The organism is Tahibacter sp., assembly GCF_032229445.1.
Taxonomy (GTDB): domain Bacteria; phylum Pseudomonadota; class Gammaproteobacteria; order Xanthomonadales; family Rhodanobacteraceae; genus Tahibacter.
Map to the genome: position 1 here is coordinate 115343 of NZ_JAVTWC010000109.1, position 57671 is coordinate 173013.

Annotated in this window: 46 protein-coding genes (1 of these 46 cut by a window edge); 23 read left to right on the plus strand and 23 right to left on the minus strand. The window is 65.3% G+C overall.

The genetic code is table 11. From position 1 onward, the window contains the following. Nucleotides 1–70 precede the first annotated feature (70 nt). Nucleotides 71–1120 carry an SPFH domain-containing protein gene (locus RUU78_RS20015; RefSeq protein WP_313919442.1) on the plus strand — a complete coding sequence of 350 codons (1050 nt, stop codon included), beginning with the start codon at nt 71–73 and terminating at the stop codon, nt 1118–1120. Nucleotides 1121–1273: 153 nt separating this feature from the next. Next, nucleotides 1274–2389, plus strand: coding sequence for a hypothetical protein (locus RUU78_RS20020; protein WP_313919444.1), 1116 nt, complete (start codon nt 1274–1276; stop codon nt 2387–2389). Here the strand turns inward: RUU78_RS20020 and RUU78_RS20025 are convergent. Further along, entirely contained in the window at nt 2368–4431 is a 2064-nt protein-coding gene (locus RUU78_RS20025) for a hypothetical protein (RefSeq protein ID WP_313919446.1), read from the minus strand. The genes RUU78_RS20020 and RUU78_RS20025 overlap by 22 nt on opposite strands. Before the next feature lie 296 nt (nt 4432–4727). On the opposite strand from RUU78_RS20025, the gene RUU78_RS20030 reads away from it, so the two are divergent. Then, nucleotides 4728–5468, plus strand: coding sequence for a 2OG-Fe(II) oxygenase (locus tag RUU78_RS20030; protein WP_313919448.1), 741 nt, complete (start codon nt 4728–4730; stop codon nt 5466–5468). Nucleotides 5469–5582: 114 nt separating this feature from the next. Here the strand turns inward: RUU78_RS20030 and RUU78_RS20035 are convergent, their stop codons facing one another. Both RUU78_RS20035 and RUU78_RS20040 read right to left on the minus strand, forming a co-directional pair. After that, the gene (locus RUU78_RS20035; RefSeq protein WP_313919449.1) at nt 5583–6683 is read right to left on the minus strand and encodes a PA0069 family radical SAM protein; all 1101 of its coding nucleotides are present in this window, start codon (nt 6681–6683) and stop codon (nt 5583–5585) included. Between the two features lie 52 nt (nt 6684–6735). Continuing rightward, nucleotides 6736–7341, minus strand: coding sequence for a DUF4126 domain-containing protein (locus RUU78_RS20040; protein WP_313919451.1), 606 nt, complete (start codon nt 7339–7341; stop codon nt 6736–6738). A gap of 404 nt (nt 7342–7745) precedes the next feature. On the opposite strand from RUU78_RS20040, the gene RUU78_RS20045 reads away from it, so the two are divergent. Further along, on the plus strand, nt 7746–8036 hold the full coding sequence (locus RUU78_RS20045) for a hypothetical protein (RefSeq protein ID WP_313919452.1): 291 nt from the start codon (nt 7746–7748) through the stop codon (nt 8034–8036). A gap of 229 nt (nt 8037–8265) precedes the next feature. Here RUU78_RS20045 and RUU78_RS20050 read toward each other — a convergent pair whose 3' ends face one another. Next, nucleotides 8266–10182: a S9 family peptidase gene (locus RUU78_RS20050; protein ID WP_313919493.1), complete on the minus strand. Its 1917-nt coding sequence runs from the start codon at nt 10180–10182 to the stop codon at nt 8266–8268. Nucleotides 10183–10565: 383 nt separating this feature from the next. Here RUU78_RS20050 and aroE point away from each other — a divergent pair, with 383 nt between their 5' ends. Together aroE and RUU78_RS20060 are read left to right on the plus strand one after the other, a co-directional pair. Beyond that, nucleotides 10566–11408 carry a shikimate dehydrogenase gene (gene aroE, locus RUU78_RS20055; protein WP_313919454.1) on the plus strand — a complete coding sequence of 281 codons (843 nt, stop codon included), beginning with the start codon at nt 10566–10568 and terminating at the stop codon, nt 11406–11408. Then, nucleotides 11405–11707 carry a YkgJ family cysteine cluster protein gene (locus RUU78_RS20060; RefSeq protein ID WP_313919456.1) on the plus strand — a complete coding sequence of 101 codons (303 nt, stop codon included), beginning with the start codon at nt 11405–11407 and terminating at the stop codon, nt 11705–11707. The genes aroE and RUU78_RS20060 overlap by 4 nt, the downstream gene beginning before the upstream one ends. A gap of 665 nt (nt 11708–12372) precedes the next feature. Here RUU78_RS20060 and RUU78_RS20065 read toward each other — a convergent pair. Beyond that, on the minus strand, nt 12373–12897 hold the full coding sequence (locus tag RUU78_RS20065; protein ID WP_313919457.1) for a gamma carbonic anhydrase family protein: 525 nt from the start codon (nt 12895–12897) through the stop codon (nt 12373–12375). A 119-nt stretch (nt 12898–13016) separates the two neighbouring features. On the opposite strand from RUU78_RS20065, the gene RUU78_RS20070 reads away from it, so the two are divergent. Together RUU78_RS20070 and RUU78_RS20075 are read left to right on the plus strand one after the other, a co-directional pair. Then, nucleotides 13017–14429, plus strand: coding sequence for a coniferyl aldehyde dehydrogenase (locus RUU78_RS20070; protein WP_313919458.1), 1413 nt, complete (start codon nt 13017–13019; stop codon nt 14427–14429). Nucleotides 14430–14463: 34 nt separating this feature from the next. Beyond that, entirely contained in the window at nt 14464–16071 is a 1608-nt protein-coding gene (locus tag RUU78_RS20075) for a winged helix-turn-helix domain-containing protein (RefSeq protein WP_313919459.1), read from the plus strand. 99 nt (nt 16072–16170) lie between these two features. Here the strand turns inward: RUU78_RS20075 and RUU78_RS20080 are convergent, their stop codons facing one another. Both RUU78_RS20080 and RUU78_RS20085 read right to left on the minus strand, forming a co-directional pair. Then, complete coding sequence (locus RUU78_RS20080; protein ID WP_313919460.1) at nt 16171–17289, minus strand: serine hydrolase; 1119 nt, start codon at nt 17287–17289, stop codon at nt 16171–16173. 280 nt (nt 17290–17569) lie between these two features. Further along, nucleotides 17570–19345 carry a patatin-like phospholipase family protein gene (locus RUU78_RS20085; RefSeq protein ID WP_313919461.1) on the minus strand — a complete coding sequence of 592 codons (1776 nt, stop codon included), beginning with the start codon at nt 19343–19345 and terminating at the stop codon, nt 17570–17572. Between the two features lie 112 nt (nt 19346–19457). On the opposite strand from RUU78_RS20085, the gene RUU78_RS20090 reads away from it, so the two are divergent. From RUU78_RS20090 to RUU78_RS20105, 4 genes are all read left to right on the plus strand, one after another. Continuing rightward, nucleotides 19458–21512 (plus strand): M3 family metallopeptidase, encoded by a 2055-nt coding sequence (locus tag RUU78_RS20090; RefSeq protein ID WP_313919462.1) that lies wholly within the window; start codon nt 19458–19460, stop codon nt 21510–21512. Nucleotides 21513–21613: 101 nt separating this feature from the next. Next, complete coding sequence (gene xth / locus RUU78_RS20095) at nt 21614–22384, plus strand: exodeoxyribonuclease III (RefSeq protein WP_313919463.1); 771 nt, start codon at nt 21614–21616, stop codon at nt 22382–22384. Continuing rightward, nucleotides 22381–23052, plus strand: coding sequence for a YecA family protein (locus tag RUU78_RS20100; RefSeq protein ID WP_313919464.1), 672 nt, complete (start codon nt 22381–22383; stop codon nt 23050–23052). Before xth ends, RUU78_RS20100 begins: the two co-directional genes overlap by 4 nt. A 176-nt stretch (nt 23053–23228) precedes the next feature. After that, the gene (locus tag RUU78_RS20105; RefSeq protein ID WP_313919465.1) at nt 23229–24089 is read left to right on the plus strand and encodes a pirin family protein; all 861 of its coding nucleotides are present in this window, start codon (nt 23229–23231) and stop codon (nt 24087–24089) included. 72 nt (nt 24090–24161) lie between these two features. Here the strand turns inward: RUU78_RS20105 and RUU78_RS20110 are convergent, their stop codons facing one another. Both RUU78_RS20110 and RUU78_RS20115 read right to left on the minus strand, forming a co-directional pair. Beyond that, nucleotides 24162–24716, minus strand: coding sequence for a hypothetical protein (locus RUU78_RS20110; RefSeq protein ID WP_313919466.1), 555 nt, complete (start codon nt 24714–24716; stop codon nt 24162–24164). 90 nt (nt 24717–24806) lie between these two features. Beyond that, nucleotides 24807–27050 (minus strand): S9 family peptidase, encoded by a 2244-nt coding sequence (locus RUU78_RS20115; RefSeq protein WP_313919467.1) that lies wholly within the window; start codon nt 27048–27050, stop codon nt 24807–24809. A gap of 149 nt (nt 27051–27199) precedes the next feature. Here RUU78_RS20115 and RUU78_RS20120 point away from each other — a divergent pair, with 149 nt between their 5' ends. Continuing rightward, the gene (locus RUU78_RS20120; RefSeq protein ID WP_313919468.1) at nt 27200–28228 is read left to right on the plus strand and encodes a phospholipase A; all 1029 of its coding nucleotides are present in this window, start codon (nt 27200–27202) and stop codon (nt 28226–28228) included. Between the two features lie 753 nt (nt 28229–28981). Here the strand turns inward: RUU78_RS20120 and RUU78_RS20125 are convergent. The 6 genes from RUU78_RS20125 to rpmH all read right to left on the minus strand — a co-directional run bounded on the left by RUU78_RS20125 (nt 28982) and on the right by rpmH (nt 35121). Beyond that, on the minus strand, nt 28982–29695 hold the full coding sequence (locus RUU78_RS20125) for a hypothetical protein (RefSeq protein ID WP_313919469.1): 714 nt from the start codon (nt 29693–29695) through the stop codon (nt 28982–28984). Further along, nucleotides 29695–30621, minus strand: coding sequence for a hypothetical protein (locus RUU78_RS20130; protein WP_313919470.1), 927 nt, complete (start codon nt 30619–30621; stop codon nt 29695–29697). The genes RUU78_RS20125 and RUU78_RS20130 overlap by 1 nt, the downstream gene beginning before the upstream one ends. A 673-nt stretch (nt 30622–31294) precedes the next feature. Next, the gene (gene mnmE / locus RUU78_RS20135; RefSeq protein ID WP_313919471.1) at nt 31295–32650 is read right to left on the minus strand and encodes a tRNA uridine-5-carboxymethylaminomethyl(34) synthesis GTPase MnmE; all 1356 of its coding nucleotides are present in this window, start codon (nt 32648–32650) and stop codon (nt 31295–31297) included. A gap of 115 nt (nt 32651–32765) precedes the next feature. Next, nucleotides 32766–34487: a membrane protein insertase YidC gene (gene yidC / locus RUU78_RS20140; RefSeq protein ID WP_313919472.1), complete on the minus strand. Its 1722-nt coding sequence runs from the start codon at nt 34485–34487 to the stop codon at nt 32766–32768. A gap of 126 nt (nt 34488–34613) precedes the next feature. Then, the gene (rnpA, locus tag RUU78_RS20145; RefSeq protein ID WP_313919473.1) at nt 34614–34967 is read right to left on the minus strand and encodes a ribonuclease P protein component; all 354 of its coding nucleotides are present in this window, start codon (nt 34965–34967) and stop codon (nt 34614–34616) included. Between the two features lie 19 nt (nt 34968–34986). Further along, entirely contained in the window at nt 34987–35121 is a 135-nt protein-coding gene (gene rpmH / locus RUU78_RS20150) for a 50S ribosomal protein L34 (protein ID WP_133817237.1), read from the minus strand. A 155-nt stretch (nt 35122–35276) separates the two neighbouring features. Between rpmH and dnaA the strand changes: the two genes are divergently transcribed. The 9 genes from dnaA (at nt 35277) to RUU78_RS20195 (ending at nt 46154) form a co-directional block, all read left to right on the plus strand. After that, complete coding sequence (gene dnaA, locus RUU78_RS20155) at nt 35277–36620, plus strand: chromosomal replication initiator protein DnaA (protein ID WP_313919474.1); 1344 nt, start codon at nt 35277–35279, stop codon at nt 36618–36620. A 216-nt stretch (nt 36621–36836) separates the two neighbouring features. Next, nucleotides 36837–37937: a DNA polymerase III subunit beta gene (gene dnaN, locus RUU78_RS20160; RefSeq protein WP_313919475.1), complete on the plus strand. Its 1101-nt coding sequence runs from the start codon at nt 36837–36839 to the stop codon at nt 37935–37937. A gap of 85 nt (nt 37938–38022) precedes the next feature. After that, nucleotides 38023–39102, plus strand: a complete 1080-nt coding sequence (gene recF / locus RUU78_RS20165; protein ID WP_313919476.1) for a DNA replication/repair protein RecF — start codon at nt 38023–38025, stop codon at nt 39100–39102. 64 nt (nt 39103–39166) lie between these two features. Next, on the plus strand, nt 39167–41578 hold the full coding sequence (gene gyrB, locus RUU78_RS20170; protein ID WP_313919477.1) for a DNA topoisomerase (ATP-hydrolyzing) subunit B: 2412 nt from the start codon (nt 39167–39169) through the stop codon (nt 41576–41578). Between the two features lie 434 nt (nt 41579–42012). After that, nucleotides 42013–43365: a tetratricopeptide repeat protein gene (locus RUU78_RS20175; protein WP_343232320.1), complete on the plus strand. Its 1353-nt coding sequence runs from the start codon at nt 42013–42015 to the stop codon at nt 43363–43365. A gap of 148 nt (nt 43366–43513) precedes the next feature. Then, nucleotides 43514–44221, plus strand: coding sequence for a TonB family protein (locus RUU78_RS20180; protein WP_313919479.1), 708 nt, complete (start codon nt 43514–43516; stop codon nt 44219–44221). A 145-nt stretch (nt 44222–44366) separates the two neighbouring features. Beyond that, on the plus strand, nt 44367–45119 hold the full coding sequence (locus RUU78_RS20185) for a MotA/TolQ/ExbB proton channel family protein (RefSeq protein WP_313919494.1): 753 nt from the start codon (nt 44367–44369) through the stop codon (nt 45117–45119). A gap of 3 nt (nt 45120–45122) precedes the next feature. Further along, nucleotides 45123–45554: a biopolymer transporter ExbD gene (locus tag RUU78_RS20190; RefSeq protein ID WP_313919480.1), complete on the plus strand. Its 432-nt coding sequence runs from the start codon at nt 45123–45125 to the stop codon at nt 45552–45554. A gap of 201 nt (nt 45555–45755) precedes the next feature. Continuing rightward, on the plus strand, nt 45756–46154 hold the full coding sequence (locus RUU78_RS20195; RefSeq protein WP_313919481.1) for a biopolymer transporter ExbD: 399 nt from the start codon (nt 45756–45758) through the stop codon (nt 46152–46154). Between the two features lie 99 nt (nt 46155–46253). On the opposite strand, the gene RUU78_RS20200 is transcribed toward RUU78_RS20195, so the two are convergent. From RUU78_RS20200 to RUU78_RS20230, 7 genes are all read right to left on the minus strand, one after another. After that, nucleotides 46254–47012, minus strand: coding sequence for a pyridoxine 5'-phosphate synthase (locus tag RUU78_RS20200; protein WP_313919482.1), 759 nt, complete (start codon nt 47010–47012; stop codon nt 46254–46256). Next, complete coding sequence (locus tag RUU78_RS20205) at nt 46999–49053, minus strand: serine hydrolase domain-containing protein (RefSeq protein ID WP_313919483.1); 2055 nt, start codon at nt 49051–49053, stop codon at nt 46999–47001. Before RUU78_RS20205 ends, RUU78_RS20200 begins: the two co-directional genes overlap by 14 nt. Before the next feature lie 190 nt (nt 49054–49243). Beyond that, on the minus strand, nt 49244–50200 hold the full coding sequence (locus RUU78_RS20210; RefSeq protein ID WP_313919484.1) for a PDZ domain-containing protein: 957 nt from the start codon (nt 50198–50200) through the stop codon (nt 49244–49246). 13 nt (nt 50201–50213) lie between these two features. Further along, complete coding sequence (locus RUU78_RS20215; RefSeq protein WP_313919485.1) at nt 50214–50666, minus strand: hypothetical protein; 453 nt, start codon at nt 50664–50666, stop codon at nt 50214–50216. Continuing rightward, a complete protein-coding gene (locus RUU78_RS20220) occupies nt 50648–51244 on the minus strand; it encodes a sigma-70 family RNA polymerase sigma factor (protein WP_313919486.1) in 597 nt (198 codons plus the stop codon). Before RUU78_RS20220 ends, RUU78_RS20215 begins: the two co-directional genes overlap by 19 nt. A gap of 68 nt (nt 51245–51312) precedes the next feature. Next, on the minus strand, nt 51313–52992 hold the full coding sequence (locus RUU78_RS20225; protein WP_313919487.1) for a hypothetical protein: 1680 nt from the start codon (nt 52990–52992) through the stop codon (nt 51313–51315). An 89-nt stretch (nt 52993–53081) separates the two neighbouring features. After that, nucleotides 53082–53753, minus strand: a complete 672-nt coding sequence (locus RUU78_RS20230; RefSeq protein ID WP_313919488.1) for a 4'-phosphopantetheinyl transferase superfamily protein — start codon at nt 53751–53753, stop codon at nt 53082–53084. A 117-nt stretch (nt 53754–53870) separates the two neighbouring features. Here RUU78_RS20230 and RUU78_RS20235 point away from each other — a divergent pair, with 117 nt between their 5' ends. Further along, entirely contained in the window at nt 53871–57374 is a 3504-nt protein-coding gene (locus RUU78_RS20235) for a PAS domain-containing hybrid sensor histidine kinase/response regulator (RefSeq protein ID WP_313919489.1), read from the plus strand. Between the two features lie 73 nt (nt 57375–57447). Here the strand turns inward: RUU78_RS20235 and RUU78_RS20240 are convergent, their stop codons facing one another. After that, nucleotides 57448–57671 carry the end of a response regulator transcription factor gene (locus tag RUU78_RS20240; RefSeq protein ID WP_313919490.1) on the minus strand. 451 nt of this gene lie beyond the right edge of the window, so 224 of the gene's 675 nt are visible here — the last part of the coding sequence; its start codon lies beyond the right edge, outside the window — the gene reads right to left on this strand; its stop codon occupies nt 57448–57450.

The following is a 57671-nucleotide window of genomic DNA, read 5'->3' on the forward strand; positions in this document are numbered from 1 at the left end:
TCGGCGCAATGCTCCAACAACGTGCGCAGAACTTCCTTATGATCGGCGCTCCAGGAAACAGGAGCGGGCCATGAGCATTCTCGATTTCATCAAGAGTGAATTGCTGGAGATCATCGAGTGGACCGATGACTCGCGCGATACGTTGTCGTACCGGTATCCCGACGACGACAAGGAAATCAAGAACGGTGCGCAGCTCATCGTGCGCGAATCGCAGATGGTGCAGTTCGTGGCCGCCGGCAAGTACGCCGACACGTTCGGTCCCGGCAAGCACACGCTGACCACCGAGAACATTCCGGTCCTGTCCACCATCCTGGGCTGGAAGTACGGTTTCAACTCGCCGTTCAAGTGCGACGTGTACTACGTCAACACGCGTCTGTTTACCGGCAACAAGTGGGGCACATCCAACCCGGTGATGATGCGCGACAAGGATTTCGGCGTCGTGCGGCTGCGCGCGTTCGGCACCTTCGATTTCCGCGTCGTCGACGTACCGAAGTTCCTGCGCGAAGTCGCCGGCACCGACCAGAATTTCCGCCTCGACGAATTTGCCGACACCATGCGCTCGCGCATCGTCAGCGTGTTCACCGAAGCCCTCGCCACGGCCCAGGTGCCCGCGCTCGACGTGGCCACGCGCTATTCGGAAATGGGCGAGGCGCTGCTGCCGATCATCAACCCCGCCATGGGCGCCAAGTACGGCCTGGAGATCACGAGTTTCGTGCTCGAGAACGTATCGGTCCCGCCGGAAGTGGAACAGGCGATCGACAAGCGTTCCAGCATGAGCGTGATCGGCAATCTCAACGACTACGTGAAATACCAGATGGGCGTCGGCATGGGCCAGGGCGGCGAAGGCGCCGCCGCTGCCGCCGCACCGGCGCAGATGGCCATCGGCTTCGGCATGGCGCAGGAACTCATGAAGGGCATGCAGGGCCAGCCCGCGGCGGCGGCGGCGGCCACCGCCGGCGGCGGTATGGACGTGCTGACGCCGGAACAGGCCGCGCAGGCGCTCGGCGTCTCGGTCGAGGACGTCATGGCCTCGATCACCGCGGGCGAACTCAAGGCGCGCAAGATCGGCAGCGCCTACCGCATCGCACGCGCGGCACTGGAAGAGTTCCTGCGCGGCTGAGCGCTGTACCGTAGCGCGGCCGGCTGCACTGCGGCGGTCACGATCCGCGTCGATCGCAGATCGTGACCGCCATCGATCGACGCGCCCCATGGACGGACCGGCCACCATCCGTCCGCGTATCCTGATTCGCCCCGCCAGCTTCGGATCCATCGCATGAGCAATGCCACCGTCGGCAAACATCCCTGTCCGGAATGCGGCGGCGACCTGCAATGGAATGCGGCCAAGCAATCGCTGGTCTGCCCGTACTGCGGTACGGTCGTGCCGTGGACGCCGGCGCAGGCGGCCGATCCCGGCACAGCGGTGGTCGAGCACGACCTCGAGACCGCGCTGCGCAACCCCGAGGTCAATCGCGACTGGGGCGAGCAACGCCGCGAGGTGCAGTGCCAGAGCTGCCATGCGATCTCGGTCTTCGTCGACGGCAAGGTCGCCCAGCGCTGCGATTTCTGCGGCTCGCCGTCCATCATCGCGCACGAGTCGCAGAAGGACGCGATCACGCCGCAAAGCCTGCTGCCGTTCAAGATCAGCGATGGCCAGGTGCGCGACCTCATACGCGCCTGGTATGGCTCGCGCTGGTTCGCGCCGGACAAGCTCAAGCGCGCCGCGCTGACCGACACCCTGCACGGCATCTACCTGCCGTACTGGACCTTCGACGCCCATGTCGAAGCGAGCTGGACCGCCGACGCCGGCCACTACTACTACGAAACCGAAAGCTATCGCGACCAGCAGGGCAACATGCGCACACGCCAGGTGCAGCGCGTGCGCTGGGTGCCCGCCGCAGGCCAGCTCGCGCATTTCTTCGACGACCGACTCGTGGCCGGCACGGCCGGAGTCGCTCCCGGCCTGCTCGCGGCCGTGGAACCGTTCCCGACCACGACCGACCTCAAGCCCTATTCTCCGGAATTCGTGCGCGGCTGGACGGTGGAGCGCTACCAGGTCGATCTGCGCAGGGCCTCGGAAATCAACCGCGCCGACCTGGACAACCGGGTGCGCGCGCTGTGCAGCAACGAAGTGCCCGGCGACACCCAGCGCAACCTGCAGGTGGACGCGCGCTACCACGGCCGCACCTTCAAGCACGTGCTGATGCCGGTCTGGCTGGTCAGCTATACCTACGGCTCGCGCCGTTTCCAGATCATCGCCAACGGCTATACCGGCAAGATCGCCGGCAAGCATCCGTACAGTTGGGTAAAAATCTTCTTTGCAGTTCTCGCCGCAATGATCGCCACGGCCATCATCGTGGGCGTGATCTATTACTTCTCCGAATCGCAGTAGCCCGGCGTGCTCACAGCGTGGCGCCGGCGCGTGCATGAACTGGCCGGCCTGTCGTTCTCCATGATCAGTCTGATGTTGTCGGCGCGCTGCAACGGCGGTTGAATGATGCCCGGAGCGATTGCCGAAACCAGTCCTGCCGGCACCGCAGTGGCCACGCCGCGGGGCAGGTCCAGCGGCGAGAAACCGATCGTGATGCCCGGTGCAAACAGCGATTGTTGCCAGTCGACCGCGGCTTTGACCCGCACGCGCCTGACAGCCAGCTCCAAGCCGTAGTACCAGCGCAGGTAGTCCTCATCCTCGAGCAGCAGCGGCGACAGCAGGAAACCGCTGCGTGCAACCGGCCGCACGAGACGGAACGCGCGCACCTGCCTGTCGGCGGTTTGGACCTCCAGTGACAGGCTAGGCTCGCGCAGGAACAGTGCATGCAGACGGCCGCTCAGGCTCAGGCCGTAGTCGAGATGAATACGCATCGCCGCGTGGCCGGCGGGCACATCGATCCACTGGCCCGGTTCGACCGGCATAGCAGCGGCGGATGCGGGCAGCGGCGCGATCGGAACGACATCGGCCCGTTGCATCAGCACGAAACGCTTCTCGGCCGCGACAGGACGGTAGTGGCGAAGCAAGGCGAGCAAGGCAAGCGCGTCCTCGCTGGCGGGGTAGTGCTGGTCGATCGGACACAAGCCCAGCATGACGAAGCGCGGCGCGTTGGCGCCCAGATAGAACGCCTCGTTGGTCTGCTGCAACCGCGCCGTATAGGCCGCATAGCTCTGGAAAACCGGCCGCGGCGCGTAGTTGAAATCATTCAGCAGCAGCACCGCCTGGTTGCAGCCGAACAGGTCGACGCGTTCGCTGCCGACGAGGCGGCGAAACGCCGGCAAGTCGTATTGACGGCGCAGCGCCTCGCGCTGCTGCGCGCGCTGCTCGCCCAGTTCCCCGCGAAGTACCGTGCCGACGTGCTGGCGCAGCGCGCGGCCCGCGGCGGCGTAGTCGGCTGCCTTCATCTGCGGCAAGGCCATGCTCAGCACGCCGGCGATGCACAGCAGCGCGACGGCACCCAGCGCCTGCCGCCAGCGCGGCGCGAGTCGCCCACCGGCCAGCGCCAGCAGCGCGAACACAACGAAGCTCGCAAGCGGAAAGAAGAACCGCACATGCCAGATATCCGCGCGCGTGAACGCATTGCGCCACGCCAGGACCAGGCAGAACGCGAGATAGCCGAACAGCAACAACGCGCGCAGGTCGCGCGGCGACCCGCGCCTGAGCCAATACAGCAGCGTGGCCGCGGTCGCGACCAGCGCAAACAGGCCGAGCGCGAGCAAGCCCGGCGTCGTTTCCACACCCATGCCGGCGCCATAGCCGGCCACGATCCGCAGCGCGCCGCGCAGGAACGCGCCGAGATCGCCGAGCTGCTGGCCATGGCCCAGCCACAGCACGAGGAGACTTGCCAGCCAGCCCGCCAGCCAGGCCGCCGCGGCGCGTGGCCGCCGATCCCGCAGGAACAGCAGCGCGCCGATACCAGCGAGCAGCAAGGTCAGCGGGAACAGCGTGAATTTCATCAGGCCCAGCGCATTCATCTGCAGCGCAATGACGGCAAGTCCGGCCCAGGCCCAGCGATCGTCGCGCGAGCGGCGGACGAAACGATCCAGTGCGACCAGCGCGAAGATGCCCGTACCGACCAGCAGCACGTCGTTCTGCAAGCGGCACGGCAGCAGCACGACCAGCGCGAACAGGACGCTCTCCAGGCCGGCAAGTCTGCGGAACGTCATCGCATAGATGAACGTATAGCCCAGCGTCAGCAGCACCTGACCGAACAGGTAGGTCTCGAACAGCCGCGGGTTGTACGGCCCGCTGGGATGCAGATAGCCCAGCGGACCGTAGCTGAAGACCAACTCCACGCCGAAACGCGCGCCGTGCAGATGCGCCCAGCCGAGCACCGCCGCCCAGGATTGATCGGCATCGATGCCGGCCGGCGTGCCGTAACGGAAGACGCACAGGGAAAACACGACCGCGAACGCGACCGTCCAATACCAGGGCGCATCACGCATCACGCATTGCACGTTGGTCCGGTCCTGCAGGCATGTAGACCCTCGCCGTCGCGAGTGCGACCGGTGTCTCCCGTGTCGCGCTGACGGTCAACGCGGCGAGCACGATCGGCCCTGGCCACGCCGGTTTCCCAGCGGCGTCCCCCCGCCGTCATGCGCGCCGAAGCATAGGCGTTTTGAGGCGCCACCGACAGCCGCAACCCGTGGTTTCCCCGCCTGCTCAGGCACCACAGGTCCGCTCTTGCGCACCAGCGTGGCGGCGCCGATCATCGACCGTCTGCCCACGCCGCGAAGCCGCCATGCATCCCGATTTCATCGAGGTCTACGACGAAGCACTCGATGCCGCGACCTGCGCCGCGCTGATCCGCCGCTTCGAGGCGAGCAACAAAGCCGTACGCGGCCAGACCGGCAGCGGCGTCAACACCTCGCTCAAGGACAGCTGGGATATCTGCATCACCGACCACGCCGAATGGAACGACGTGGTCGTGCGCTTCAACCAGGCCATCATGGGTGGCCTCAAACTCTACCTGCGCCGGTACGCCCATGCCGCGCTCGCGCCGCTGCAGCTCCAGATTCCCGACCCCGAGACCGGCCAGCACAAAGTGCTCGACGCCCGAGGCCTGGCCGATCTCGACGACCCGATGCTGACCGCGATCATCATGAAGGTCTTCCGCCCCGGCACCATCAATATCCAGAAATACATCGCCGACCAGGGCGGCTATCCGTACTGGCACTGCGAGCTGTATCCCAAGGCCGACAACGGCGAAACCCTGCACCGCGTCGTGCTCTGGACCATTTACCTCAACGACGATTTCGCCGAAGGCGAGACCGAGTTCTTCTACCAGCACCGCAAGATCAAGCCGCGCACCGGCTCCCTGCTGATCGCCCCGACCGCGTTCACCCACACCCATCGCGGCAACATGCCCAAAGGTGGCAATAAGTACATTGCTACTAGCTGGATTTTGTTCAATCGCGCAGAAGTGCTGTTTGGGCAGCCTGCAGCGCCGCCGCCGCCGGGCAAGCCGGCGAAGAGGAAGTAGCTACGATTCACGTACCGTGCGACCTTTGCGTGGCCAGACCATGCATCGCCACGGCGTGTCCATCGCCCGGCACACGAGACGGATGCGAAGCTTCACTGGCCCGCTGCTATTGCGTCACCCAAACAAATCCGCCTGCGGCGATTCAGCCCGCGGGGCTTTGAAATGACTCGTATCCAGTTCCAGATTCGCCCTTCGCCGAATCCCATACTTTTTGCACGCCAACGCAATCCGATTCCGGATCAGATCCGCAAATGGCCCTTCGCCACGCATGCGGAATCCAAATCGCGGCTCGTTGAGTTCACCGCCGCGAATATTCCGCAGCACGCTGAGCACATGCTGCTTGCGTTCCGGGTAGTGCGTTTCGAGCCAGTCTTCCCAGAGTTGCTTGAGTTCCCACGGCAGGCGCACGACGGTGTAGCCCGCGCTGATCGCACCCGCTGCGGCGGCCTGTTCGATGATGGCTTCGATCCAGATGTCGGTCAGCGCGGGGATGATGGGGGCTACGTTGACGCTCGTCGGGATGCCGGCGGCCGTTAACGTGGCCATCGTCTGGATTCGGCGGTGCGGTGCGGTCGCGCGGGGTTCGAGGCGGCTGCTGAGTTGGTTGTCGAGCGAGGTGACGGAGATGAAGACGTGGACGAGTTTGCGTGCGGCCATGTCCTGAAGGATGTCGATGTCGCGCTCGATCAGTGCGTTCTTCGTGATGATGGTGCAGGGGTGGTTGCAGGCGTTGAGGACTTCGAGCACCTGGCGCGTGATGCGGTAGCGCTTTTCGATCGGCTGGTAGACGTCGGTGTTGGCGCCGAGGTTGATGGCGCTGCACGCGTAGCCGCGCTTGCTCAGGTCCTTGCGCAGGATTTCGGCGGCGTTGGTCTTTGCGAACAGCTTGGTTTCGAAGTCGAGGCCCGGCGAGAGATTGAGGTACGCATGCGACGGCCGCGCATAACAGTAGGCGCAGCCGTGCTCGCAGCCTCGATAGGTGTTGATCGACGTGTCGAACGGCACGTCGGGTGAGACGTTGCTGGAGATGATGTGCCGCGCGCGTTCTTCGCTGACCTGGGTGCGCGGCGGCGCGGCGGGTTCGCCGTCCTGGTACCAGCCGTCGTCGACGGCTTCGTGCGTGGTGACTTCGAAGCGGCCGGCCGGATTGTCGCGGCTGCCGCGGCCTTTGATGCGGGCCGGCCTGTCGAGGGAACGTTTGTCGAGGTCGGACATGGTGCGGGAATCTGCGGCGGCGCCGTCGCAATCCCTGCGATCGGCGTCGGCGCTACGTGGCGACCACACCGCGGGGCTGGTCACGCAAGCGACGCCAGACACGGCGCAGCGCGCGCCACAACTTCGGCAGCAACCAGACGACCAGCAGCAGGAACAGCGCCAGCAGCGCGAGGAAAACCCACGGGTAATTCCAGATCAGGTACAGGCCGCCGAGCAGGGTGAGGTCTTCACCGACGCTCGCACCCCAGTTGGTGAACGGTTCGGGCGACGTGTTGATGATCGCGCGCGTGCCAGCCTTGGTCAGGTGCGTGCCGGACGTGATCACGCCGCCGAGCAGCCCGGCGGCAAGCTGCACGCCCGGCGTGGCGTCGTGGAACACGCCCCAGGCCAGCAGCGCGCCGGCCGGTATGCGTACGAAGGTATGCAGCGCGTCCCAGACCGAATCGAACGCCGGGATCTTGTCGGCGAGGAACTCGCCGACTGCGAGCACGCCGCTGACCCAAAGCACCCAGTCGTCCTGCAGCAGCGCCAGCCCGCTGGGCAGCGTGATGACTTCGTAGCGGCCGAGCACGCCCAGCAGCAGCACGGCGGCGTAGAGACGGAAGCCGCTGGCCCAGGCCAGGCCGGTCGCTAACGCGGTGGATTGAAGCAGGTCCATGGCACGCACTCGCCGATCAGGCCGGAATGCTGTCCATGCTCGCCGCGATCAGCCAGCGCTTCAAGCACGCGCGGCGTTGCGATGGCTGCTGCATCGCATGGCGGCGGGGAACCTAGCCGGTTTTCTCACACCCGTTCGTAGCGCGGCCGTCGCGGCGCCGTCCTGATGCGCGCAACGGACAGAGCGACGGCAAAGGCGTAGCCAACACTGCGACGGGCCGGCACGAGGGAGCAGCACGCGCCAGGGCGAGCGCATCGGCGGCGGCAGCTGAAGAGTGTGAGAAATCACGGCTGGAGTCTTTCCCGGTCGACGGCCGTCGCATCGGCCGGAACAGGCGGTTCAATCGTCACAATTTCGTGCGCTATCATGCGGCCCGCACGCGATTGCCCATTTGGAGTTACGCCATGCGGTTTGTCTGGCTGCTGATGTTGTTTGGGGGAGTTGCCGTCGCGATCTTCACCAACAATCCGCTGCTGCTGGGATTGGGCCTGCTGGTCGCGCTGATCAGCGGTTTCTGCGCGGTGTTCGCGTTTGTCGCGGCGCGCATCGATTCCACGGCGCGGCCGGACTCGGCCTTGCTGACACCGGAAGTCCTGGCCGCCGTCCGGGCCCGCGCGGCGCAGCAACGCGGTCCGCAGCCGCCGGCGCAGACGGTTCGTCCGTCCCTGCCGCAGCGCAGCGATCAGCAGGGCTGAGCAGCGCACGTAGAGTGACAACCCATCGGTTTCCGAACATCCCGGCGACTTTCGCCGCGATACGTCGTTGCGACCGTTTGCACTGACGCGGTACGTCTCCTCATCGCGCCTGGTCTCGCGACGGTGTTCAACAGCGAAGCTGGTCGATCAATCCGGAATTTCCCGCTCGAAAACTGATGGGCCGGCACACTGGCCAGCGCCGCGAAGTCCGCGGCGCTGGCCAGTGCCTTTACTTCTTCACTTCCTGCGTGTGCGACTTCAGCGCCTCGGCCAGTCCGGGTACGCCGCCGGCGCCTTCGGGCACGCTGATGCTGGATCCCTTGAAGTCGTCGCCGATCGGCTGCGCACGGCCGCCGAGGCACTGCGACAGGAAGCCTTCCGCCACCGCGTTGAACGCCTTGCTGTTGGCCGGACGCGCGAAGCCGTGGCCTTCGTCGGGGAACAGGACGTAGGTGATCGGGATGTTCTTCGCCTTCATCGCCTTGACGATCTGGTCGCTCTCATCCTGCTTCACGCGCGGGTCGTTCGCGCCCTGGCCGATCAGCAGCGGCTTCTTGATCGCGCCGACGCGGCTCAGCGGCGAACGCTCGGCGAGGAGCTTCTTGCCGTCTTCGGTGCGCGGGTCGCCGACGCGCTTGGCGAACTGCTCGAAGAACGCGGCCCAGTACGGCGGAATCGTCGCGAGCAGGGTATTGAGGTTGGACGGACCGACGATGTCGACGCCGCACTTGAACGTGTCCGGCGTGAAGGTGAGTCCGACCAGCGTCGCATAGCCGCCGTAACTGCCGCCCATGATGGCGACATCTTCCTTGCGCGTGACGTTGTTCTTGACCGCCCAGTCGACGGCGTCGAGCAGGTCGTCGTGCATCGTCGTCGCCCACTGCTGGTCGGCGGCGCTGATGAACGACTTGCCGAAGCCGGTGGAACCGCGGTAGTTGACGCTGAGCACCGCATAGCCGCGATTGGACAGCCACTGGTGCGAGCCGTTGTAGCCATAGTTGTCGCGCGCCCACGGACCGCCGTGGACCAGCAGCACGAGCGGCACCGGCTTGTCGGCCTTGCCGTCCTTGTTCGCGTCGGCGCCGGCGGGCAGGCTCAGATAGCTGACCAGGGTCAGTCCATCGCGCGCCTTGATCAGCTGAGGCCACATCGGCACCAGCGGCTTGCCTTCGAGCGCCGGCCGCGCCGCGAACAGCTTGTCGAGCTGCCCGGCCTTGCCGGTCTCGCGCGTATAGCGGTAGTACACAGCTGGCTGCTCGGCCGCGGAATACGCGACGATCCAGTGCTTGTCGTCGAGGCTGCGCGAGTTGACGAAGAACGTACCCGGGCCAATGCCGCGCAGGGTTTCGAGATCCTTGGCGATGGCCGGATCCAGCGTCTTCCACTCGCTGCGCTCGTAGTCCACGGCAACGGCCTGGGCCACGCCGGTCTTGGGATCGGTGAGGAGGTTGTCGCCGATGTCGGCACGCTTGTCTTCCGCGACGACGGTCTTCTTGCCGCTGGCGACGTCGACGGCGAACAGCGCCGCCGTATCGCGGCCGCGCGAATCGGTCAGGTACTGGGTCTTGCCGTCGGTCGTATAGCCCATCGGCGAGGTCAGCAGGCTGTCTTCGAACGGCACGTCGCCGCTCTTCTTCCAGCCGCCCTTGCCGTCGGGTTCGAGCAGGTCCTGGCCGCCGTCGGCGCGGGACTTCTGCGCCATGCGCACTTTCAGGTCGGCGTCGGAGAAATAGTTTGCGATCTCCTGCTCGTTCTTCTGCACGAGCTCGCGCTTGCCGTCGGCGAGGTTGACCTTGTAGAGGTCGTGCCACTTGGGATCGCGGTCGTTCATCGCGACCAGCACGTGGTCCGGATGCAGGTGGCTGGCCTGGTTGAACATGGCGCGGGTCTTGGGGTATGCGGTCAGGTCGCGCTTGACGCCGCTGCCGACGTCGACCGAGAACAGATGGAAGTCTTCGTCGCCGCCGGTATCACGCAAATACAGCAGGGTCGCGCTGCGGTAGCTCCAGAAATAGTTGCGGATGCCGCGCGCCTTGTCGTCGGTGACCGCCTTGGCCTTGGCCAGGTCGTCGGCCGGCGCGACCCAGATATTCAGTACCCCGTCCAGCGGCGCGACCCAGCTCAGGTACTTGCCGTCGGGACTCATCTGTACGGCGAGCTTTTCTGGATTACCGAACAATGCATCACGGGAGATGAGTTCGACCTCGGCGGGCGCTTTTTCAGCCGCCGCCGGGCCGGCGCAGACCGCGGCAATCGCGGCCGCAAGGATCAATCGGGATACGCGCATGATCTGTCTCAAGGTTTCAGGGGGCTACAGAGTCCACTGAGCCGTGGCACAAGGCAACGGGCCGATGGTCATGCGCTTGCGGCGGCGCCGCTCCGGACACGTAGAATGGTTCGCGTCAGCGGCAGGGATCGTCGGAACTCCCGACAGCACGGAACCCATCCTTGCCTGTCTCTGTGGCGCGGTAGTGGGGATCTGGTCTGGCTCACGCTGCGAAACTCAACCAACCTGTTCAGGACGTCCCCATGAGCGAAGTTCCGCAGCGCCACGCCGTTTTCGGCCACCCGATCAGCCATTCGCTGTCGCCGGCGATTCACCACCGCTTCGGCCAGCAGACCGGCATCGCGCTGAGCTACGAGGCCATCGACGCACCGCCGGAGACCTTCGCCGCGCAACTGGACGACTTCCGCCACACCGGCGGCAGCGGCGCGAACGTGACCCTGCCGCTCAAGACGCTCGCGTTCGAACGCTGCGCCCAGGTTTCCGACTACGCCGCGCGCAGCGGCGTGGTCAATACGCTCGAACCGCTGCCCGGCAGCGGCTGGCGTGGACACAACACGGACGGCACCGGCCTGATCGTCGACCTGACCGAGCGCCATCAGCAGGATCTGCGCGAACGCGACCTGCTGCTGCTGGGCGCCGGCGGCGCCGCCCAGGGCGTGGCCTTCGCCCTGCTCGACGCCGGCGTACGTTCGCTGACCATCGCCAACCGCAACGCCGAGCGCGCCGACGCGCTGGCCGACCGCATCGGCCAGCCCGGCCGCGTCCATGTGCGCTACTGGAACGACCTGGCGACGCTCGGCAGCTGGGACTTCATCATCAACGCCACCTCGGCCGGCGTGCAGGGCACGGCCATCGACCTGCCGTTCGCCATCGTCGCGCCGCGCGCACTGTGCTACGACCTGTCCTACGGCCGCGCCGCGACCGCGTTCCTGGCCTGGGCGCGCACGGCCAAGGCCGCCCACGTGTTCGACGGCCTGGGCATGCTCGTGGAGCAGGCCGCCGAGGCATTCGCGATCTGGCACGGCGTGCGCCCGGACACCGAGGCCGTCCACGCCGAACTGCGCGAGCGCCTGGACGCCGCGTGAGCGCCCTGGTTTTCGACCCGGCCAGCGGCCGCCATGCCTGCCGCGCCGGCTGCGGCGCCTGCTGCATCGCGCTGTCGATCTCCTCGCCGATTCCCGGCATGCCGCAGGGCAAGCCGGCCGGCGTGCGCTGCATACATCTCGCCGACGACTACCGCTGCGGCATCTTCGGCCGTCCGGACCGTCCGGACGTGTGCGGACGATTGAGGCCCGAGCCGGCCATGTGCGGCGAAAGCAGAGAACATGCGTTGCAGTGGATAGGCACTCTCGAAGCGATGACGTCGCCCCGAAAGGTCGTCTGACGATGTGATGCCACCGCGGCCGATCGGTCCGTGACTCCTTCGTCCGATCTGTCGTCAGCAGGATGCGCACATTGGCGAACGTCAACGGTCTTTTTCGCGCCAGGGGTTGATACTCGAACGAAGCGACGGCTCACAGCGGTATAGGTAAATTCTGGGGCCGGAGCCGGATTTTTCCGCCCATTCAGTTCGGAAAATTCCGACGGCCTTGCGGGTGACCCTCTTGCTGTCACTGGCGAGCGCAAGCTGACAGTGACAGCCATGCCTGGCTAGTACTGGCGCGGTTAACGCTCGCTTTAATTGCGATCAGGGAAATGCAAGCGCAGTTGCACGGCTTGCCGGCCAGCGCTCCATTCCAGACGGCATTCGGCCACGGCTCTCAGCGCGGGATCGATAAATCTGTGCCAGGAACATCATTTCGAAGCGGCTGACAGGACCAGAAAACGATCTTGCTGCCGGTCAACCGCGGCCACGCCGGAGCGGATGGACATACTCCCCGCGCACCAGACCATGAGTTCACAGGCGCTGGGTTCCGAGGGGGTACGCGACGGACTGCGCGATATCCTGCTGGGCCCCGCGCAGTTGTACGAAGCGTTGCGCGCCGTGTCTGTACCCTCGGTAGCGCGTTCCGTTCCTGCCCGGCCTGGCCAGTTCCGTCGACCGATACGTCAGAGGTAATCGTTCTTCAGCTCGACGTATTTCTCGGCCGAGTAGTACAGGCGCTGGATTTCCTCGTCGCTGAGGCGGCGCACGAAGCGGGCGGGATTGCCGAGCCAGAGTTCACCTTCGCCGACTTCCTTGCCGGGCGCGAGGACCGCGCCGGCGCCGACGAAGCCGTGCTTGCGCACGCGGGCGCCGTCGAGCACGGTCGCGTGCATGCCGATCAGGCAGGCGTCCTCGATCGTGCAGGCGTGGATCACCGCTGCATGGCCGATCGTCACGTCGTCGCCGATCAGGGTTGGAAAGCCACCGGGCGAATACGGTCCGTCGTGGGTCACGTGCACGATGCAGCCGTCCTGCACGTTGGTGCGCGCGCCGATGCGGATGCGATGCACGTCGCCGCGGATGACGACGCAGGGCCAGATCGAGCTGTCGGCGCCAATGTGCACATCGCCGATGACGACGGCGGCCGGGTCGACGTAGGCCGAGGCGGCCACGACAGGATCGATACCGCGATACGGACGCAGAGCCATGGCCAGCCGGGAGCAGGGGAAAGGACCGCGAGGGTAGCGCGGGGGTCGCCGCCGGGCCAATGGCGACGAAGGTATCGAACGGCCGTTTACCGTGGGCAATTCCCGACTACCATTGCCGCATGGACACCGCCAGCCGCCCGCCGTCTCTGAACGCCACGCTCGCCGAACTGCGCGACGCCTGGAATGCGCAACGCCCGGACTATGCCCAGCGCATGGATGACCTGGCCCGCCTGAGGTCGGCGTTCAAGCGCCGCCTCGACGGCCTGGTCGATGCGATGAGCGCCGACTTCGGCCGGCGTTCGCGCCACGAGTCGCTGCTCACCGACGGCATGACCGTGCTGCACGAAATCGATCTCGTCCGCAGCCACCTGCGCCGCTGGATGCGGCCACGCTCGCGCAGCGTGGACTGGACCTTTCTGCCGGCCAGCGCCGAGATCCGCTATCAGGCGCTCGGCGTCATTGGCATCATCGCGCCATGGAACTACCCGGTTAACCTGGCGCTGATCCCGCTGGTCAGCGCGATCGGCGCCGGCAACCACGTCATGCTCAAGCCTTCGGAGTTCACGCCGCGCACGTCGCAGGCGCTGGCCGAGCTGCTGAGCGAGGTCTTTCCGGCCGATCGCGTCGCGACCGTGCTGGGCGATGCGGACGTCGCCGCCGAATTCGCCGGGCTGCCATTCGACCACCTGCTGTTCACCGGTTCCACGCCGGTCGGACGCAAGGTCATGGCCGCCGCCGCACCGAATCTGACGCCGGTCACGCTGGAGCTCGGCGGCAAGTCGCCGGCGATCGTCGCGCCGGGTTATCCGGTCGCCACCGCGGCCGCGCGCATCGCCGCCGGCAAGTTCCTCAATGCGGGACAGACCTGCATCGCGCCGGACTACGTGCTGCTGCAGCGCGAGGACCGCGAGCCCTTCGTCGCCGCACTGCGCGACTATGTGGAAAAGCACTACCCGAACCTGCGCGTGAACCCGGACTACACCAGCATCGTCAACGCGCGCCAGTACGCGCGCCTGCAAGGCCTCGCCGACGAGGCCGCCCTGCGCGGCGCGCAGGTGCTGACGATTCCCGGAGCCGAGGCCCACGACATCGACGCGCGCGTGTTCGCGCCGACCGTGATCCTGGACGCGCCGGAGGACTGCCGCGTCATGCGGGACGAGATCTTCGGGCCGATCCTGCCGATCGTCACGGTCGACTCGGTCGCCGCGGCGATCGACTACATCAACGAACGGCCGCGCCCGCTCGCGCTGTACCACTTCGACCACGACCGCGGCCGCACGCGCCAGGTGCTGGAGAACTGCGTGGCCGGCGGCGTCAGCGTGAATGATTGCATTTACCACAATGCGCAAAGCGAGCTGCCGTTCGGCGGCGTCGGCCCGTCGGGCATGGGGCACTACCACGGTCACCACGGTTTCCTGACCTTCTCCAAGCAGCTGCCGGTATTCCGCCAGGCGCGCTGGAGTTCGCTGTCGCTGCTGCGGCCGCCGTACCGCGGGCTGGCCGGTTTTGTCACGCGCTTCCTGACGCGCTGACCGGCACCGCCGGTTGCCGCATCCGTCACCGCGCATGTCTGCCGGCGCGTACCGCCTCGACGATCTCGAGATCGATATCGCCCGGCGCCGCGTGCGGCGCGGCGACGCGGCGCTCGATGTCGCCGGCCTGAGTTTCGATCTGCTTGCCTACCTGCTGGCACAGGGCGACCGCGTCGTCGGCTTCGACGAGCTGATCGCCTGCGTGTGGGCACCAGCCGTGGTCGGCGAGGAAACCGTGACCCAGCGCGTCCGGCTGCTGCGCCAGGCGCTCGGTGACGACGGGCGCAATCCGCGCTACCTGCGCTCGGTGCGCGGCAAGGGTTACCAGTTGTGTTCAGTGCCGCAGCCGGTCGCGGACGATGTACCGGCCGCGACAGCGGCGGCGTCAACGGCGACGTCCGCGCAAAAAACGTCGCGTGAGCTGCGCTGGGTGCTGTTGCTGATCGCGCTGCCGCTGGTCGCATTGGCAGTTCTGATGCTGGTGCGTCGTCCGCTGACGACCGCCGGGCCGGCGAGCGAGCGCGACGAAGTGTTGCAGCGAGCGCGCTACTACGCGGGCATCGGCCAGAAGGACGATATCGATCGCGCCGTGAACCTGTACGAGGAGCTGCTGCGCCGCGATGCGGGCGACCACGACGCGCAGCTCGGCCTGAGCTTTGCCTACAGCACGCGCGTGTGCCTTTACAACCAGGCACCGGAATGGGCCGGCCGCGCGCAGGTGCTGGCCGAAGCCGTGCTCGAGGCCGAACCGCGCAACAGTCTGGCCGAAGCCGCGCTGGGCTATGCGCACGACTGCCTCGGCGACATGGCCCACGCGATCGCGCACTACGAGCGCGCGGTCGCGCTCGATCCGCAGGCGCGCATCGACAGCGCCGCGTCGCTGGCCTATCTGTACATGGTCAAGGGACGTCTGGCCGACGCGCTCGCGCGCAATCTCGACGTGGAGCAGCGGGCGGGCCGCCGGCCGCGCTTTCTGGACATCCAGATCGCACGCAATCTCGAGCTGCTCGGCGAGACGGCCGCGGCGGAACACCGCTACGAACGCAGCTTTCGCCTGTATCCCGACAATGTGTATTCCAATGCCACCTGGCCGCGCTGCCTATTCCTGCAGGGCCGCCTGGCCGATGCGGAAACGGCCCTGGCCGAAGCGCAGCGGCGCAGCGAGCATCCGGAACTGTATCTGTTGCGCGGGCAACTGGACCTGCTGCGCGGCCGGCACGAAGCCGCCGCCGCGGCATTCGCTGCCGCGGCGCGGCTGCGTCCGCATGCCAGCCTGCCGGAGACGCTCGCGCGGCTGTACGCGCTACCGGCACCGGACCCGGCCTGGCTGGACCAGCGCACGGCCGAGATCGTCGCCGCCAGCGCGCAGCGCCGCAGCAGCTGGCCGGAGAACCAGCTCGAACTCGCCGTGCTGCAGCTCGCGCGCGGCGACAAGGCCGCCGCCATCGCCGCGCTGCGTGACGCGGTCGAGGATGGCTGGCGGGACCGTGCCTATCTGCAGACCTCGGCGCTGTTCGCGGATCTCGCGGCCGAGCCGGATTTCGCGGCCTTGCTGGAAGACATCGCTGGACGGGTCAAGCGCGAACGCGACGACGCGGCCGCGTCGATCGCGCAGGCCGCCGCTGCGCGCAAGGCGGAATGAACGCACGCGGCGCATTCCGCGAGGCGGCGCGAACACTGGCGCGTCGCACGCCGAAAGCCGCACCGCGCATCGCCGGATCGATGGCCAGCGCCAGCGCCCTCAGCGCGCAGCGTGCGGCAGCGCCTTGAGCACATAGTCGCGAAACAGCGCCTGCGAGCGCGGATGCGACTCGCGTTGGTTGTAGCCCGTGCTCGTGATGACCGCGACGAGATCGAACTGCGGCGCGACGAACACGTAGTTGCCGCCGTTGCCCGACATGGCCCAGACCCATTCGTCCTGGCCACGCACCGGAAAGCGGAAGCGCCAGAGCTGGTAGCCGTATTCGGTCGCATCGCGCGGGACCGCGCGGGGTGTCAGCATCGCGCGGATCCACGTGGCGGAGACTACGGTCTTGCCCTGCCAGCGTCCTTCGTCGCGCAACAAATCCCCGAACTTCGCGATATCGCGCGTGCGGTAGCGCGTCCCGCCGCCGCCCATGCCCACACCTTCCGACGACCGGTTCCACTGCACCTGCGCGATACCCAGCGGCTGCTCCAGCGCATCGTGTGCGAAGCGCGCCAGCGGCTGTCCGGTCGCACGCTCGACCACGGCGCCCAGCACGAACGACCCCACCGTGCAGTAGGAAAACGCGCGTCCGTAGGGACTGTCTTCCGGCCGCGGGTTCCACGGCGCGTAGCCGCGCACCGGCAGGTTCAACGCGAATGCGGTCCAGTTTTCGCTGACGTACATGCGCTCCTCGTTGCCGCTGGAGAAATTGTTTTCGTCATTGCATTCCCAGGCGCTGCTCATGGTCAGCAGGTCCTGCAGCGACATCGCGGCCTTGCGCGCGTCGAGACCACGCGCGCGGACGACATCGCGGAAATACGGATAGACCTTGGCCTCGTCGCCCGGGATCTTGCCGCGATCGATGGCCGCGCCGACGAGCAGCGCGGTCAGCGTCTTGGTCGCCGAACGCATGTCGTTGAGCTGGTCGCGGCTGCCGCCGTTGGCGTAGACCTCATGGACCAGCCGGCCCTGTTGAGCGACGAGCACGCTCGTGATGGCGGCGTGGTCCTTGTCCGCGAGCTTCGCGCCCAGCGCGTCGAGCGTCGCCACGTCCCAGCCGACGCTCGATGCATCGGCAACCGGCCAGCCGTCCGGTTGGCTCTCTGGCGGCTGGTAGGCGGCACCGGCCGCGGCATAGGCAAGCAGGGGAATCAGAATGATCGTTCGCAGCATGGCGTACTCCGTTGATGACGCCGGCAAGCCTGGCGGCACGACGAATGATTCGCCTGAAACGCGAATGAAGATTTCTGAAAGTGCGCCCAGAACCGCCAAAAAATGCCGCCATGCGCTTTTGATTCTGGAGCCCCTTCAGTAAAGGCGGTGAAGAGTGATCGCTCAGAACCACCGGTTCTGATCACTCTGAACGCCCAACGGGCCGGACGGCCAACGCACAGCGTTGGCCAGGGTTGTGGAGATCTGGGGTAGGGCACAAGAGCCGTACTGCTAAGGCTACCTAGAAGAGCGGGGTATCGTCCGCCAGCGCATCCTTCGGCCCGCCGATCTCGCGCAGCGCGTACTGGTAGCCGAGTTCGATCGCACGCTCGTAGGACATCCAGTCGAGCAGGCCCACGCCGGTGACCGGCGGTGCGATCAGCAGGCTGGCCTTGGCGCGGCGATCGGCGTTGGCCGCCTTGGAGTTCACCATGCCCGCGCGCAGCAGGATGCTGACGACGCCGGGCCGGTTGGGTGTGCCGAACTGGTCGAGCAGCAGGCGCCAGCCGTGCGGCGAGGCAAATTCCTGCACGCCGGCGTGCAGCACGTCGTCGGCGCCGATGTCCACCGCGATCACGTCGCCGACCGACTGCTCGCGCATCACGTCGGTCGGCAGGTTGTTGATCACGGCGCCGTCGACGAGCACCTGGCCGTCGTGAAACACCGGCGGCAGCACGCCGGGAATCGCCGAGCTCGCGCGCAGCCAGTACCACAGCGGACCGGCGCGGTGGGTCACCGCGTCGCCGCTGGTCAGGTTGGCCGAAACGGCGAAGAACGGCAGCTCCAGGTCCTCGATATGCCTTTCGCCGAAGGCTTGCTGCAGCAGGTCGGACACGCGTCGGCCCGTGGTCATGGCGACGAACGGGAAGGTGTAGTCCGACAGCGGCCGGCCGGCAACGAAGGCGCGGCGGTAGTTCTCGATCATCTCGTGGTCGCTCCAGCCCGCCGCGACACCGGCGGCGATGATCGCGCCGATACTGGTGCCGCCGACCGAGTCGATGCGGATGCCCGCTTCGCGCAGCGCGCGGATCACGCCGATGTGCGCGAAGCCGCGCGCGCCGCCGCCGGACAGCACGAGGCCGAGGCTGCGACCGGCGATCAGGCGCGCGATGCGCTCGATATCGTCGGGCCGGCACCAGTGATGCAGGCGAGCGCCGGGCGCGGCCGCCAGCCAGTCGGCACCACGGCCCCAGACGACGTGGCCGCGCGCATGCCACAGCACGAGATGCCGCGGACGATGCAACGCCTGCTGCGTGCCCTGGCAGGCACGCTCAGACCAGGGCGACGGCAACGTCCCCGCGTCGGCGAGCAGCACCAGCGCATCGGCCTGGCGCACGCACAGTTCGCGCCAGCCGTCGTGCGTCGCGCCGGCGAGGTAGATCACGAAGCGCGATGCGGTTTCCTGCGCCGCGAACCAGGCGCTGGTCTGATCGGCGGCCTGCGCCGCATCCAGCACGCGGCAGCTGCCGTAGCTTTCCAGCGACTGCTGCAACGCCAGCGCAAACTCGCGGGCGTCGATGCCCGCATCGTGCGGCAGCACGGCCAGGGTACGCGGCGAGGAAAGCAGATCTCCGGTGCGCCGCATCAGCAGGCGTTCGACGGCGACGCGCGCGGCCTCGAGCATGGCCGTCGGCTGGCGCCGCACCAGATCGTTGAACGCCGCGCGCGACAGGCGTAGCAATTCCGAGTCGCGCAACGCGCGTACCGTGGCCGAACGCGGCTGGTCGACGATGAGCCCCAGCTCGCCGACGCTTTCACCCGCCGCGATCAGGCCGATGCGCTCCTCGATCTCGCTGTCGTCGTGCCGGCGGAACGCGCCGAGACTGCCGGAACGCAGCAGATACAGCGCGTCGGAGGTATCGCCGAATTCGAACAGGGTCGCGCCGCCAGGCAGCACGAACCACTCCAGCAACTGTTCCAGCGCGGCGAGCTCGTCGTCGTGCAGATGCCGGAACAGGGACGACTGGCGCAGCAGTTCGCGCACCGGCAGGGTCAACGGAATATCGGCGGCGCTCATGCGCGCATGCTACGCCGAGCCCGGCCGTGACCGCACGGTAACCACCCGATGTGCTTGATTTTCGCCCGGCGGCGCTACACCTTGGCGCATTGCCTGATGCCGGACGACGACCATGGATGCGACGAATCCCCTGCTGCGCGACAGCGAACTGCCGGCCTTTTCCGAAATCCGGCCCGAACATGTCGTGCCCGCGGTGGAACGCCTCCTCGCCGACTACCAGGCCGCGATCGACCAGCTGACCGCGTCGACCGGGACGCGCGACTTCGCCAACACGCTGCTGCCGCAGGAGGACTGGGACGAGCGGCTGGGCCGCGCGTGGTCGCCCGTGTCGCACCTGCACTCGGTCAAGGATTCGGATGAATTGCGCAAGGCGTATTCGACCGCGCTCGAGGCTATCACCGAGCATTCGACCGAGCTGGGCCAGAATCGCGCGCTCTACGCCGCCGTCGATGCCGTCGCCCAGCGCAGCGATTTCGCCGCGCTGGCGCGTCCGGCGCGCACGCTGACCGAACATGCGCTGCGCGATTTCCGCCTGTCCGGTGTCGCCCTCGAGGAACCCGCGCGCTCGCGCTTCAAGGCCATCGCCAACGACCTGTCGCGCCTGGCGACCGAATTCGAGGAAGCCGTGCTCGACGCGACCGAAGCCTGGAGCGAGCACATCGCCGACGAGGCGGCGCTCGCCGGTATTCCGGAATCCGGCCGCGACGTGTTGGCGGCCTACGCCAAAGAAGACGAACGCGACGGCTGGCTGGTCACGCTCAAGCAGCCCAGCGTACAGGCCGTACTGACCTATGCCGACGACCGCGCGCTGCGCGAACGCGTCTATACGGCGTACTCGACGCGTGCATCCGACCAGGGCCCGAACGCGGGCGAATACGACAATACGGCGCGCATCGAACAGATTCTAGCGCTGCGCCATGAAGCCGCGCAGCTGCTGGGCTTCGCCGACGCGGCGGAAGAATCGCTCGCGACCAAGATGGCGACCTCGCCGCGCAAGGTGCTCGATTTCCTCGAAGATCTCGTGCGCCGCGCCAGGCCGGTCGCCGAACGCGAAATCGCCGAACTGCGCGCGTTCGCCGCGGCGGAGCTGGGACTGGCCGACCTGCAGCCCTGGGACATCGGCTACGCCTCCGAGAAGCTGCGCGAACGCCGCTTCAACCTCAACGAAGAAGAACTCAAGCCCTACTTCCCGCTGCCCGCGGTCATGGACGGGCTGTTCGCGATCTGCACGCGCGTGTTCGGCATCCGCCTCGAACGCCGCGACGGTGTGGACGTGTGGCACGACGACGTCGCCTACTACGACGTATTCGATGCGCAGGACCAGCGCATCGCGGGCACCTACGTCGATCTCTACGCGCGCAGCGGCAAGCGCGGCGGCGCGTGGATGGACGTATGCCGTTCGCGTTTCCGCGACGACAGCGGCCTGCACCGGCCGATCGCCTACCTGACCTGCAACTTCCCGCCGCCGACCGCGACGGCGCCGTCGCTGCTGACCCACGACGACGTGCTGACCTTGTTCCACGAATTCGGCCACGGCCTGCATCACCTGCTGACCGAGATCGACTATCCCGGCGTTTCGGGCATCAGCGGCGTCGAATGGGACGCGGTGGAACTACCGAGTCAGTTCCTCGAGAACTTCGGCTGGCAGCGCGAGACGCTGGATCTGTTTGCACGTCACCACGAGACCGGCGAAGCGCTGCCGCAGGAGCTGTTCGAGCGCATGCTCGCCGCGCGCCATTTCCAGGCCGGCATGTTCCTCGTACGACAGCTGGAATTCGGCCTGTTCGATTTCCGCCTGCACCTGCAGTTCGATCCGGCCCGCGGCGCGCGCACGAACGAGGTGCTGCAGCAGGTGCGCAGCGAGGTCGCCGTCATCCTGCCGCCGTCCTGGCAGCGCTTCGCGCACAGCTTCACCCACATCTTTTCCGGCGGCTACGGCGCGGGCTACTACAGCTACCTCTGGGCCGAGGTGCTGTCGGCCGACGCGTTCTCGCGCTTCGAGGCCGAAGGCGTGTTCAACCGCGACACGGGCGAGGCATTCCGGCGCGAAGTGCTCGCGGTCGGCGGTTCACGCCCGGCCCTGGAGAGCTTCGTCGCGTTCCGCGGTCGCGAGCCCGACGCGGCGGCGCTGCTGCACAGCTACGGACTGGACCAGGCCGCGGCGTGAGCTCGGGCCTGACGTCCGCCCGGCTTCGCCACAGCGTCGCCGGCCGCCCCAGTGTCCGTGCCGTTCCTGGCGGCACAGACGAGCACTGCTAGAATCCGCCCATGAAAATCGCGACCTGGAACGTCAATTCGCTCAACGTGCGCCTGCCGCATCTCAAGCAGTGGCTGGCCGCCGCCCAGCCCGACATCGTCGCGCTGCAGGAAACAAAACTGGAAGATGCTAAATTTCCAGATACGGACCTCGCCGGCCTTGGCTATCGGTGCGTGTTTTCCGGGCAGAAGACCTACAACGGCGTCGCTCTGCTCGCGCGCCATGCGATGCCGGAGGACATCGTCACCGATGTCGCCGGACTGGATGACCCGCAGCGCCGCATCCTGATCGCGAGCGTCGGCGACCTGCGCATCGCCAACCTCTACGTCGTCAACGGCCAGACCGTCGGCAGCGAGAAATACGCCTACAAGCTCGACTGGCTCGCCCGCGTGACCGACCATCTCGCCGAGGAGGCCGCGCGCCATCCCAACCTTATCGTGCTCGGCGACTTCAACATCGCGCCGGAAGACCGCGATGTGCACGACCCCATCGCCTGGAAGGACCAGATCCTATGCTCCGTGCCCGAACGCACTGCGCTGCAGCGGATGCTCGGCATCGGCCTGTCGGATACCTTCCGCGATTTCCACGCCAACGACGGCGCCTTCAGCTGGTGGGACTATCGCCAGGCGGCGTTCCGCCGCAACCTCGGCCTGCGCATCGACCTCGTGCTGGCCAGCCAGGCGCTGCGTCCTCGCTTCGCCGGCGCGAGCATCGATCTGGAGCCGCGCCGCTGGGAACGTCCGTCGGACCACGCGCCGGCCCTGCTGGAACTCAACGAATGACCGAACGCGAACTGGCAATTTCCCTCGAAGATCACGAACTGGACGAGCTCGACCAGTTCCTGCGCACGCATGCGCGCGAGAACGAAGCCGACCTGCTGCTCGACGGCGTGCATGGCCTGCTGACGATATTGGCGATAGGCCCGGATCCGGCGATGCCCGACGAATGGCTGCCCGAAGTCCTGCATGCGCCGTTCACCGACGAAGAGCAGGGCGAACGCATGCTGCTGCTGCTGGCCAAGCTCAACGACTCCATCCTCGGCGAGATCGACGCCGAGACCTACGAGCCCATCCTCGGTGAGGTCGATCTCGAGGACGGCGGCGTCGCGTTGTCCGCCGCGGGCTGGTGCGAAGGCGTGAGCCGTGCGATCGACCTGCGCGCGAGCGCGTGGGAATCGCGCCTGGCCGAAGACGCGCAGCTCATGGAGATGCTCGGCCCCGTCATGGCCCTGGCCGTCGACGAAGGCGTGCTCACGGCCGAGGCCGAATTCGAGCGCCTGACCGAACAGGAATACGACGACTGCCTCGCGCACATTCCGCAGGTCGTTTCGCAGGTCGCCCAGTATTGGCGCGTACATCCGGCGAGCGAGCGCGAGAAGGCCGGCAGCGGCGCGGCATCGAGCGAGTTCCGCGATCCGCCGCGGCGGCGTGGCGGGCGCTGGGTGCATTGAGCAGGAATGGGTGAGGAGTGAGAAACAAGTGAGAGCCGACCGCTTTTTCTGTTTTCTCACTCCTCCTCACTCGTTTCCGCATTGTTGCTGTTCCGCGAGCAACCTGTTCACGCCACGTCGCTTGGCTTTGCCAGCCACGGCGACCATCTTGCGGGCTTCACCCTCGGGAGCACGCCATGAATGCCACCGCCCTCACGTCGCGCCGCGTCGTCACGACCGTGCGCGGCCAACCCGCCAGCGACGGGGCCGGCGTCAAGCTCAACCGCCTGATCGGCCAGCCGGCGCTGGACATGCTCGACCCGTTCCTGATGCTCGATGAGTTCCGCTCGGATCAGGCCAGCGACTATCTGGCGGGATTCCCGAGCCATCCGCACCGCGGCTTCGAGACCGTGACCTACATGCTCGCCGGCAACATGCGCCACGGCGACAACCAGGGCAATACCGGCATGCTGCGCGCCGGCAGCGTGCAATGGATGACGGCAGGCCGCGGCATCGTGCACTCGGAGATGCCGGAACAGGAAGACGGCCTGATGTGGGGCTTCCAGCTCTGGGTCAACCTGCCGGCCGCGGACAAGATGACCGCGCCGCGCTACCAGGACATCGCGCCCGAACAGGTGCCGCAGCTGCGGCCGGCCGACGGCGTCGAGCTGCGCCTGCTGACCGGTCGCATCGGCGAGATTTCCGGACCGGTCACCGACGTCGCGACTGCGCCGATCTATGTCGACGTGCGTCTGCAGCCCGGCGCGCAGTGGACGGCGCAGTTGCCGCAGCGGCACAACGGTTTCGTCTATGTCTACGACGGGGAAGCGATCGTAGGCGATGGCGATTCGGCACGCACGCTGCCGCGCGGCGAACTCGGTGTGCTGAGCCACGGCGAAGCACTGACGCTCGCCGCAGGCACGGACGCGACACGTCTGATCCTCGTCGCCGGCAAGCCGCTCAACGAACCGGTCGCGAAGTACGGCCCGTTCGTCATGAACACGCCCGAGCAGATCGTCGCGGCGATCCGCGATTTCCAGTCGGGGCGGTTTGTGTAGTCCTGCCGCGCACATCCGGCATGGGTCGATTGCTGCGCCTTCGCATCAACCGGTCGGCGTGTCCTTACGGAACTACCAGGGACCGCCGTTTACGTCTTTGGCGGTGTTGAGAACGCAGTGGGTCCCGCTGGGCTTGTCGCCGTCCTCGAGCAGGCGAAACGAGCGTGCCGAGGCCCTGCGGTAGCGCAGACCTGCACTGTCGCCGCTGAGCAGCACCAGCGTCGCGCTGCCAGTGTCGAAGGCGTAGCGGCCGCGCTTGCCGTCGAAGTTGCGATAGTTCTGCGCATCGACGAGGCCGAACATCGCGGCCGCGTTAATGCCGACGCCGGGAGTTGTGCATTCGTATACACCAAGCGCCGGCGGCGTGCTGTCCGCTTGCGGGGCAGCGCTCCCGGTAGTCTCCTCGAAGCGCATCTGCTCGGGGTAGCTGGCTACCAGGCTACCGTCGTCGAGCTTCACGTAGCAGCCCGTGATCGTGCCGGTGGACGTCACCACGCCCCGCGTCCCGTCCTCGAGCACGACGCGGCGGCCGACGCCGCAGGCGCTGGCCAGGTCTTCGGCGGCCTGCACCGCACAACCCACGGCAGCGGCCGCGACCAGAAAGACAACCTGCGCGCCTCGACACATCGCACTCTCCCCCGGGTGAACGTCCACGCCAAGCCTATCGCACCAGGAATCCACCCGCCGGCCCACAAACGCGGGATCCACGCAACCCTGTCAGCCCCCGGGCTGCGGGGTCTTGAGCTGCCGGTCGAACCAGCGCCTGATCGTGTTGTAGACGTGCTTCTTCATCGCCGGCGTCGACATGCCGTGCTTGCCGCCCGGATAGGTCATGAGATCAAACGCCTTGCCGCGGCTCTGCAGTTCGGCCATCAGCTGGGTCGAGTTCGTGAACAGCACGTTGTCGTCGGCCATGCCGTGGATCAGCAGCAGCGGAGACGTCATGCCGTCCAGCCAGGGCAGCACGCCGCTCTTGCGATAGCCCTCGGCATTGTCCTTGGGCATGCCGAGATAGCGCTCGGTGTAGTGCGTGTCGTAGAGCGACCAGTCGGTGACCGGCGCGACCGACACGCCGGCCGCGACGAGATCGGAGGACTTGGCCAGCATCATCAGGCTGAGATAGCCGCCATAGCTCCAGCCGAACACGCCCATGCGCTTGCCATCGACCCACGGCTGGTTGGCGAGCCACTGCAGCGCCGCGCGCTGATCCTGCACCTCGATCTCGCCGAGCTGGCGGTGGATCGGATCCGAGAACGCACGGCCGCGGCGCGCCATGCCGCGGTTGTCGAGGGTGATGACGACATAGCCCTGCTGCGCGAAATACTGGTCGAACAGGTCGCCGAAATCGCGTTTGGCGAGCTGCGCGGTCGGTCCGCCGTAGAAATGCGAGATCACCGGATAGCGCTTCGCCGCGTCGAAACCGGCTGGCTTGTACAGCCGATACCACAGATCCTGCCCATCGCCTGCCTTGATGCTGCCGAACTCGGGCACGATGTGCTCGGCGCGATAGGGTGCGTACGGGTGATTGTCGTCGACGCGATTCTCCGCAAGCCAGGCCAGGCGCTCGCCGCTGGGCTTGCGCACGCTGACCTGGGTTGGCGTACGCGGATCGCTCCAGGCGTCGACGAACAGCGATACCACAGCACTGTCGTTCGCGAACGTCGCCTCGTGCCAGCCGTCTTCGCTCGTGATGCGCTGCGGGTTGGCCGCGGTGCTGCCGTCGAGCTTGAGCGCGTAGACCTGCTTGTCCAGCGCGTGGTCGCGGTTGGCGGCGATGTAGACCAGACCCGCCGCTTCGTCCACGGCGAGCACGCGATCGACGTTCCAGTCGCCGCTGGAAAGAGGGAATTTTTCCTTTCCTTCCATATCGTACAAATACAGATGTTTTCGGCCGCTGCGCTCCGAGGACCAGACAAAGGCGCTCTGGCGCGACAGGAACTTGAGGTCGTCGTGCAGGTTGACCCAGTTCGTACTGGTCTCGCTGAGCAGCAGCCGCTGTTTGAGCGTGTCGACGTCGACGAGGATCAGGTCCAGCCGGCGCTGGTCGCGCGTCTGACGCTGAAATGCGACCTGCTTGCCGTCCGGCGTCCAGTTCACACGGTTCAGATAGATGTCCGCGTCGCTGCCGAGATCGATCCAGCGCGGTCGGCCGCCGGTCGGGCGCATCAGGCCCAGCTTCACCGTCGCGTTGGGCTGGCCCGCGGCCGGATAGCGCTGCTCGGTCACGTCCGTGCGGTCGGGCTGGATCTCAAAGCGCTGCACGGCCGGCACGGCCGCTTCGTCATAGCGCTCGAACGCGATCCAGTCACCCTTGGGCGACCACCAGTAGCCGCTGAAGCGCTCCATTTCCTCCTGCGCGATGAACTCGGCCTCGCCGTTGTGCACCGTGTCCTTGCCGTCATCGGTCAGGCGCTGCTTGAGGTTGGTCTTGAGATCGACGACCCAGAGGTTCTGCCGGCTCACGAAGGACACGTAGCGGCCGCTCGGCGCGACTTGCGCGTCGATGATTTCCGCGTCCTTCGGCGTCAGCGAACGCACCGCGTCGGCCGGTGCAGCGGCAAGGTCGTACAGGTACAGCTGGCCGGCCAGCGGAAACAGCAGGCGCTGGCCGTCTGGCGCCCAGCGGTAGTTGACGATGCCCTTGAGCCCGGCGATGCGCTGCCGCTCGCGCGTGGCCTTTTCCGCGTCCGACAGCACTTCCTCGGTCGGCTGCAGCACGCGCGAATCCACGAGCAGGCGCGTCGCGTTGTCGGCCAGATGGTATTCCCACAGGTCCAGCGCATTCTGGTCGTCGGCCTTGCCGCGCAGGAAGGTCACGCGCGTCCCGTCCGGCGAAATCTTCAGACCCCGCGGCGTGGCGCCGAGCACGGCCGGGTCGTCGAGAATGCGTTCGATCGTGAGTTTTTCGGACATCGCAGGCAGGGAAATGGCCAGCAGGCCGGCCAGAAGCATCGTACGCATAAAGCACCATCCGCGGGCGAAGGCGACATTAGAACGGGTTTCGGGGGTGTGCGTCATGTCGCAACGCATGGCAGTGCGCACGCATTTGCACGAAACCGCGACCGGGTCGCCTGCTAGCATCCGCTTTTCCGCCTGGAATTCCTGCTGCCATGGTTCTGCGTACTGTCGTCGCCGCCCTGCTGTTGCCCGCCGCCGCGGCGCACGCCACCACGCCCAGCGAGCCGCGCGCCTGCGCCGCGATCGCTGCGGACTCCGAGCGCCTGGCGTGCTACGACTCGCAGTTCCCGCGTCCCGTTGCGCCCCCGCCGAATGCGGCGATCGCGCCGGAACAGCAGGCGCTGTATGCGTATGAAGGTCGCAGTGCCACGCGCACGCCGGACCGCTCACTGCTCGACAGCCGCTGGGAACTCGATGCGGACTCCAAGCTCGGCGCGTTCAACATCCGCGGCTACAAGCCGCTCTACGTGCTGCCGTTCTTCCATACGTCGAACATCAACGCGTCGCCGACCAGCCCGTCGCCTAACCACAGCGTCGAACTACCCGAGCGCCTGAAAGCCGCCGAGATGAAGTTCCAGCTGAGCTTCAAGGGCAAGATCCTCGAGAACCTGTTCGGCGACAACGGCGACCTCTGGCTCGGCTACACCCAGGCCTCGCACTGGCAGGTCGGGAATCCGCAGATCTCGCGCCCGTTCCGCGAGACCAACTACGAGCCGGAACTCATGATGGTGTTCCGCTCCAACTACCGCATCTTCGGCTGGGACGGCCGCCTGCTCGGCATCGGCGTGAACCACCAGTCCAACGGCCGCAGCCTGCCGCTGTCGCGCAGCTGGAACCGCGTCATCGGCCAGGTCGGTTTCGAGCACAACGACTGGACCCTGATGATCCGCCCCTGGTGGATCGTCGACGAAGAGTTCGACAAATCCGACAATCCCGACATCGGCGACTACGTCGGCCACGGCGACATCCAGCTCGTGCGCGTCTGGAACGGCCACGAATTCGCCCTCATGCTGCGCCCCAGCCCCGAAGGCGGCGCCGTCCAGTTCGACTGGGCCTTCCCGATCCACAATCAGCTTCGTGGACATGTGCAGTTGTTCGACGGCTATGGCGAGAGCCTGATCGACTACAACCATCGGGCGACGTATGTGGGGGTGGGCTTGTCGTTGCTGGAGTGGTATTGAGGCTGCAGGAAGCGCACCCGTAGCGGTGGCGCCCATTCGCACGGGCTGACGCGGTGCGGCCGATCTTGCCGATGCAATTAAAGGATCGGTCGGGTCAGTTAGCCACATCCAGCAGTTCCTTGCCCCCATGTCAGCCGGCGCGCGCTATGGCGCCGCCTCGCCGAAGCTGGCCTGTGGTCGGAGCTAGGGCGGTGAGCGATTGCAAGCAAAATGCTGACGCTAATTTCGAAAGTTGTATATATTTATACATGAGAGTCGCTCCTAGGAAACTAGCGACGACCGGTCATCGTCAAATCACTTGCCAATGCAAAACACGTCAATCAATCGTAAGCCGTTGAGTCCGTAGCGATAGCCCTTTGTCGCCAACGCATGAGGGGGCACCTACGGGGGCACGCTTACAGTTACACCATCAACGCAACAGTTCGAGAGGGACGGCGGCACCACAAGGCACTCAAGACCGCGGCGGTTTTTTCATGCGCATAACACGAAAGATCACCCAAACGCGGAAATTTGCCAAATCAGCGCGCTGAAGTTGCGAACGTAGGTGTAAGAGGTTCGCGCGAACAGCCTAAGTTATACCAACAATCAACATGGCACCGCTGAAGAACGTGTTCATCGCCCCACTTTCGCGAGTGCTAAAGCATTGGTCAAACTCTCGGCTGAACACATAGGAGCACCCTGGGGAAGATTGGCTCGGGTAGTTTAAGAGAGGTCCGGGGACACCATTCCACATGGGAATTGCGCAGCCACGCGCTAGGCTGTTGCGGAAAAGCTCCGACGCCGCCGTTTCACCAAATCCGGGACGTAAGAAGCTTTGTTCTCCATGCCTAGTCTCTTGTAGACGGACCCGCCAATTCCAGGCTCGACCAGATGATCAGCACCAGTCGCGGGATCATCTAAGGCGAACGTCACGTACTCGAAGCGGCCAGCCAACTCCGGAGAGAATTCTGAAGCCAGTCTGTCCTTCGATCCGCGGACCATCACTGGTGCAGCAACAATAACTCTCTGAGGGATCGCCTTTTCGACCAGCGTCGACAAGTTGGTCTTCACAACGCACGCTCCAGATATGATCGATTTGACCATGATCAGGAGCGTCGAGCTCACGTCGACCGGTTCCTTGTACTGCTTGACGATGGGAGCTATATCAAAAGCCTCGATATCAGAGTTCGTGAACTTGCGTGACCGCTCGTTCCAAAAACATGCGAACCTGACTTGAGATGAATCAACTCCGGTCGCCAGAAGACCTTCAAGCAGACCCCGGGCAAGAAAATCTGCATCCTCAACCGTGCACACTAAGTAGACGCTTCCACGGCATGCGGTTGCAAATTCACGCGCAATAACTTCAGCGAGTGCCTCGCCGAGCTTGCCCATGGCGCTTCGATACAGTTCTTCGCTCGAGCTCTTGTCTGCAAGAATTCCCAGGAGCGAGCGTGTGGAATCATCCGCGAAGTTTGTGAAAGCTCTCATCAGAGTAACTCCTCAATCTCTTCGAAGGTGGCAGGCGTGCGCTGCACAATTTGATCTTGGAGAGCATCGAAATCTGGGTCGAAGCAGTCGATTTTGAGCGTGCCCGAAGTATTGCCGGCATCTAACGACCATTTCAGGAAGCCCCTTACGATATCGTACTTGAACCCTGGCAAACCATCGAGGATGACTCGAACCTCAGGCCGGAGCCGAGCGGCAGGGTCGGCACCCGGAACAAAGGGTCTCAGAATTGTAGGTGATGTTCGTCGTGCTTGTTGGAAAACCGCACTCACTGCCGCGGTCGGTTTGAGAACAGACCAAGCGCCTGCAAGCACGCTTGCTACATCGACGCAGTCCACCAAGGAGGGGTCAGCGTGCCTAGATAGTAAGGCGAAGTCATCGCGCATCCAGGCATGCCCCTCGATCACCTTTTGCACCTTCTCGTGATAGGGGAAGAAGATTGCTTTTGTCTGGGCAGCGATCGTCGCGGGAACGCCATTGTTTAACCTAGTCGCTCGATCCCTGTCCGAGCAAACCAAGCGAAGTCGCGTCCTTGTGTATCCCTCAATTGCACTTACAGTTGCTTGCAGCTGAAAGTCCTCAGTAATCGTATTTTGATTCGCTGTCCAGCTAACCTCTGCGGTGTTCTTCAGCTGATACGCCTTCACACACAAGGCTGAGTCTCGCCGCACCACTACGTCATCGATAAACTCGGCCGACTGCCACTCCACAGTGGCGTCCGTACCCGTCGTTTCAAACTTCATCAGAAGTCTGGCCACTCGATGCGCAATGAAGAGCTGTTCATAGTCGTGGCCGCGAGCAGCAGCAACACCTCCGACGATTCGGGCGCGGCGCTTAGCAACTGCTGCGTCCCCGACTAGCTGCGCCAATGCGTTATTCGATAGCCGGGTAGGCGTCATCGCATTCATCCGCAGACTCGACGCGGGATTGAGTGTGTTTCGGCATCTCGGCGCGTTTCCAAGTCCAGGTGGCGGAGGTCGCACATGAAGAGGAAGACCAATTGTCCTCCCTTCGACACGTCGGAGACCGGGTCCGAACCGTTCCGAAGGTAGAGAGACTTACCATCAGTGAATAGGTAATCGGCCGGGCATGTTGCAAGCGATTTGCCGTAGCACTTCTGTAAGCCGGCGATTCCCTTCCGGAGATGCAAGACGTCTACGCCAGCGCGGAGTAGCGTTTTTAGAGCCCGAAGAGCAACGAGGTCTCCAAATGAGTAGATCCGCGGGCGTCCACGGCCAGGTTTCGCTTCGATCGATGGCCGAACAACTCCGGTTCGGGCCAGATAGTCGACCATTGTCAGCGTCAGCCCCGAGATGGCTGCTGCTTCGACCGTTGAGTATCCTTTCAATTTCTTGCCCATGTTCAGAGTCTAGCTCTGAACACTATTTTTCTACAACAGTCAAGATAGGGCCCGTAAGCCGTCGACTGCACCGAAGGGGCAGATTCGTCCCCCAACGGGGCATAAGCGAGGGGTCGCATCAGTGCATGTATTGCGTGCCGCGGTCTTGCGCAAATAGTCAGCAAAGCTTTCATGCTCAATCGCCACGCGCTACTTGAGCCAAAGCTCCGTAGGAACCGATCCTACTTCCCGATGCAGAAGCTCGAGAAGATCGCACCCAGCAGATCATCGCTGCTGAACTCGCCGGTCAACTCGCCTAGATCCCGCTGTGCGTGACGCAGTTCCTCGGCGGCGAGTTCGCCGGCGTGCTGGACGACCAGCGCGAACTCCGCCGCGGCCAGATGCGCGGCGACGCGCTCGAGCGCGACGACATGGCGCGTGCGCGCGCTGAAGGCGCCGTGGCTGTCGTCGCCGCTACCACCACTGGCGAGTCCCTTGAGTTCCTTGCGCAGCAGATCGAGGCCCTCACCCGTGCGCGCGGAGAGATCGATGCGGATGCCGGCTTTGCTGTCGGTGCGTGACGACGTTGCTCCAGGCGTGAGATCGATCTTGTTGCAGACGACGATGCGCGTCTGCCCGGATTGCGCCGGACCGAGCAGGGCGATGTCCTCGGTCAGATCCCCGGTGTCGGTCACGAGCAGCGCCACATCGGCGCGTTCGAGTTCGTTGCGTGCGCGGCGCATGCCTTCGCGTTCGACGATATCGGTTGAATCGCGCAGGCCGGCGGTGTCGACGAGGGTCAGCAGCACGCCGTCGAGCTGGATGTTTTCACGCAGCACGTCGCGCGTGGTGCCGGCGATGGGCGTGACGATGGCACGGTCCTGCGCGGCGAGCGCGTTGAGCAGGCTGGACTTGCCGGCGTTCGGTCGTCCGGCGATGACGACATGCAGGCCGTCGGCCAGGCGCACGCCGCGGCGCGTTTCGGCGAGCAGCGCGGACAGTTCTTCGCTGACGCCGTCCAGGCGCGCGCGCAATTCGGGCGTGGCGAGGAAGTCGATTTCCTCTTCCGGAAAATCGATCGCAGCTTCGATGTAGACGCGCAGGTCGACCAGGTTCCCGAGCAGGTGCTTCACGCGAGCGGAGAACACGCCGTCGAGCGAGCGCAGCGCGGCGCGGGCGGCGGCTTCGGACTGGCTCGCGATCAGGTCGGCGATCGCTTCGGCCTGGGCCAGATCGAGCTTGCCGTTGAGGTACGCGCGCTCGGAGAACTCGCCGGCACGCGCGGGTCGCGCACCGAGTTCGCAGACTCGGCGCAACAGCAGGTTCAGCACCACGGGCGAGCCGTGGGTCTGCAGCTCGACCACGTCTTCGCCGGTGAACGAGTTCGGTAGTGGAAAATGCAGCAGAATTCCGCGATCGATGAGCGCGCGCGTGCCGTCGCGGAACGCGCAATAGTGCGCGTGGCGTGGCCGCGGCGCGCGACCGAGCAGGGTGGTCGCAATGGCCGTCGCGGTCGCGCCCGATACGCGCAGCACGCCGATGCCGCCGGCGCCCGGTGCGGTCGCGATCGCGGCGATGGTTTCGGCGTTGGCGGTCATGGCAGGCCTGTGGTCGCAAGCACGGGCGCATCGCGTTTTCCAGCGTGGCGCGCAGCGCAGCGGCGGGGTACAGCGACGGCGCCCGGACGTTGTGCCGTCCGGGCGCCGCTGGCGATCACGCCTTGTCGGATGCCTCGATGCGGCGCGTGATGATCCACTGCTGCAACAGCGAGGTCATGCCGTTGACGGTCCAGTACAGCACCAGGCCGGCGGGGAAGAATGCGAACAGCACCGAGAACACGACGGGCATGGCTTTCATCATCTTGGCCTGCACCGGGTCCATGCCCGTGGTCGGTGTCAGATACTGCGTGGCGATCATGGTCGCGGCATTGAGGATCGGCAGCACGAAGTAGGGGTCGGGTGCGGTCAGGTTCTGGATCCACAGGAAGAACGGCGCCTGGCGCAGTTCCACGCTCTCGACCAGCACCCAGTACAGCGCAAAGAACACTGGGATCTGCACCACCATCGGCAGGCAGCTGCCGAGTGGGTTGATCTTCTCCTTCTGGAACAGCTCCATCTGCGCCTGGCCGAGCTTCTGGCGGTCATCGCCGTAGCGGTCCTTCAGCGCCTGGATGCGCGGCTGCAACTTGCGCATCTTGGCCATCGAGCGGTACTGCGCTTCGCTGAGCTTGAAAAACACGGCCTTGATCAGCAGCACCAGCAGGATGATGGCGACGCCCCAGTTGCCGGTCAGCGCGTGGAACTTGGCGAGAACCCAGTGCAGGGGCTCGGAAATCACGGTCAGGATGCCGTAGTCGATGGTCAGCGCCAGGCCGGGGGCGACATCGTTGAGGCTGCTCTGCAGCTTCGGACCAATGTACAGCCGGGCTTCGCTGGTCTCGCTGCCGCCGGGCGGCACGGTCAGCGCAGGACCCATCGCGCGGATCGTGAAGCGCGGATGCACGCCGTCGCGGACCTCGGTCGTATAGGTCTCAGCCGAACTCGCCGGCGGCAACCATGCGGCGAAGAAATAGTGCTGCAGCATCGCCACCCAGCCGCCGGTGACCGGACGGCCCTGCAGCGGGGTCTTGAGGAATTTGTCGAACGCGAGCTTCTGGAATTTTTCGTCGAGCGAATACCACGCGGCGCCGGTGAAGCTGTAGGCCTGCGGGTTCGTGATCGAACCGAAGAAACCGTGCGAGGCGGATTGCGGGATTACGCGCTGCAGTTGGCGATACGCATTGCCGCGCCAGGGCGCGGCGCCGGCATTCCTGATTTCCTGGCGGGTACCGAGCACGTAGCTGCCGCGCTCGAGCACGAACACCTTGCGCACGGTCAGGCCTGCAGGATCGTTCCAGGTCAGCGTCACTTCCAGCGTCTTCTGATCGGGCGCGAGCGTGTAGCTCTTCTGCTCGGCGACGAAGGTGTCCTGATGGCTGGCGGCCTTGACCGAATCGGCGGCGCTGGCCAGACCCGACTGTGCGACGAAGTAGTGATCCGCGCTGTCGTCGAGCAGGCGCACCGGGTGCGCGTAATCCTTGGGCTGCTGCGGATACGCGAGCAGATCGGCACGCACGATCGTGGCCCCTCGCGTGTCTATCCACAGCTTGAGCACATCGTTGCTGACTTCGACGAGATCGCCCTTGCCTTCAGTGGTGGCGCCCGGCACTGCAGCGGCCGGCGCATCACCGTTCGTCGGCGTCTGCGGTGTTGCGTTGGCGCTGGGTACCTCGTCGCTGGCTACGGCAGCCGGCGGCGCCGTGCCTGGAGCGGCGGGAACCGTGGTTTCCGGCGCGGCGATGGCGGCGGGCCGCGCATAGTCCTGCTGCCACTGGTTCCAGATCAGGTAGGACACCAGCAACAGGGCGATCAACAGGATGGAACGCGGATTATTCATGGGGTACGCAAGGGCTGGCTGCCGGGCGGGGCCGGACGCGAATGGGGACGGAACGAAGGTGGATCAAGGCGGATCGGCCGCGGCGCGCGGGTCGACCTCGCATTGTGCCGGTCGACCGTTGCGGCTTCAACGCTGCGCGCGCGGCAGTTTGCTCCAGAGCAGATCCAGATCGGCCAGCAGTTCGCTGCCCGCCACGGCGACTGCCGCGCTACGTGCGATGACGAGTACATCGACAGGACCGAGTGCAGCGCGGTTATGGCGGAAGCTTTCCCGCGCGAGGCGCTTGAGGCGGTTGCGTTGTACGGCCAGTTTGGAGACGCGACGAGACACCGCGAGGCCCATACGGGCAGCGGTGTCGTCGGTGATACGGTATTCAGCACTGAAATAGCGGCTGCCGATCCTCCGGCTGGCCTGGCGCAAGCGGGCAAAATCACCCGGCTTGAGCAACCGCGCGGCGCGCGGGAAGCAGAACGCTCCCATGTCGCCGCGAGTCGGAGATTCAGACTGCGAGACGCTTGCGGCCTTTGGCGCGGCGAGCGTTGATGATCTTGCGGCCGTTCTTGGTCTTCATGCGGCTGCGGAAGCCGTGGTCACGAGCGCGCTTGAGGCGGCTGGGCTGGTACGTACGCTTCATGGCGTCGCTCCGGTGAAAAGGTGGGAAAAGGGGCGGGAGAATAGTGTCGGCGACGCGACAGTGTCAAGGCGCGCGTGGCGGAAAAACGAGCGTCGGCGTAGACTTCCGCGCCCTGCCGGGCCAGCCCCGGCACCCCGCCCGTCGACGAGGATGTAATGAGCGAACTCTGGCGGCGCTGTCTGGAACGCCTGGAAGGCGAGTTCGGCGCTGAAGATATCCACACCTATCTCAAACCGCTGCAACCGGCGGAGGGCGACGACGGTCTGCGCCTGCTCGCGCCGAATGCTTATACGCTGGAGCAGATTGAGAACGAATTCCTGCCGCGCATCCGCGCGATCCTCAACCACCTGGCCGGGCGGAGCATTCCGGTACGGCTGGAAGTCGGCACGCTGAACGCGCGTCGCACGCTTGCTGCCAGGCCGTCCCGCAACGCAGGTCCTGCAGCGCCGGTCGAAATGCCGCCGCCGGTCGTCGAGTTCGACGGCAACCTGGACCCGAACTACACCTTCGACAGCTTTGTGGAAGGCAAGTCCAATCAGCTGGGCAAGGCGGCAGCCATCCAGGTCGCGACCAATCCGGGCAGGGCTTACAACCCGTTGCTGTTGTACGGCGGTACCGGTCTGGGCAAGACCCATTTGATGCACGCGGCCGGAAACCTGATTCGCGAGAACAATCCACGCACCAAGGTGATGTACCTGCGGTCCGAGCAATTCGTCTCGGCGATGATCGACGCACTGCGCAACAAGAACATGGACGAGTTCAAGCGCCGCTTTCGTGAAGTGGATGCGTTGCTGATCGACGACATCCAGTTCTTTGCCGGCAAGAACACGACGCAGGAAGAGTTCTTCCACACCTTCAACGCGCTGTTCGAAGGCAAGCAGCAGATCATCCTGACCTGTGATCGCTATCCCAAGGAAGTCGAAAACCTCGAACCGCGGCTGAAGTCGCGCCTGGGGTGGGGTTTGTCGGTCGCGATCGAGCCGCCCGACTTCGAGACGCGCGCGGCCATCCTGCTGTCCAAGGCGCAGGCCAAGGGCATGAATCTGCCGGAGGATGTGGCGCTGCTCATTGCCAAGCGCATGCGTTCCAACGTGCGCGACCTCGAAGGCGCGCTCAACACGCTTGCCGCACGGGCGAACTTCCTGGGCCGGGCGATCACGCTGGAATTCGCGCAAGAGACCTTGCGGGATCTGCTGACCGTCCATGCGCAGTCGATCACCGTGCCGAATATTCAGAAGACTGTCGCCGATTTCTATCAGCTGCGGCTACAGGACCTGTTGTCGAAACGTCGTTCGCGCTCGTTGGCGCGCCCTCGCCAGGTGGCGATGACGCTGTCGAAGGAACTTACCGAGCACAGCCTGCCCGAGATCGGCGAAGCGTTTGGCGGTCGCGACCATACGACCGTTTTGCACGCCTGCCGGACGATCAGGGACCTCACGGAAACTGATGGAAAGCTGCGTCAGGACTATGAAAAGCTGGTTCGCATCTTGACCGGCTGATTGCCTGTGGATAAACAGGGGACGGCGCTGGGGACTAAAGTTATCCACAATCCATCGACAGGCCGGCCCCGCGCAACCAGACTAGTTTCGAATCGTTCAATGCGTTGATTTTGATATGAAAATCCGGGTAGTCCCCAGTTTTTCGCGACACTACAACCACTGTTATCTTCCTATAAAGAACAAAAGCGTTCGTTAGCGAACCGGGAAACCCTGACCATGCGATTCAGTCTCCAGCGCGAAGCACTGCTCAAGCCACTGCAACAGGTCGTCGGCGTCGTCGAAAGGCGACAGACCTTGCCCGTGTTGGCGAACCTGTTGGTAGCGGTATCCGATGGACGGGTGTCCTTCACTGGCACCGACCTGGAAGTCGAGATGGTGGCGACAGTCCCGGCTGTTACCAGCGAAGCGGGAGAGATCACCATCCCGGCGCGCAAGTTGTTCGACATCTGTCGCGCATTGCCGGACGGTGTTGCGATCGATGTGCGTCTCAACGGCGATCGAGTGGTAGTCACTGCTGGCCGCAGCCGGTTTACGCTGGCCACTCTGCCGGCGAGTGAGTTCCCCGTCATTGAAAGTATCGAGACCGTCGACAAGGTCGAGTTGCCCGAAGCGACGTTGAAGAACCTGATGGATCGGACTGCGTTTGCGATGGCGCATCAGGACGTGCGTTATTACCTGAACGGCATGCTGGTAGACCTGCGTGAAGATGCTTTGCGCTGCGTAGCCACTGACGGTCATCGCCTCGCGCTCGCGGAAACGGCCGTCCAGGCGAAGATTTCGCAACGGCGGCAGATCATCATTCCGCGCAAGGGCGTTCTCGAGTTACAGGGCCTTTTCGAGAGCGGCGATGGTTTGGTCGTGCTGGAGTTCGGCAGGAACCATCTGCGCGTACGGCGCGGTGATGTGCAGTTCACGTCGAAGCTCATCGATGGGCGCTTCCCGGATTACGAAGCGGTGATTCCGATCGGAGCGGACAAGGAAGTGCGGATCGGACGCGAGACGCTGCGGAGCGCATTGCAGCGTGCAGCGATTCTGTCCAACGAGAAGTATCGGGGTGTGAAGCTTGACGTTGCGCCTGGCCGTCTCGGCATCATTGCGCACAATCCGGAGCAGGAAGAGGCGCATGAGGAACTGGAAGCCGATACCGTCGTCAGTGACCTGAGCGTCGGTTTCAACGTGAACTATTTGCTCGACGCGCTCAGCGCGTTGACCGGTGAGAATGTTGTGGTTTGCCTGCGTGATGGTCAGTCGAGCTGCCTTCTCAAGGCGGTGGATTCGGAAGAATCGCGACACGTCGTGATGCCGTTGCGCCTCTGAGCGCGGCGAGCTGTTGGGAAGAACCGAGCCTGCGGGGTGTATGCGCCGCAGGCTTTTTTATTGGCGAAGCGGGTGGCGAGCGCAGATGGAGCTATGTGAACTTCGACTGGCGAATCTGCGCAATGTCGTCAATGCGGAGATTTCGCTCGGGGCGGGTGTCAGTGAGTTTGTGGGTGCCAACGGTGCGGGAAAGACATCGGTTCTCGAAGCTGTGTACATGCTTTCTCATGGCCGGTCGTTTCGCTCGGTCAAGCGCGACAGCTTGATTCGTTTCGGCGAACAGTCGCTCGAGATCTTTGCTGTGATTTCGGCAGAAGGGATGCACCGGCGCTTAGGGTTGTCGCGGCGGCGCGGTGACTGGGCGGCGCGACTCGATGGCGTGGAGATCAGTTCGCTGGCCGAGTTGTTGCGAGAAATTGCGGTGGTTTGTTTCGAGCCTGGCTCTCATGCGTTGATTTCGGGTGCGGCTGAAGAGCGCCGGCATTTCGTCGATTGGGCGTTGTTCCACGTGGAACCGACCTACGTTGAGGTGGCGAGGCGGTATCGCCGCGCACTGAGTCAGCGCAACGCGCTGCTGAGGCAAGGAGGTCGTGACGAGGATCTCGATATCTGGGACGCGGAACTTGCGAGGACGGCAAGCTCGCTGGCTGGGTGGCGAGGCGACTATCTGGCGTTGCTCGATCCACTGGTCGCGGAGATTGGCGCCGTTCTGGCATCCGAGCTCGGAGCACCCGAATTGCGGTATAGCCGTGGATGGGCCGCGGAATTGACGCTGATCGACGCCTTGGCGGAGCGGCGCTCCAGGGATCGCGAGCGGGCGCATACGAGCGTCGGACCGCATCGCGCCGATTGGCGGATTTCATTCGAGGCGGCGCCCGAGCGGGAGCATCTGTCGCGCGGGCAGGAGAAGCTCGCCGCGCTGCTGTGTCTGCTCGCACAAGCCCGGTTGTTTCGCGAACAACGCGGCGAGTGGCCCGTAATCTGCCTGGACGACTTGGCGTCGGAGCTCGACAGCAGTCATCAGGAGGCTGTCGCGTGTTGGCTGGATTCGATAGACGCACAGGTGCTCATTACGGGCACAGCGCCGATGCCGACCGAGTTCATGCGGCGCCGGAAGCACGCCGTGTTCCACGTGGAACAGGGGAGCGTCACCAGACTGCTATAATTCCGGGCCTTCCTGTTTCCTTTGCCGTGTCCGGTCCTGGACATGGCCACGCCTGGCGAGACGCATGAGCGATCAGTACGACAGCAGCAATATCAAAGTCCTCAAAGGCCTCGAAGCTGTACGCAAGCGCCCCGGCATGTACATCGGCGACACCGATGACGGCACCGGCCTGCACCACATGGTTTTCGAAGTCGTCGACAACGCGATCGACGAGGCCCTGGCTGGCTTTTGCGATCATGTCGTCGTCTCCATTCACCAGGACGGTTCGGTCAGCGTCAGCGACAACGGCCGTGGCATTCCGGTCGGCATCCATCCGGAAGAGGGCAGGTCTACTGCCGAAGTCGTCATGACCGTGCTGCACGCTGGCGGCAAGTTCGATGACAACTCCTACAAGGTTTCAGGCGGCCTGCATGGCGTCGGCGTTTCAGTCGTCAACGCCCTTTCCGCGCACCTGTGGCTCAACATCTTTCGCGATGGGTTCGAGTTCATCCAGGAATACCAGCACGGCGAACCGGTCTATCCGATCAAGCAGGGAGCGGCATCCACGCGCCGCGGCACCACGGTCCGTTTCCTTCCCAGTCCGCTGACCTTCACCAACATCGAGTTCCACTACGACATCCTCGCCAAGCGTCTGCGCGAGCTGTCATTCCTGAACTCGGGCGTCAAGATCGAAATCTTCGACGAGCGCCACGACAAGCACGACATCTTCGAGTACGAAGGCGGTATCCGGTCGTTTGTCCAGCATCTGGCGTTGCTCAAGACGCCGCTCCATCCCAACGTCGTCACCTTCAACGCGCAACAGGACGGCATTACGGTGGAAGCGGCCCTGCAGTGGACCGACGCCTACCAGGAAACCTGCTTCTGCTTCACGAACAACATCCCGCAACGCGACGGCGGCACGCATCTGACCGGATTCCGCGCGGCGCTGACCCGTTGCATCAGCAATTACATCGAGCGCTCCGGCATCGGCAAGAACGCGAAGGTTGCGTTCGCCGGCGACGACATGCGCGAGGGCATGATTGCGGTCCTGTCGGTGAAGGTGCCAGATCCGAAATTCTCGTCGCAGACCAAGGACAAGCTCGTCTCGTCCGAGGTAAAGGGGATCGTCGAGCAGGTCGTCAACGCGAAGCTCGAGGAGTTCCTGCTCGAAAACCCTGCCGAGGCACGAGCCATCGCCGGCAAGGTCGTCGACGCTGCGCGCGCCCGTGAAGCTGCTCGCAAGGCGCGTGAAATGACGCGCCGGAAAGGTGCCCTCGACATTGCCGGTCTGCCCGGCAAACTGGCCGACTGCCAGGAAAAAGACCCGGCGCTGTCCGAGCTGTTCATCGTCGAGGGTGACTCGGCCGGCGGTTCTGCCAAGCAAGGCCGCAACCGCAAGACCCAGGCGATCCTCCCGCTCAAGGGCAAGATCCTCAATGTCGAACGTGCACGCTTCGACAAGATGCTGTCGTCCGCCGAGGTGGGAACGCTGATCACCGCGTTGGGCTGCGGTATCGGCAAGGACGAGTACAACCCCGACAAGCTGCGCTATCACCGCATCATCATCATGACCGACGCGGACGTGGACGGCTCGCATATCCGCACGTTGCTGCTGACGTTCTTCTACCGCCAGATGCCCGAACTCATCGAGCGCGGCTACGTCTATATCGGCCTGCCGCCGCTGTACAAGCTCAAGCAGGGCAAGACCGAGCTCTATCTGAAGGACGACGGCGCCCTGAATCAGTACCTGATCGGCAATGCAGTCGACCAGGCCGGGCTGCGCTACAGCATCGATGCACCGCCCATCACCGGCGTCGCCCTCGAAAAGCTGCTCGCGGAATACCAGACCGCGCTGGATCAGATCGATCGCCTGAGCCATCGCTGCGACCCCGTTCTGTTGGCTGCAATGCTGGAGCTGCCCGCCCTCGACGACAGCATCTGGCACGACGAGGCTGCAACCGCGCAGTGGTTGGCGCGTATTTCTGCGCGACTCAACAACGTAGGTCTTGGCCGCGCTCAATATCGTCTGCGTGTCCAGGGTGCGACGCCAGATCATCCGGCGGCACTCATCGTCGAGCGCGACCAGCATGGTCTGACCCATACCCAGATGCTCCCGGCCACGTTCATCGCGAGCCCGGAAATGAAGCCGATACTCGATATCGCGCGGCAACTCGCCGATCTGGTGCAGCCGGGCGCGGAAATTCGTCGCGGCAATGCCGTTACGCCGGTCGAGTCCTTCGCACGCGCACGCTCCTGGCTCATGGACGAAGCGAAGAAGGGACGCACCATCCAGCGCTTCAAGGGACTCGGCGAAATGAACCCCGAGCAGCTCTGGGAAACTACGGTGAACCCCGAAACGCGCCGCCTGCTACAGGTCAGCATCGAGGACGCCGTCGCCGCCGACCAGATCTTTTCCACCCTGATGGGCGATGTCGTCGAACCCCGTCGCGCGTTCATCGAGTCCAACGCATTGCGCGTCGCGAACCTCGACGTCTGATCGGACGGCGGCCGAGCGGCCGCCGTGCATCCGATGTTCACGCGGGGAACGACAAGCTCGACCCCGCTGCGCTGATGAATCCGTTGCAAGCCCGGGCAGGGCGCCGATCTGGTCGCGCAATTCAACGCCGATTTGTCCGGACTTGCGCAGAATCAAGCTGGGCGCAGCCGCCTCGCGAAACTCTATTTATTGCTTAATTGGAATTTGGTTTTTGTCACCAAATTAATAAAGCAACGCAACCTACGAAAATCCCCGTAAACCCGCTGATTTAAACGAAGTTGCCGCTGGCCCCTTCAACTCGTAACAACTCGTTGCAAGCGCATGGAATACCTAGGTTTCTTTTTAACGCCGCGATAACGAATCGGGAAGCTCGTGCGCTTGTAGTTTGAACATTCGCGGATTACGCTCTGCGACCCCTTTACCGCTTGCCTGAAATGCAGGCCGCGAGAATCCAGTCGAGGCGCTACTCAATGCATGCTCCCAACGCCAAGAAGCTTGTCCTTTGTCTCGGTGCAGTTTCTCTGCTCGCGGCCGGAATCGCTTCCGCCTCGCGTCTGCCGGGCGAACGTTCCAACGAGCAACGTTCCAGCAAGAGCAGCAGCAAGCAGACCGAGAACGCGTACCCCAATGCCAAGCGCAACGATCCCAAGACCGACATGCCGGGCTCGCTGGGCACCAAGCTCAACAAGGCTCAGGAAGCGGCAAGCGACGGCGAAGCCGACAAGGCCATCGGCCTGATCGACGAAGTGCTCGCGGACAAGAAGGTAACCCCATACGCGAAGGCCTTCGCGCTCTATCTGCGCTCCAATGCGAAGTGGGAAAAGGAAGACGGCGCTGGCGCCATCGCTGACCTAAAGGAAGCGATCGCCCTCGACGCGCTGCCCAATTCCAACCAGTTCCCGGCCATCTACACCCTGGCCCAGTTCCAGCTCCAGGAAGAGCAGTACGCAGACGCCGCGAAGACCGTCGATCAGTACATCGAACTCAGCGGCGACAAGAAGGCCGAGGCACTGGCCGTCAAGGGCAATGCGCTCTATCGCGCCGACAAGTTCCAGGAAGCGATCGATGCAATGAAGCTGGCAATCGCCGCCAGCGATAAGCCACAGGACAGCTGGAACCAGATCCTCATGGCCAGCTACTTCGAACTGAACCAGTTCGGGGAAGCGGCAAAGCTTTCGGAATCGCAGCTGCAGAAAAATCCGACCGACAAGAAGCTCATCCAGCAGCTCGCTTCGATCTATGTCAACAACGACCAGAACGAAAAGGCGTTGCAGCTTCTAACGGACGCCAAGGCCAAGGGTCTGATCACGACGGCGGACGACTACAAGCTGCTGGCCCAGCTGTATGGTCAGGCCGAAAAGCCGGCAGAGGGGGCGGCACTGCTGGAAGAGGGCTTCCAGAAGGGCGCGATCCAGCCGAGCTACGACATGTACAAGCTGCTCGGCGACTCCTATGCGCTCGCCGAGAACGAAACCAAGGCCATCGATGCCTACGGCAAGGCATCGCCGCTGGCCAAGGACGGCGAAGCCGACCTTCTGCGAGGCCAGCTCCAGATCAACAATCAGTTGTGGGCGCCGGCCAAAGAATCACTGACCAAGGCTCTCTCCCGCGGCGTCAAGCGCCAGGGCGCTGCTTATGTGCTGCTCGGCAACGCCGAAAACGAACTCGGTAACAAGAGCGCTGCAATTGCTGCCATGGAAAAGGCGCAGAGCTACGAGGAAACCCGCCAGATGGCTGGTACGTGGCTCAAGATGATCAAGGGCGGAGGCGCTCCGAAGAAAAAGTAAGTCATTCCGCACTCCTCGCAATACCTGCGTGGTGTTCGGCGACCTTCAGGCCGGGTTAACATAGCCGTCCCGATTGCTACTGTTGAGCGTCGGGCTGGCCTCGTGTACGGTGCCAGCCCCCGCCGCGTCACCCGCGGCTCGGCGCCCAGTGCGACAAGCCCCCAGATCTCACACAGCGAACCTTGGTTCAGAGCAAATGGCGTTGACCACAGAAGACCAGCGCGAAACGTACAGTTGGAGGCGCACCTCAGCGCTGGCCGCCGCCATGGCCGTGCACGGAATCGCTTTCATCCTGATGATTGCACCGGTGGCGCCGCCGCAGGCGAAGGAAAAGAAGAAGGAGACCATCGTTTCGGTCGAATTCGTCGAACCGCCTCCGCCGCCGCCTCCGCCCCCGCCTCCGCCTCCGGAGCCGCCTAAAAAGCCGCCGCCGAAAATCATCGAGAAGGTGAGGCCGCCGCCGACTCCGCCACCGGAGCCGCCGCCAGCCGTCGTGGTCGAGGAAGCCTCGCCCATGGCGATCCCGGCACCGCCGCCCGCGCCGCCGGCGCCGCCAGCGCCGCCGTCGGACATTGCGCCGACCGAGAACATCAGCTATCGCAAAGCTCGTCCGCCGCGCTACCCGCCGCAGGCCGTGCGTCAACGTCATGAAGGCGAAGTCGTACTGCGCGTCCTGGTCGGTGTGGATGGCAAGCCCAAGGACATCCAGGTCGAAAAATCTTCCGGATTTCGCGAACTGGATCGTGCGGCGATTGATGCCGCGCAGACTTGGGTGTTCAATCCGGGTCAGAAAAACGGTTCTACGGTTGAGGGCTGGGCTCTGGTTCCGTTCCGCTTCAGCCTCAACGAACTGTAACTTCCACCGTTTCACTTAATTCAAGGGTAGCGTCATGTTCCAAGACACTTCGACCCCGGCGGGGTCTGTTTCTCCGGCGGCTGACGCGGCGGCAGCTGTTGCGCCGACGCTCGGCACCAACAGCAATGCCGCAGCCCTGAAAGAAATGGGCTTCAGCCACCTGATCCAGAACTACAACCCGACCAACCCGAACTTCGATCTGCTTGGCGCCATTGTCTTCGTGACGCTTTGCTTGTTCTCGGTTCTATCGGTCTACTGGATCATCCTGAACATGATCCGCAACACCGCGATTCGCAGCCGTATGAACACGGTGATGCGCACGTTCTGGGAAACGCCGTCGGCTCAGGAAGCGATCCGCTTCATGGAAGAGCAGCCGGCCTCGGAGCCGTTCTCCAAGATCGCGCTGGATTGCGCTTCGGCCGCCGCTCATCACCAGCGTCACGAAGGCAGCCGCCTTGTCGAAGCGCTGAACCGGTCTGAATTCATCGATCGTGCGCTGCGCCAGGCCGTTGCCCGCGAAAGCGGTCGTCTCGAAGGCGGTCTTACCGTGCTCGCGACGGTCGGTTCGACGGGTCCGTTCGTCGGTCTGCTCGGTACGGTGTGGGGCATCTATCACGCCCTGATCCGCATCTCGGCATCGGGCGACGCGTCCATGTCGGCGGTGGCCGGTCCGGTGGGCGAAGCGCTGATCATGACCGCGTTCGGTCTGCTCGTCGCAATCCCGGCGGTGCTCGCGTACAACTTCTTCGTGCGCTCCAATCGCGTGATCCTGGCGCGCTTCGACGAGTTTGCTCACGACCTGCACGACTTCTTTGCCACCGGTTCGCGCGTCGAAGCGGGTGCGGCTCCTGCACCGGCCCGTCCCGCAACCCCGGCGGCGCCTGTTGCGAGGAAGTAAGCCATGGCATTCAGTTCAGGTGGTGGCGGCAGCGGCGGCGCGCCGATGGCCGAAATCAACGTCACGCCGCTGGTCGACGTGATGCTGGTGCTGCTGATCATCTTCATGATCACGGCACCGATGATGCAGCACCGCATTCGTATCGACCTGCCGCAAGCCTCGATGATCACGAATCCCGAGGCTCCGCCGGAACCGATCGACCTGGCCATCAAGGAAGACGGCACGCTGTACTGGAACGACAGCCAGATCAGCGATCTGGAACTCAAGGCCCAGCTCGCCGTGAGCGCGCAGAAGACGGTACAACCGGAACTGCAGATTCGCGCCGACAAGAACACCCGCTACGAATTTGTGGCGAAGGTGATGGCCGACGCTAAGAACCAGGGCATGGTCAAGATCGGCTTCGTGACCACGCCGGCTGCACGCGGCAGTCAGTAAGTCAGATACGCTCGCTAACGCTACCCTGCCGGTGCGAGCCGGATAAGCGCCCCGGGAAACCGGGGCGCTTTTTTATTGATGGACTCTCCCGCCTGTCGAACGCGCAGCCGACGCAACAATCCCGCATGACCAACGGCTGGCCGGATTCTTCGACGGCGCTATTCTGGAACCGCCCACCCAGGCGAATCCGGAGTACCCCGCATGTCCGCGATCAGTGTGCGCTCGACCGAACGTCCCATGGCCGAAATCAACATCACGCCGCTGATCGACGTGATGCTCGCACTGCTCCTCATCTTCATGATTTCCGCACCGCTGCTGACCGGCAAGATCGCGTTACCGCTGTCCAACGGTAAGGACACGAGCATGCCGCGCACGGTCGAGCTACGCATCGGTGCCGACGGCCAGGTGCTCTACAACGACGCCGCGCTGAGCCGTATCGAACTGGAGGCACAACTGCTGAACTGGGCCGGTCGGGGCGATGCCAAGCCGATTCTGCAACTGCGCCCCGACAAGGCGACGACCCACCAGTACCTCATCGATGTACTGTCGCTGGCGCGCCAGACGGGCATCGAAGGAATTTCGATCGAAACGCCGCGTTAGACCGGCGCGATCAGAGAACCTTGCGAGTGCGTCCAAAAGGGCCCACCTACTCCTTAACGCTGCACGGCGCACGCGGTTCGTAGCGTGCACGAGTGTCTGTCAGTCGGCGGTTCGCGACCGCAGGATACGCAGGTAGTTGTGCACCGTCGGCGCAAGACCGTCATAGAGCGCCTCGCCAACAAGTGCGTGGCCAATCGATACTTCGGCGAGAAACGGTATGGCGTCGATCAGGCAGCCTAGGTTGGCCTGGCTCAGGTCGTGACCGGCGTTGACTCCGAGACCCGCGGCGCGCGCCGCTTCGGCCGTCTCTACACAACGCGCCAGCGCCGCCGCCGCGTTGCCCGCGGCGTACGCCTTGGCAAATGGGCCGGTATAAATTTCCACCCGGTCGGCACCGAGGTCGGCCGCACGCGACAAGTCCGTGACCCCGGCATCGATGAACAGACTTACGCGCGCGCCCAGTGCGCGCAGTTCGGTGATCACCGGACGCAGCGCCGCGGCGTCGCCGGCGAGGTCGAAGCCATGGTCGGAGGTGATCTGGGCATCGCCATCTGGCACCAGCGTGACCTGTTCAGGGCGGACCTCGCGCACCAAGGCGATCAGTCCGGGGTAGTCGCCGCGCGCCGGCGCAAACGCGTTGCCCTCGATATTGAATTCGACGCGGCGCGCGATGCGCTCACTCAGTTCGCGCACGTCACCCGGACGGACATGTCGCTGGTCCGGGCGTGGATGCACGGTCACGCCACCGGCGCCGGCAGCGATCACGCAGTCGCAGGCATGGCCGATGTCCGGCTCGCGCTCGCCGCGTGAATTCCGCACCACAGCGATTTTGTTCAAATTGACACTAAGTATCGTCATCCCTGGTTTCCTTTTCGGGTTCCACGCGGGGCGAGGGCGCGAATCGAGGCCGCTCGAATCGATCCGGCAAAGCTTCGATCTGCGCTGGCGCGGCTGCCGGGGCCGGACGCACGTTGGCTGGCGGACCGACGCGGCTCGACGGCACCGATACGGGGAGCGGCGGCGACAATTGACGCGCGCGTGCCGCTGCCGCCGAGCCATCTTTCGGCCGCATCATGATGTCCCCCGGAGAACGATAGGGAGCGACAGGACCGGGCGTCAGCACAGGCAGTTGCTCCACCCAGGGGATCGGCGCTGCCGGGACCGGGACCTGCGGCGAGCGCACCGCATGGGCGCGCTCTGCGATGGCGGCTCTGGCGCTCTCTTCGCGGACCACGCGTTCCTGTCTCAGGCTCGCTGTCACTTCGGCTGGCAGGGATCGCCACCGTACGCGCGGCAGTTCAGTCTCGTCTCCCAGCAACACGAGGGTCAGCGCCTCGACCTGGCCGCCCGCATCGCGACGCGCGATAAGCTCGAATTCGCCGTCACGGCTGGCGAAACGATCGTCGGCATAAGCGAACAGCTCGCGTCGCTGTGCGCCGCTGAACTGCAGCGCTGGACGCGCATCGCAGAGGAACCGGGCCAGAACATCACTGTCCACGGCGTAGTCCCCGCAGTAGTCACGCAGCTTATCGGCGGCGAGCGATTGCTCGGTGCGCGGCAGGGCCGGTGCGCGCCGACTCAAGCGCTGCACCGGCACGATGAATCCGTTCTCCGACCAGCGCAGCGTTTCGATTTGCCCGCTCGCGTCGCGCTGGAAGCGCAACTGGACCGGGGCGCCGGCCGCGCCGAACAGATCCGGGCCCAGCGGTGTGAGCGGCAGGGCCAGGCGACCGCTGGTCTGAGCGGTCAGCCCGCCAGGCGTCGCGCGGATCAGCAACTGCGTTCCCGGCGCAAATTCGTAAAGGCCCGCGAACTCCGCCGGATCGCCGGTCATGGCGGTCGCCTGTGCCGGTGGCGGCGGGAGGCTGCCCCCATCCAGCAGGGCCAGACCCAGTGGCGCGAGGCTCACTTCCGCCGTGCCGAACAACGCTACGGCTTCCTGGCGGTCCGTGCGAAAGCCAAGAAACACGCTCTGCCCGCCCGCGCTCCCGGCTTGCCAGACCAGCGGCCAGGTCTGTTCGTCCTGGCTCACGGTGTTGATGCGCCAGCCCAGTCCCCAGTTCGCGCGGGCATCGCGCGGCTGCCGCGACACCATCAGCGCCGCGCGCAGCGGCGAATCGCCGGGACGCAGCATTGCCCGCAGCAGCCGCACCTGATCGTTGACGCTGGAATACAGATGAACCGGCAGTGGCGTTGCGCTGGTCGACGGCGCAGGCCTGCCATTGCGGTGGCCCGTTGCGGCCTTTGCACTATCGACGCCGGTAGCCCGCAGTCCCAGCGGTTCGCTCACACGCTCCGACAGCGCCGCGGAATAGCCGCCGCCGTGGGCACGGCCCAGCAGCCACGCAAGGAGAATCTGGCCCAGCGCCGACTGACGCGCGGCCGGCTCGGCGGGTAGCCGGTAGTTGGCCAGGAACTCGAGCAGATCTGTCTCCTGGTAATCGCGCCAAAGATTGTCCGCGTCGGCGGCAAACAGGTTCGCCGGCACCGGTGGCAAGCCGGAACTGTGGGCGGCGAGCTGCTGCAGGGTCAGCGCGCAGACGCGCGGATCGGTGCAGGGGAAATCCGGTGGCAGAAAACGGCTGATCGGATCGTCGAGACGCACGCGGCCGCTGCTGGCCAGATCGGCCAGCAGAAGGCCGGTCGCTGCCGCCATCGCATCGCCAAGCAGGAAACGCATATCACCGACAGCGTCGCTGGCCAAAGCGGCAGGATACGTAGACAGCGACGTCGCCGTCTGGAGGACATACGCGCTGACCACGTGTGGCCAGCTACCCTGCGCGGTCCCGCGTTCCAGGTAGCTCGCGACCGGTGCAGGCAGGGTGGCGCCATCCTGAGCGCCTGCCACAGCGCTGCCGCTCAGCAGTGCCGCGGTGAATAGTCGGAGTACGGTGCGCATGACGCGCAAGCATAGCCTTGCGCACATGGCGGTGTGCAGGCGGCGCGTCACGCTGCGTGGGACCAAAAAACAAAAAGCCGCGGTCTGTGCCGCGGCCTCGCCGAAAAAAAGGCCACGTCCGTGTGGCTTCAGGGTGCACCCTGTGGGAGGGAATGCGAGAAATTCGACACAGGACCCACGCAAAGGTTCCTCAACCGCATTTGTCCGGCGTTTCGCGCCAGACCACCGGATCCCAGTATTCACCACCGACGCGGCTGTTGCGCTTGTCCTCGTTGAACTTCGCCGCGAGGTAGTACGTCGTATCGGCCTTGACGTTCACGGTCAGCGTCTTCACCTCGGGACCGTCACCCAGGCGCGTCGGGTTCAAGCGCCGGTACACCTTGGCCGGGATCAGCTCGACCACCTTGACCACGTGCGTGCCGGCCGAAACACGGAACTGATGCACGCCCGCAGGTCCAGTCGATACGCCGTCGATCATCAGCAGCTTGACGCCATACAGATCCCGTTGAGACGGCGCCACGTCGAAATCGTTGAAGCGGCCGCAACCACTGGAACCGCCGTCGATCTGCGGTTCGCGCCGGGACACGGTGGTGCCCGTGCTGGCCAGCAGTTCGTCGCGACCGACCTTCAGATGGATCGGTGGCAACACGATGCTGCTGACTTCTCCGCGCAAAGTCAGCGGTTTGTCCTCGCGTTGCAGGCCGAACTCGAGCACCGTTCCGTCAGACAGGGTATCGACCAGCGTGCGCATCGTAACCGCGGCCTGGGCATGGCCAGCGGGATCGGCGCCAAGGCCGACCAGGCTGGTGCCGTTCACCGCGACGATGCGGTCGCCGGCCTTGATGCCCATGCGCTGCGCGGCACTGCGCGGCGTTACCCCGAGCACGCGAAGGCCGTCCCGTGCGCGTTCCGCATTGGCGCTGTCCACGAGCAGGCCGAGGTTGTTCATGCGCCGTGCCGGTTCATCCAATGTGAAGGCGATTTCCTCGCCGGACTTGCCGGCGAAGGCGCCTGATTCGATCAGGCGGACCAGTGCCAGTTGCACCTCTTCTCCCAGGCGCTGCTCGACTGGCGTCGACTGGGCGGAAACCGCGGCAGTAAGGGTCAGGCTCAACAGAGCCAGCATGGGACGTTTGAACATCGACATCAGCGTTCTCCACTCAAATCCGGGTCGGCTGCGCGCCATCGGCGGCCAACACGATCAAATTCGACAGCACGTCGTTGCGTTGCTGCCACAGCGGCAGCAATTCGTCGACCGCGGCTCCGCGGTCATACGCCTGCTGCAGCGCCAGCTCGACGGCGCGCAGCTCAGCTTCGCTCTCCAGCGGCGAGGCGGCCTGGCTCAATCCGGCGTACGCCAGTTCCAGTTCGTGCGAGCGACGCTCCAACTGCGCCAGCGGATTGGCGGCAGCGATCTGCGGTCGCGGCGCCAGCGCGACAACGGTCGCCAGCGCGAGCATCGCTGCCAGTCCGCTGCCCCAGCGCAGCGTGCGTCCGCGCTGCTGGCGGCGGTGATGCTCCGCCTCGATACGCGCCCACAGATTCGGCGGCGGATCGAACTCCGGCAGTGCGGCCAGGCGCAATGCCTTCAAACTCAGCTCCTGCTCGGCCATGGCTGCATCTCCACTACGGTATTGGGGGCCAACCATTCCTGCAGACGCTTCAGCGAGCGCGACAGGATGGACTTGGAATAACTTTCGGTCTGGCCGAACAGTTCGGCCAGTTCCTTGTGCGTATAGCCCTCGAGCTCGTGCAGCACGAGGATCAGACGCGCACGCGGCGGCAGGCGTTGCAGCAGCGCCATCACATCGTGCGCATCGGAGGCGAGCAGACCGGTCGTATCGCTGACATTGGCGAACAACCGCTCCGGATCGTCCTTGTCGAGATGGCGCTGACTGCGCAGCTGGTCGATCGCGGCGTTGACGGTCATGCGCTTGAGCCAGGCACCAAACGGGGCATCACCGCGGTAGCTCCGTATCGCGTCCATCATTTTCAGGAACACGTCCTGGACAATGTCTTCGGCGGCAGCCGAGCTGCCGAGCACTCGCATGGCCAGCGTAAAGCAAGGCCTCGAGAAGATCCGGTAGAGGGCCGCATGCGCCGTGCCGTCCCCGCGCCGCGCGCGCGCAAGCGTTACAGCGTCGACTTCCTGGGCAAAACCGGTTCGGGATTCGGTCGGGGTCATGTTCATGCAGAGGGCACGACGCTCACCAGCGCGCGGCCGTCGCACGCCAACGCAAATTTCGCAACATCACACCATCAGCCGCGCGGGGCGACACGGATTTCCAGAATCCGTGCACGCTCGACGAACAGGCGCGCCTGGCCCGATTCGCGGTTCACGCTGACGGTCACTCCCGCGGCGCTGACCTCGGCGACCTTGCCTTCGATCTCCTTACCGCCGCTAGTGATAAGCACCACGCGCGCGCCCGATAGCCCATCCAACGCAGCATACGAGACCACGGCGAAGGGCCGTTCCCGGGGCGCCGTCTTCGACTCCGGCAGACGATCGATACGAGGACCCTGCCACACCAGCGCCGCCGTGGAACCCGGCGGCGGCGGTGGTGCGGAGGGCAGGCCGGCGAGGCGCGGATCGAGTCGCGGGTCGATCCGTGGCGCCGGCGGACGGGTCGGAATCGCTGGCGCCGCATCGACGGTCGCGGTTTCGCCGGTGATCGCCGCGGCGTCAGGAATGAGCGAACCCGGCGCGACGTCCCGTGACTGCTGCACCGTCGTCGTAGCCGGTGCCGCAACCGGTGCCGGTGGCGCGATCGGAGGCGTTGTGGATGGCGACGGTCCGGCTTCGGGTGGTTTCGGCGCAGCGCCGATCGTCGTGGCCAGGACCGGATTTTCCTCCGGCCGCACGACGACGGTCTCCGGCTCGGGCTCCGCCAGCGGATCATGCACCAGTGCGCGATCGATACCGGCCAGTGCCTCGATCGGTTCGGCCAGGAAGAACAGCTTGAACAGCACGGGCGGCGCGTCGTTGTAGCGCGCGGTCAGGTTGAGCCAGCGCAACACTTCCTCGGGATCGTAGGTGTCGTACTGCGCGGGCGCGATGTCCTCGCGCGGAAGGCTCAGCAGCTTGATCTCGCCGCCGCCGCGCAGCAGCTCGCGGTAGAGCTCGACCACGCCTTCGGCCGGCACGATGTGCGAAGCCTTGAGCCGCTCCTGCACAGCCGCGATGTGCCGGGCGATGAAGCCGTCGACGTCGACGCCGGTTTCGCGTGCGCAGAACTGGTTGCGCCGGCGCAGAAAATCGCGATCGCTGAAGTTGAAGTCGGCCGAGGCGATGCGCACGCGCTCGCGCGCTACGGCATCGTCCAGCATCTGCGGCGTGAACTGGTGCAACTCCGTGCGCAGGCCGACCTGCGCGAACGGCGCGTTGTCGATGCGCAGGTTGACTTCGAGCTGCTCCGCCGCCGCATCGTAGCGATAGTCGACGCTGAGCCGGGGCGCTTTCGGCTGTACCTGCATCGACGTGAAGTCGCCCGCGTCGAACCCCGCCGCTCCGCCGCAGGCGAATGTCTCGAACGGAACCAGGCTCTGCGCGCCGAACCACAGCGGCGCGTTGCCGCCGGCGATCTTGCGCAGCAACGGCAGGTTGACGTCCTGCAGGTACACGCCGAGTTGCCCGGGCACGCTGGCATCGCGCGTGATGGCGCGGCGCAATACCCAAAGCACGCCCGGCGTATCCAGCCGCAGTGAAGACGCATTCAGGGTGGCGGCTTCGAAGCCGGGCCTGGGTCGGAACTGCACGCCGCTGAGCGTGAGGTCGCCATTGAAGGAGCCGCTGGCGCCCGTCCAGCTCAACTCGCCCCAGCGCTGCAGGTTGTCGGCCAACCACTGCGCCTGCTGGCCCGCCGCGAGCCACAGGGCCAGCTTGAGGCCCAGCGCGAGCACTCCAGCCGACACCAGCAGGTTGCGCAGCAGCTTCCACATGTTGACGGCAGCCTCGCAGCGGCGTTGGCGTTCACCCGGAACTTAGCCCGTAAAGCCCTGGCCTACAACTGGCCCTCGTATCCGGTTGGCTACACCGGTTGCCGCAGTGTGGCGTCATGAAAACTGCGCACCCGGCGCGTCTCTCCGCGCCAGGCGAGATGACCCAGCCACGGTGACGGCAGGGGCAACGCATGAAGATGCCAGAGCGCCGCCGCGCCACCCGCGACATCGATCCTAAGCAGTGCCGGCGGGTCCACGGTTGCGTCGAACTCGAGCTTGTCCAGGCCGAAAGCCAGGCCACGACCCAGTGCCTTGAGCACCGCTTCCTTCGCGGTCCACAGGCGCAGGAACGCGGTTTCGCGTAGCGCCTCCGGCGTATTCCCGATTGACTGCGCCTCCGGGCCGCAGAAATAGCGTCGCGCCAGTTCCGCGTGCGGTCGCGGCCGTCCCGGCGACTCCAGGTCGACGCCGACCTCGACACCGCGCCCCAGCGCGACCACAGCGGCACCGCCGCTGTGGCTGAGGTTGAAGTCGAATCCTCCGGCCGCCAGCGCAGGCTTGCCGTGAGCGCCGACCTCGAGTTCCGCTGCGTCCACGCGACGAAGCAGATAAGCCGACAGCAGGCGCAGCAGGAATACCTGCGCCTGTCGCCGGACTTCGATGGGCTCACGTCGCGGGAATTCACAAAACCACAGATGGATTTCCAGCGGGTCGAGCGGCTGCGGCGGGATGGCGTGCGGGAGCAGGGCTGGATCGGGCATGCGGCATCGTTGGCCGCCGGGCTGGGGGAGGTCAAGCAAGCTGGCGCGGGTTCACTTCAGCAAGTCACCTGCGGCAGGTCCTCTACAATCCGCAGACCAGTCCCCGAGGTCGCCACAATGATTGCTGGCTGGATACTGCTGCTCGTTTCGCTGGCCTACGTGGCGTTGCTGTTCGTGATCGCCTACTGGGGCGATGCGCGCCCGCTGTATCCGGGCCGGCCGGGCTTGCGGCCATGGATCTACAGTCTCGCCCTGGCCGTCTACTGCTCGTCGTGGACCTTCTACGGCGCGGTCGGCAGCGCATCGAACTCGACGCTGGCGTATCTGCCGATCTACCTGGGTCCGATCCTGCTCTTCCTGTTCGGCAGCGGCCTGCTGGAGCGGCTGACCCGCGTGGCCAAGGCCAACAACATCACCTCCATCGCGGACTTCATCGGCACGCGCTTCGGCAAGTCGCATGCGCTCGGCGCGCTGGTCACCGTGATCGCGATGACGGCGGCCATTCCCTACATCGCGCTGCAGTACAAGGCCGTGGCGCTCAGCATCGGCGTGCTCAGCCATGGCCAGGCCGGTGGCGGTCCGCCGGCGGATCTGCTGCAGGACTCCGCGCTGTATACCGCGCTGATGCTCGCCCTGTTCGCGATCCTGTTCGGCACGCGTCGTGTCGACGCGACCGAGCACCACCACGGCATGGTGCTCGCAGTCGCGGCGGAATCGCTGGTCAAGCTGATCGCGTTCCTCGTCATCGGCCTGTACGCGCAGCAGCAATTGACCAGTTCCGGCCAGGCCCTGGCCGATCTGCGTCTGAGCGGTCCACTGCCCAACGGCTTTTTCGCCCAGACCCTGCTCGCGTTCACCGCGATGTTCTGTCTGCCACGCCAGTTCCATGTCGGCGTCGTCGAATGCGAAGACCCGCGCGACGTGCGCCGCGCCCGATGGCTGTTCCCCCTGTACCTCGTACTGATCTGCCTGTTCGTTCCGGTCATCGTCGCGGCCGGACGCGAGGCCGCGGCCGGGACCGGGCTGAGTCCCGACGTGTGGCTGCTCTGGCTGCCGCTGTCCAACGACAACAACCTGCTCGCCCTGCTTGCCTACCTCGGCGGCTTTTCGGCGGCGACAGGCATGGTCATCGTCGCGTCGGTGGCGCTGGCGACGATGGTGTCCAACGACCTGATCATGCCGCTGCTGTTGCGCCTTCGCGCGCTCAAGCTCGACCAGCGCCACGACCTGTCGCGCATCGTGCTCGGCGTGCGGCGTGTGGCGATCGTGGTGTTGAGCCTCCTCGCCGTTGCCTATTACCGCGCCATGCCGCAGGGCGAACAGCTCGCCTCGATCGGCCTGCTGTCCTTCGCCGCGGTCGCGCAGTTCGCACCGGCCATCATCGCCGGACTGTATTGGCGCAGCGCCAGCCGCGCCGGCGTGCAGACGGGGCTCGGCGTGGGCTTCGCGGTCTGGGGCTACACCTTGCTGTTGCCGAGCCTCGGCGCGGCGGGCTGGTTCGATGCGAACTGGATGCAGACCGGACCGCTCGGCCTGAGCTGGCTGCGGCCGCAGTCGCTGTTCCAGCTCAGCGGCTGGCATCCGCTGACCCACGGCACGTTCTGGTCGCTGCTGGCCAATTCGGCCTGCGTGCTGATCCTGTCGTTGCGCTACCGGCCGAGCATGGAAGAGCGCCTGCGTGCCGCCAGCTTCCTCGACCTGTCGGCCGACCGCAGCGGCAGCGCCGCCGGCGAGTGGCGTGGCCGCGTCAGCGTCGCCGACCTGCGCGCCATCGTCGGCCGCATCATCGGCGAGCGCGGCGCGCGGCGTGCCTTCGACGAATACGCCGGCGCCAACGGCAAACCGCTGCAGGACGCGCTGGCGGCGGACCGTCCGCTGCTGCAGCACAGCGAACGCATCCTCGCCGCGTCGATCGGCGCGGCATCGGCGCGGCGCATGTTGACCAGCGCATTGCGCGGAACGGGCCTGGATTTCAGCGAGGCCGTCGCGCTGCTCGACGAAGCCTCGCAGGAGCTGCGCTACAACCGCGAGCTGCTTTCCACCACGATGGAGAACATCTCCCAGGGAATCAGCGTGGTCGACGCGGACATGCGCCTGGTTGCGTGGAATCGTCGCTATATGGAAATGTTCGGTTATCCGGACGATTCGGTTTACGTCGGCCGGCCTATCGCCGACCTGATCCGCTACAACGCCGAGCGAGGCGAGTGCGGTCCGGGCGACGTGGAAACGCATGTCAGCAAGCGCCTGCAGCACATGCGCGCGGGCACCGCCCACGTCTACCAGCGCGTGCGCGCCGACGGCAGCGTGCTGGAAATGCGCGGCCAGCCGCTGCCGGGCGGCGGCTTCGTGACGACCTTCACCGATGTCAGCGACTACAAGCGCGCCGAACAGGCCCTGCGCGAAGCCAACGAAACGCTGGAGCAGCGCGTATCACAGCGCACCGCGCAGCTGTCGACCGCGCTGGCCGCGCAGGAGCGGGCCAAGTTCGAAGCCGAGGCAGCCAACCAGTCCAAGACGCGCTTCCTCGCCGCTGCCAGCCATGACCTGCTGCAGCCGTTGAACGCGGCCAAGCTGTTCACCTCGGCGCTGCGCCATCAACCCAATCTTGACCCCGAAGCGGCGCAGCTCGCCGAACGCATCGACACCGCTTTCCGCGCCGCCGAAACCCTGCTCGACGCGCTGCTCGAAGCCTCGCGCCTGGACGCCGGCAAGTACCGTCCCGATATCGCGAGCGTCGCGTATCTCGACGTCATCGAACCGCTGCAGCAGCAGTTCGCAATGATCGCGGAACGGCGTGGCCTGCAGCTGCGCATTCATGCGAGCCAGGTCGTCGTGCGCACCGATCCGCACCTGCTCAGCCGCATCCTGCAGAATTTCATCTCCAATGCGCTGCGTTACACGCGCAGCGGCCGTGTCGTCGTCGGTGTGCGGCCGCGCGGCAACGAAGCGCTGATCCAGGTCTGGGACACCGGTCCCGGCATCGCCCTGGCGCAGCAGAAGCGCATCTTCGACGAGTTCCAGCGCTTCGATCACGCCTCGCCCTGGGGCGAGCAGGGGCTCGGGCTGGGCCTGTCGATTTGCGAACGCATCTCGCGCATCCTCGGCCATCGCCTCGCAGTTCAGTCGCAGCCGGGCAAGGGCAGCTGCTTTTCAGTGCGGGTGCCCATCGTCGCGCGGCGCGGTGTTCGCCCGGCGCCGCGCCGCGCAGACCGCGAAACGCTGACGACCGACCTGTCGCCGCTGCATGTGCTGTGCCTGGACAACGAACCGGCCATTCTCGAAGGCATGGCGGCGCTGCTGACGCGCTGGGGCATGAGCTGCGATCTGGCTGCAAGCCTGGAAGAGGCGCGGCAGGTCATCGCGCAGCGGCGTCCCGACCTGATCATCGCCGATTTCCACTTGGGTACATTGCAGGACGGCATGGATGCGCTGGCCGAACTCCAGGCCAGCCTGACGCCGCCGCCGCCCGCCGCGCTGCTCACGGCCGACCGCAGCCCTGAACTCAAGCAGCGCGCACGCCTGCGCGGCTATGCGCTGCTGCACAAACCGGTGAAGCCGGCGGCGCTGCGTGCGCTGCTGTCGGCGATGGGCAAGTCAGTCGCGACGAAGTCATCGGCGTGAAGACGATTCCATGTCGAAGCCTTGGCGGCCCGATCGCCGTTGCCCGGCGCCCGCGCCCGCAGCGACCGCCTCTTCAGGCGTCTTCCACATCCGTCAGCGGCAGCGCCGTGTTCGGATCCAGCGCGAGCTGGCTCGCGGCCAGCGCGACCTGCGTGCGGTTGTTGCAGCCGAGTTTGCGCATGATCGCAGTCATGTGCGCTTTGACCGTGGCTTCGGAGACGCCGAGTTCGTAGGCGATCTGCTTGTTGAGCAGGCCCTCGGCGATCATCGCGAGCACGCGGAATTGCTGCGGCGTCA

Excerpts from the sequence above, each read along its gene's own strand:
- RUU78_RS20175 (WP_343232320.1), top strand. The coding sequence starts at position 42,013 with ATGCAGGCCGCGAGAATCCAGTCGAGGCGCTACTCAATGCATGCTCCC.
- RUU78_RS20125 (WP_313919469.1), bottom strand. The coding sequence starts at position 29,695 with ATGAGAGCTTTCACAAACTTCGCGGATGATTCCACACGCTCGCTCCTG.
- RUU78_RS20065 (WP_313919457.1), bottom strand. The coding sequence starts at position 12,897 with ATGGCTCTGCGTCCGTATCGCGGTATCGATCCTGTCGTGGCCGCCTCG.
- RUU78_RS20025 (WP_313919446.1), bottom strand. The coding sequence starts at position 4,431 with ATGCGTGATGCGCCCTGGTATTGGACGGTCGCGTTCGCGGTCGTGTTT.
- RUU78_RS20015 (WP_313919442.1), top strand. The coding sequence starts at position 71 with ATGAGCATTCTCGATTTCATCAAGAGTGAATTGCTGGAGATCATCGAG.
- RUU78_RS20070 (WP_313919458.1), top strand. The coding sequence starts at position 13,017 with ATGGACACCGCCAGCCGCCCGCCGTCTCTGAACGCCACGCTCGCCGAA.
- RUU78_RS20235 (WP_313919489.1), top strand. The coding sequence starts at position 53,871 with ATGATTGCTGGCTGGATACTGCTGCTCGTTTCGCTGGCCTACGTGGCG.
- RUU78_RS20195 (WP_313919481.1), top strand. The coding sequence starts at position 45,756 with ATGTCCGCGATCAGTGTGCGCTCGACCGAACGTCCCATGGCCGAAATC.
- yidC (WP_313919472.1), bottom strand. The coding sequence starts at position 34,487 with ATGAATAATCCGCGTTCCATCCTGTTGATCGCCCTGTTGCTGGTGTCC.
- gyrB (WP_313919477.1), top strand. The coding sequence starts at position 39,167 with ATGAGCGATCAGTACGACAGCAGCAATATCAAAGTCCTCAAAGGCCTC.
- RUU78_RS20130 (WP_313919470.1), bottom strand. The coding sequence starts at position 30,621 with ATGAATGCGATGACGCCTACCCGGCTATCGAATAACGCATTGGCGCAG.
- dnaA (WP_313919474.1), top strand. The coding sequence starts at position 35,277 with ATGAGCGAACTCTGGCGGCGCTGTCTGGAACGCCTGGAAGGCGAGTTC.
- RUU78_RS20185 (WP_313919494.1), top strand. The coding sequence starts at position 44,367 with ATGGGCTTCAGCCACCTGATCCAGAACTACAACCCGACCAACCCGAAC.
- RUU78_RS20205 (WP_313919483.1), bottom strand. The coding sequence starts at position 49,053 with ATGCGCACCGTACTCCGACTATTCACCGCGGCACTGCTGAGCGGCAGC.
- RUU78_RS20105 (WP_313919465.1), top strand. The coding sequence starts at position 23,229 with ATGAATGCCACCGCCCTCACGTCGCGCCGCGTCGTCACGACCGTGCGC.
- RUU78_RS20220 (WP_313919486.1), bottom strand. The coding sequence starts at position 51,244 with ATGAACATGACCCCGACCGAATCCCGAACCGGTTTTGCCCAGGAAGTC.
- RUU78_RS20115 (WP_313919467.1), bottom strand. The coding sequence starts at position 27,050 with ATGCGTACGATGCTTCTGGCCGGCCTGCTGGCCATTTCCCTGCCTGCG.
- mnmE (WP_313919471.1), bottom strand. The coding sequence starts at position 32,650 with ATGACCGCCAACGCCGAAACCATCGCCGCGATCGCGACCGCACCGGGC.
- rpmH (WP_133817237.1), bottom strand. The coding sequence starts at position 35,121 with ATGAAGCGTACGTACCAGCCCAGCCGCCTCAAGCGCGCTCGTGACCAC.
- RUU78_RS20215 (WP_313919485.1), bottom strand. The coding sequence starts at position 50,666 with ATGGCCGAGCAGGAGCTGAGTTTGAAGGCATTGCGCCTGGCCGCACTG.
- RUU78_RS20075 (WP_313919459.1), top strand. The coding sequence starts at position 14,464 with ATGTCTGCCGGCGCGTACCGCCTCGACGATCTCGAGATCGATATCGCC.
- recF (WP_313919476.1), top strand. The coding sequence starts at position 38,023 with ATGGAGCTATGTGAACTTCGACTGGCGAATCTGCGCAATGTCGTCAAT.
- RUU78_RS20190 (WP_313919480.1), top strand. The coding sequence starts at position 45,123 with ATGGCATTCAGTTCAGGTGGTGGCGGCAGCGGCGGCGCGCCGATGGCC.
- aroE (WP_313919454.1), top strand. The coding sequence starts at position 10,566 with ATGAGCGAAGTTCCGCAGCGCCACGCCGTTTTCGGCCACCCGATCAGC.
- RUU78_RS20230 (WP_313919488.1), bottom strand. The coding sequence starts at position 53,753 with ATGCCCGATCCAGCCCTGCTCCCGCACGCCATCCCGCCGCAGCCGCTC.
- rnpA (WP_313919473.1), bottom strand. The coding sequence starts at position 34,967 with ATGGGAGCGTTCTGCTTCCCGCGCGCCGCGCGGTTGCTCAAGCCGGGT.
- RUU78_RS20110 (WP_313919466.1), bottom strand. The coding sequence starts at position 24,716 with ATGTGTCGAGGCGCGCAGGTTGTCTTTCTGGTCGCGGCCGCTGCCGTG.
- RUU78_RS20200 (WP_313919482.1), bottom strand. The coding sequence starts at position 47,012 with ATGACGATACTTAGTGTCAATTTGAACAAAATCGCTGTGGTGCGGAAT.
- RUU78_RS20045 (WP_313919452.1), top strand. The coding sequence starts at position 7,746 with ATGCGGTTTGTCTGGCTGCTGATGTTGTTTGGGGGAGTTGCCGTCGCG.
- dnaN (WP_313919475.1), top strand. The coding sequence starts at position 36,837 with ATGCGATTCAGTCTCCAGCGCGAAGCACTGCTCAAGCCACTGCAACAG.
- RUU78_RS20050 (WP_313919493.1), bottom strand. The coding sequence starts at position 10,182 with ATGAGTCCCGACGGCAAGTACCTGAGCTGGGTCGCGCCGCTGGACGGG.
- RUU78_RS20030 (WP_313919448.1), top strand. The coding sequence starts at position 4,728 with ATGCATCCCGATTTCATCGAGGTCTACGACGAAGCACTCGATGCCGCG.
- xth (WP_313919463.1), top strand. The coding sequence starts at position 21,614 with ATGAAAATCGCGACCTGGAACGTCAATTCGCTCAACGTGCGCCTGCCG.
- RUU78_RS20100 (WP_313919464.1), top strand. The coding sequence starts at position 22,381 with ATGACCGAACGCGAACTGGCAATTTCCCTCGAAGATCACGAACTGGAC.
- RUU78_RS20040 (WP_313919451.1), bottom strand. The coding sequence starts at position 7,341 with ATGGACCTGCTTCAATCCACCGCGTTAGCGACCGGCCTGGCCTGGGCC.
- RUU78_RS20120 (WP_313919468.1), top strand. The coding sequence starts at position 27,200 with ATGGTTCTGCGTACTGTCGTCGCCGCCCTGCTGTTGCCCGCCGCCGCG.
- RUU78_RS20210 (WP_313919484.1), bottom strand. The coding sequence starts at position 50,200 with ATGTCGATGTTCAAACGTCCCATGCTGGCTCTGTTGAGCCTGACCCTT.
- RUU78_RS20080 (WP_313919460.1), bottom strand. The coding sequence starts at position 17,289 with ATGCTGCGAACGATCATTCTGATTCCCCTGCTTGCCTATGCCGCGGCC.
- RUU78_RS20225 (WP_313919487.1), bottom strand. The coding sequence starts at position 52,992 with ATGTGGAAGCTGCTGCGCAACCTGCTGGTGTCGGCTGGAGTGCTCGCG.
- RUU78_RS20090 (WP_313919462.1), top strand. The coding sequence starts at position 19,458 with ATGGATGCGACGAATCCCCTGCTGCGCGACAGCGAACTGCCGGCCTTT.
- RUU78_RS20085 (WP_313919461.1), bottom strand. The coding sequence starts at position 19,345 with ATGAGCGCCGCCGATATTCCGTTGACCCTGCCGGTGCGCGAACTGCTG.
- RUU78_RS20020 (WP_313919444.1), top strand. The coding sequence starts at position 1,274 with ATGAGCAATGCCACCGTCGGCAAACATCCCTGTCCGGAATGCGGCGGC.
- RUU78_RS20035 (WP_313919449.1), bottom strand. The coding sequence starts at position 6,683 with ATGTCCGACCTCGACAAACGTTCCCTCGACAGGCCGGCCCGCATCAAA.